The sequence below is a fragment of the Ruegeria sp. ANG10 genome, from assembly GCF_040705255.1.
Lineage (GTDB): Bacteria > Pseudomonadota > Alphaproteobacteria > Rhodobacterales > Rhodobacteraceae > Ruegeria.
Genome location: NZ_JBFCVU010000001.1, coordinates 225,913 through 282,167, shown reverse-complemented (window position 1 = coordinate 282,167; position 56,255 = coordinate 225,913). Strand labels below are relative to the sequence as shown.

Below are 56,255 nucleotides of genomic sequence, written 5' to 3'. Positions count from 1 at the left end.
CCCTTGGCCAGCTGCGCATTTGTGGCTGGTCAACCCGCCCCTGACATATGAGGTCTGCCATGAACGCCCCGACCGCATCAGATACATCGCCTTTCCACGCAGGTGAACGGGATATGCAATCCCGCATTGGTAAACGGGAAAAGATGGAGGCTGTTGGCCGGAACTACATCCGCCCCTACATGCCCGATCAGCATCGAGAGTTCTTTGGCAAACTGCCTTTTCTTGTCGTGGGCAGCGTCGATCCCGACGGTTGGCCCTGGGCGTCGATGATCTCGGGTCGGCCGGGGTTTATCCATTCACCGCATGACCGTCGGCTTGATGTTGACGTCCAGCCTCTGCCAGACGACCCGCTGCGTATGGCGCTGAAGCTCGGCGCGCCCATCGGTGTCGTCGGGGTCGAACTTTCTACCCGGCGTCGTAACCGTATGAATGCCACCGTGGGTCGGATAGAAAACAGCGGTTTCTCTCTGGATGTGGTGCAGTCTTTCGGAAATTGTCCGCAGTACATCCAGACCCATGATGTTACCTTTGTCCGAGAGCCAGACGCCAACATCACCCGCCCTGTCGATCGGTTGCTTGAGCTGGACCAAAAAGCCCGGGACATGATCGCGACGGCGAATTCGTTTTATGTCGCCAGCCACGCCAACACCCCCGACCATACAGGCGTCGATGTTTCGCATCGGGGCGGACGGTCAGGGTTTGTTCGGGTTGAGGGCAACAGCCTGCTGGTTCCTGATTTTGCAGGCAATAACTTCTTCAACACGCTGGGCAACTTTCTGGTGAACCCGCGGGCGGGTCTGCTTTTCCCGGATTATCAGACCGGCGATGTGCTGATGCTGACTGGGACGGTTGAGGTGCTGTCAGAAGACCATCCCGATATCGCGGGCTTCCATGGTGCAAGCCGGGGTTGGTGGTTTCATCTGGACCACGGTCTGCGCCTTCATGACGCGCTGCCGTTTCGGGCTGAATTTCTGAAGTTTTCGCCCAACAGCCTGATGGCGGATGATTGGCAAACTGCCGAGGCCAGGAAAGAGGCCGAAGCGCTGCGCCGTCAGTGGCGAACGCTGCGGGTGGCTGCGGTTAAGGATGAAAGCGACGTGATCCGGTCTTTCACCTTCGAGGCCACGGATGACTTGCCTCTGTTGCCGTTTGAAGCAGGTCAGTTTCTGACACTACGTATTAGCCCTGATGGCGCGGGGCCGGTAACGCGGACCTACACGGTATCCTCGGCGCCCGGCGATGCGGGGTACCGGATTTCCGTCAAGCGCGAACCGGGTGGCGTGATGTCAAACAATTTGCACGAAACACTGTCGGTTGGCGATCTGGTCGAAGCCAAAGCCCCGAAAGGTCAGTTCTTTCTGGATGCGTCTGAATCCCGGCCTGCTGTGTTGTTTGCGGGCGGGGTCGGCATCACGCCGATGATGTCAATGACCCGCCATGTGATGCACGAAGGCGCGCGGACCCGCCACACGCGCAACCTGACCATATTCCACGCCGCCCAAACCGTGGCGCAGCGCGCCTTTCACACCGAATTGCATCAGGCGGCGGCCAACAGCAGCGGCAAGATCCGCTATGTCTCGGTTGTTTCACAGCCCGAGGAAGGTACGCTCGAGGGGGTGGATTTTGACACCAAGGGTTACGTCACACCCGAGCTGATCCAAGATACGCTGCCTCTGGATGACTATGATTTCTTTCTGTGTGGCCCGGCGCCTTTCATGCAAGCGATCTATGACATGCTGCGCGATCTCGGCGTTCGGGATGGCCGGATTTTTGCCGAAGCCTTTGGCCCTGCCGCATTGACGCGGCGCGCTGACGGGATCGCCACCGCATTCCAGCCCGAGCCTGAGGCCGAGGCAGCCAATGTGGAATTCAAAGCCAGCAATCAAAAGGTGCCTTGGGCGCAAGGCGACCCGACCCTGTTGGAAGTGGCCGAGGCGCAGGGATTAACACCATCTTTCTCATGCCGATCTGGATCATGCGGCAGCTGTCTAACCCGCAAGATCGCCGGTCAAGTTGCCTATCGCACCGAACCATCAGCTGAACATTCAGAAGACGAGGTGCTGATCTGTTGCGCCGTGCCCGCCAAGGGGTCGGACACGGTTGTGCTGGATCTCTGAGGTGAAAGGTTTTCGGGACATTGTCCTATGCGCCGGGTAAAAAGGTCTGATGACACCCGCGATCATTTAAGGAAACCCTATGACTGATGCTACACTCAGAACCACATCGGGCAATGGCCGGATCTATGACAGTGTCCTCGACACCATCGGAAATACCCCGACGATCCGCATCAACAACCTGGGGCCCGAGACCGTCAACCTGTTCGTGAAATTCGAGGCGTTCAACCCCGCCGGATCGGTCAAGGATCGTCTTGCCGTCAATATCATCGAGGCCGCACAACGCAGCGGTGCCCTGAAACCTGGCCAGACAGTTGTCGAAGCCACCAGCGGCAATACCGGTATCGGTCTGGCGATGGTCTGCGCGCAAAAGGGTTATCCGCTGGTTGTGACCATGGCCGAGAGCTTTTCGACCGAGCGGCGGCGCTTGATGCGCATGCTGGGGGCAAAGGTTGTTCTGACGCCAAAGGCGGAAAAAGGCTTTGGCATGTACCGCAAGGCTGTTGAATTGGCCCAGGAACACGGCTGGTTTCTGGCGCGTCAGTTCGAAACCCAGGCCAATGCCGAGATCCACGCCGCAACAACCGCGCGGGAAATTCTGGGTGACTTCAATGGCGACAGGCTGGACTATTTCGTGACCGGCTATGGCACCGGCGGCACGGTCACCGGGGTGTCGCGTGTTTTGCGCGCCGAGAGTCCTGAGACCAAAATCATCCTGACCGAACCGGCCAACGCGCAGTTGGTGGGCAGCGGCGTCGCGACTGAGCGTGGCAAGGACAGCGACCCCGTCTCAAGTCACCCCGCGTTCGAGCCGCATGTCATTCAGGGCTGGACGCCGGACTTTATCCCCGCGGTTTTGCAGGAATCCATCGACAACAGCTATTTTGATGAGCTGATCCCGGTGGCTGGTCCGACAGGGGTTGAATGGGCGCAGAAGTTGGCCAGCCAAGAGGGTATCCTGACCGGCATATCCGGTGGCGCGACCTTTGCCGTCGCAATGCAGATTGCCGAACAGGCCGAACCCGGCGCGTCGGTCCTGTGCATGTTACCCGACACGGGTGAGCGGTATCTGAGCACGCCCCTATTCGACGGGTTCCCGGTTGAGATGACAGAAGAAGAGACTGCGATCTCGCGCTCGACACCCGGATATCACATCGGCTGACGATAAAGGGTTTCTTGCCTAATACCCCCCGTAACTGCAATGATATCGGCAAGTTACGGGGGAGCGCAGATGCGAAAAGGTCTATTGCCGCTGAAAGTCGCAATCGTGATGGCTGTGGCCAGCATCGGTGTTTTTACCCTGGATGCCCGGGCCCAAGAAACGACCAGCCCCGTTGCACAGGGTCAAAGTTTGGTTGATGTGAAATCGATCATGGACCGTCGCTGTGTCGTCTGCCACAGCTGCTATGACGCGCCTTGCCAGTTGAAGCTCACCTCGCCCGCAGGCGTTCAGCGCGGGGCAAGCAAGCAGGCCGTCTATCATACCGAGCGTTTAAGCGATGCCCAACCCACGCGGCTGGGGGTTGATGCGCAAACGGTCCCTGAATGGCGGGCCCTGGGGTTTCATACGGTAACCCGTGATCCGAATGAGGCCGAATCTCCGGGTCTGTTGGATCGGTATCTTGAGCTGGGGCGACAGAATCCGATGCCGGCAAACGCGCCGCTTCCGAGCGAGCTTGGTCTGGCGCTGGATCGCCCTCTGGTTTGTCCGACATCCGGTGAATTTGATCAGTTCAGCCGCGATCATGCGCTTGCGGGCATGCCCTATGGCACAGCGCCGCTGGCGGATGCTGAATATCAGGCCCTTATGGCTTGGGCGCGCAGCGGCACGGCGCTGCCATCTGTTGCAACCGACATTCCCGCAGAAATTCAGGACCAGATCACGCAATGGGAGGCTTTCCTAAATTCAAACGACCCGCGCAGCCAGTTAATGAGCCGGTATCTGTACGAACACCTGTTTCTGGCACGCCTCAATTTTCAGGGCGACGATGCGCGGCGGTTCTTCCAACTTGTCCGTTCAACCACCGCGCCGGGTGAAGCCATAAACATTATTGCCACGCGGCGGCCGTTCGATGATCCGGGGGCGGGGGTGTTTTACTATCGGTTGCAGCAGGTCACCGAAACGATCGTCCACAAGGAACATCTGGTCTATTCGATGGGACCAGATCGCATGGCGCGCTATCGACAATTGTTTTTGGACCCCGATTGGACCCTTACAGAGCTACCCCCCTATGGCGATGCCGAGGGCGGCAATCCGTTCAGCACCTACATGCAGATGCCCGCCAAAAGCCGCTATCAGTTTTTGTTGGATGATGCGCTGTTTTTTGTCCGCAGCTTCATCCGTGGCCCTGTCTGTCACGGAGCGACCGCAGTTGATGTGATCGAAGACCGGTTCTGGGTCAGCTTCCTTGACCCGGATGCGGATTTGTCAGTCACGGACCCCAGCTTTTTGCAAGACGGGGCCGTCTATCTGGAGTTGCCCGTGTCTGAGGCCGACGCCGGTGCATTGGGCGCGTTGCCGGGGTTTTCGCACAAGAACCAGGTTCGGTATCTCGAGTTTCGGGACGCACGGTACAAGCAGGCCCCGATATACGAGACGGGGTTTGACTATGGCTCGATCTGGGACGGTGACGGCTCTAATCCCAACGCTCTGATCACCGTGTTCCGCCATTTCGACAACGCCTCGGCCATGACCGGATTTCACGGAGGCATTCCCGAAACCGCGTGGGTTCTGGATTTTCCAGTGTTCGAACGTATCTACTATGACCTTGTGGCGGGCTATGATGTTTTCGGCCGGGTTGAGCATCAGCTGACCACACGGCTTTATATGAACGAGCTGCGGATGGAGAGTGAGGATACCTTCCTGTTTTTCATGCCACGGGATGTCCGGTCGCAGATGCATCAAGGCTGGTATCAGGGCGTGTTGGCGGAATGGCTTACCTATTGGCACCGTCGCCACGTTGATGGGCATTTCCCCACCGGCATCACCTTTGCAACCACCACACCCAAGCAAGAGTTTCTCTTGACCCTTCTGGAACGTGGCAACGGCCTGTGGCCCACCACCGACCCGATCAACCGGTGTGCCGAAGGCGGGTGCCCCGCGGATCAGTCAGGCATTTTGCTGCGCGATCTGGCAGATCAGACCGGAGATTGGGTGAAGTATCTGCCCGACCTGTCCGTTCTTGTGGTCGAGCAAGATGGCGGTGCGACAGAGTTGTTCACCCTGGCCCATGACAAGGCGCATTCCAACGTCGCCTTTTTGTTTGAAGAAAAGGCGCGCCGACTCCCTGCCGAGGACAAGGTGACAATACTACCGGGTCTGATCGGCAGTTATCCGAACTTTTATTTTCATGTCGGGCAGGACCAAATGGCCCCCTTTATCAGCGCGTTGAAATCCGTCAGGTCGCAGAGCGATTACATGGTTTTGGTGGCAGAATACGGCGTGCGCCGGACAAGCCCTGAATTCTGGGCGCTCAGCGATCGGATTTACGAGATGTTCCTGGATCAGAAGCCAATACAGGCAGGGGTGTTTGACCTGAACAGGTACAAAGACCCGAAGGCGGGGGATGATCCGACCTAAGCTTGTCGGATTGCGATCCGGCCCCTAGATTTGAGACATGTGGTCTTTTGCAGATATCCGGCCGGCCTATACCCGGGCCGAACGTATCAGCGATGGGGTTGTACACGTACTGGGCGTGGCCGCAGCCTTTGTTGCCGTGCCGGTTCTGATCACAATCACCGCCCAACACCGGTCCGAGCCCGAGGCGGTACTGGGAGTTTCGATATATGGCGTGACGCTGGTGTTGATGCTGACGTTTTCCGCCCTCTACAACATGGTCGACAATGACAGATGGTCCGATCTACTGCGCCGACTGGATCATTCGGGTATCTACGTCAAGATCGCCGGCACCTACACGCCGTTCGTTTTGCTTTCGGGCGGGCAGGCTTGGGGGCTTTTGATTGGCTTATGGTCGTCGGCGACGCTGGGATCGACATTGAAATTGATCGATCCAAACCGGTTTCGGTGGTTTGGTCTGGGCCTGTATCTGATGATGGGATGGGCCATCATCTGGGCCGGACAATCCATGCTGGCCGAGCTGTCGCCGACAATAGTGTGGCTGATGATGGCGGGCGGTGTCGTTTATACCGTCGGCGTTGCATTCTATCTTTCGGAACACCTACCGTTTCACAACACCATCTGGCACGTGTTTGTCCTGACCGGCAGCGCGCTATTTTTCACCGCGATTTCGGTTCGAATTCTATTGGAACCCCACCCGTTTTCCTAACGGTGGCGTCGGTTAACGGGGCTCAAACCTGATCGGTACAGAAAAGCGAAAGCTGTCGCCCTGCAACCCCTTGGGTGCTTTCGGTACGCGCTTTGTACGGGCCACAGCGCTAAGCGCGGCCTGATCCAGTGCCGAATTGCCCGAGGATTTCAACAGTTTATGCGACAGCAGACGCCCGTCGCGCGAAACGGTCAGGGTGATCGTGGCGCTGCCGCCATCCGTGCGGCGCAGCGATTGCTTGTTGCGCTCGATGCGGGCGCGGACTTTTGCACCCCAAAACACCTTGAGCTTTGCTTGCTTTCCAGAGGACCCAGCGTTCACATTCGCCGATCCCGCCCCGGCCTGCGATCCGTCACCTGAACCTGCGGCCACCTGTTTGTTGATACCGGCGGCGGTTACCTTGGCTTTTTGACCGTTCTGCGTCGACGTCTTGTCTGGCTGTTGAGCTTCACGCTCGGCCCTTTCCGTCGGCGCGACAACTGGTGGCGGCTGTGCCGTGTCCACCTGCGGTAGCTTCTCTGGTTTTGGCAGGGCAAGTGCGATTGTCATTTGCGCCCTTGGGGCCTGATCGACTTTCAAGATCGGTCCGGCGGGGACGGTTGGGGTTTGCGGCACTTGCACGGTCGGCATCTGTTGAGTGGGCGTGATGGGCGCAGCCTCCCACGTTTTTACCATCTCGGTCACCGAGGGGGCTGCGGCTTTTATCGTGGCCAAATCCGCACCACCAACACCGCCCGCAACAACACCGGGCTTTGACTGGCTGGCAAAGGCGGCCAGATGCAAGGCGGCGGCCAGAGCGACAAATACCAAGGCTTCGACCCAGCGTTTCATTTTCGGGCCACCACAAGTTCAATCTGGTTCAGTCCCGCTTGTGCAAGATCACGCAGCAGCCCAGACATCACTTTGGCCTCAAGCCGCGCATCGGCGCGAACCTGGACGACGCTGTTGGTTTCGCTGATCGTTGCCAAGGCGACCAGCGCCGCGTTTCCTTCTGCCCCTTCGAAGGACATGCGGCCGGTTTTGTCGACATAAAGCACCCGCTCGACCTTGGGGTCGGTGTCGGATGTCGATTGCGGCGGGGCAACTTCGAACGGCTCGGGTTTGATCAGGTTCGCCGTCATCAGGAAAAAGATCAGCAGTAGAAACACGACATTGATCATTGGCAGGATGGATGCAGGGCGCGGTTTGCCGGATGGGTCCGAGAAATTCATCGCGCTATTCCACCAAAACGACCGAAATAAACCCGGCGTCACGCAGGATTTCGGTGACAGTCACGATCCGCTGCAACGTCGCGCCATCTCTGCCGCGCAAGATCACTAAATCCGTAGGGGCCTGCATCAGCGGCGCAAGATCGCGGGCAATATCCGCGCTGGCGATGCCGTTCAGCAGCTCTTGGTCCGGCAGGACGTCAATCAGGCGCGGCGGTCCGCTATATTCCTGGCCCGCAGAGGCCAGCGGCAGCGGCAAGATGGACTCGGTCCCGAAGCGGGACGCCAACATGAAGAACACCAAAAGCAGGAACACCACGTCGATCATCGGCGTGAGGTTGGGCTTGCGTCTGGGTTTTGCAGCTGGGACGAATTGCATCAGATCACTCGGCAGCCAGATTCAGATTGCCCGGCTTGCCTGATACGAAAATACGGGTTGCGCCGTCTTCCAAATCGCGGCGGATGCGGTCGATCACTGCTTCGAACCACGTCAGCGCGGCCGAGGCCGGGATGGCCACGGTCATGCCTGCTGCGGTGGTCAGAAGCGCCTCCCAGATGCCGCCAGCCAATAGGGCGGGATCGGCGCGGTTGCCTGACTGTTGCAGCGCCTGAAACGCTGCAATCATGCCTAGAACTGTGCCCAACAGACCCAGCAGGGGTGCGATCGTTGCGATCAGTTCCAGCGCTCGAAGGCCGGTACCGGCGTCGGCAATCTCGCGCTTGGCCACGCGCGAAACCTCTTCGCGGGCGCGGTTTTCGGGAAGGGCGCGAATGGACCGGATGGCATGGCTTATCACCTTGGATCGAATTCCCCGGCGGCCATGGAGCGTCGTAACGGCGGCATCGGACTCTCCGGCCTCGAACAAATCCACGGCCTGACCGGCCTTGCCCCGTGACCATGCCCCGATCAGGGCCAACCGCCAAATCTTCCACAGGATCAGGGCAATGGTGACCACAGACAGTGCCGCGATGGCCCAGATCGATGGTCCGCCTTTGCGCAGAAACTCGGCCGCCTGGACCGAGGCATCCTGCGCGGTTTCCACACCTGCGCTGTGTCCAGGCACGGGTTCGTTGGGTTCAGTCGAATTTGGTTGCACCGGTCCAATCTGGTCGCCTGACACCAGAACCTCTGGCACTGGGGGTGTCAGGGTGTGTTGTGCGTCCAGGGCAACCGGTGCCATCGCAAGGGCCGTAAACAGGATCAATCGGGATATCATAAGGTTCTCCTGTGTGCAGGGCCAATCGGGTTACCCCGTGGCCCCGCTGTTCTCCGGGTCAGAAGGTTGCAGTGACGAACAGGTTGATGTTGCGCCCTGCAGCCGGGATCTGGTCATTGGCCCGATAGGACCTGTCGAGGATGTTGTTAAGCTCGAGCGTCAGCAATGCGTTCTCGGTCAAATCCACGCTGCCGCGGAAGTTCAGCGTGGTCCAGCCCGAGGTCGGGTTGGTACCGGTGGCCGTCCCGCTGTCGACGATATTGCCGTTTTCGTCGCGCAACTCGGCCGCGCTTTCGCCCCGCAGGAACATATCCCAGGTGCCCGTCAAGCTGGCTGTCTGCCAGTCTGAGCGCACCCCAAGCGTCCCTGTCCATTCCGGAGTGCCACTGTCTTTGGTGCTGAACCCGTTGGAATAGGTGAACTCTCGGGTCACATTCGACACGATGACATAGGGGCGCACACCGCCCCAGCCGGGATCAACCTCGGCCGCGATTTCAATGCCCCAGCTGTCAGCGCTTTCGACATTTTCATAGATCAGCTCGGCCGGATTGACCGGATCGGCCACGGTGGTGATGTAGTCCTTGGCTTCGGTATAGAAAATGGCCGTATCCAGCACGAAGTTCCCGCGATCCACACGTGCACCGATTTCATAGTTGGTCGCGGTTTCGGGTTTCAGGTTCGGATTGCCATTGATGACCTGGCCGCCAGCCGACGTGGACAGGTACAGCTCGGACAGGGACGGGAATGTATAACCTTGCGAGATATTGGCCCGTAGGATGGCGTCATCTGACAGATTGTAGACGGCACCAATCGAGCCCAGCCAGCGGTCATCGCTGTTGCTGGCATCGGGCAGCGGAAACCCATTGACCGTGCGTTCGTTCAGATCACTTTCGACGCTATAGTAACGCGCACCAACTGTGGCGACGAAATCGCCAAAGGTTGCTTCGTGCTGACCGAAAATGCTGGCGGTGCGGATTTCCGCATCCGTGAAAGAGGGCACGCTGATTTGGCTGGGCGGCCCAAAGGGCGGAATGATCGTGATGTCCGAGGTCTTGGTGGTCTCTAGCCGGTCATCGTCATATTCCAGCCCGATGACCGATCGGTGACCGGGTGCAAATTCAAAATTCGCTGTTGCCAAGAACCCGCTGGTCGTTTGTTCATCATCCGATCCCGCGTTGACAATGGTGGTGACCGGCCCGCCGCTGCTGGTGAATTCGCTGTCGAACACGCGGTCGACCTTTTGCGTATAGGCGCTGAACTTCAGCATCGACATCCACGAGGTCAGGTCTTCGCCTTCGTAGAACGCGCTGTATTTGCGCAAGTCCCGTTTGGGCAGGTTGATCTGGGCATCTGGGCTGCCGGTGAATACCTCGGTCGAAGCGTCGAAATCCTGTGCGCGCAGGCCAACATAGCTGCTGCCAATGCGGTATCCGACAAAGCCCAGCACGCCGTGTTCTTCACTGCTGGAGGGCACCAGATCACCGTCGGGGGTTTCGCGGTCGTTCAGGTCCAGTTTCGAATATGACAGACGATAGTCAAAACTGTTGAGCGTACCTGCGATGCTGGCTGCGGCGCGATAGCCATCATTGGCCCCGATGTAACCTGCGGTGCCGGAAACCTCGACCGGTTTGTCTGCGCCGCGTTTGGTGATGATGTTCACCACACCCCCGATGGCACGATTGCCCGAGACAACCGATGAAGGGCCACGCACGATCTCGATCCGTTCGATATCGGTGGGTGACACCAGCAGAGGTGTGCCATAACGGTTGTGATCCGACAGGCGCTGACCGTCCAGCAGGATGGCGACGCGCTGCGAATCTTCGCCGCGGATACGGATACGATCCAGATCATTTTCGGAAACCTGCACCCCAGGCACATCCGACAACAGGTTGGCCACCGAGGCCGGGGGGATTTCGCGGATTTCACCGGCATCAACAACGGTGACCGAGGACGGGCTGTCGAAAACTTCGGTTGGAAGTCCGGTGCCGGTGACGATGATGTCATCCAGTTGGATGATGTCGTCTTCTTGGTCTTGCGCCCATAGCGGCGTTGCCGCCAAAACGGCGCTGGTCAGCGCCACGCTTGCGGTAGACCGCCTTAATGCTGATTTCATTGAAACCCCCAGTATGTATCGTGCAGTCAAAGATGCACTCGCCTTAAACAGGCGAAATTCAGATGCTACCTCGCGATGTGCTGGGTATTTCTACGGGCCTGCGCGCAAGTTGCCGCGCGCTGTGGCCCATGTGGGCGGCTCATTAGCGGATTAGATTTTTCTATACCAGAGTATTTTTGTCAGAAAAATGCGACGTGCCCTTGATGCCACAGGCCGGACCGCTTAGGACAAGGGCGAAGAAAGCCAATAAACAGCGCGCAGCCCGGTCGTCTCGGTCCCAGCCAAATGCGTTTCGATACCATTGTGGAGACGACCATGACCCATCCAAGCCCTTCTGAAATCCGCGCTGCGCGGTTGGAAAACCCCAAGCTGCGCGAGCGTGATCTGGCGGATCAACTCGGCATCACCGAGGCACAGCTGGTGGCCGCGCATGTCGGACACGGAGCCACCCGCATCAACCCCGATTTGGATCGTTTGATGCCTTTGGTGAACCGGCTGGGCGAGGTCATGGCACTGACTCGCAACGAAAGCTGCGTGATCGAAAAGGTGGGGATTTACGATGATTACCGCGGTGGCCCCCATGCGGCACTGATCGCCAATCACGAAATAGACCTGCGCATGTTCCCGCGTCACTGGGTTTACGGCTTTGCCGTGTCCAAAACGCTTGAGAATGGCTCGGAGCGCCTGTCCTTTCAGATTTTCGACGCCGCAGGTGATGCGGTCCACAAGATCTTTCTACGCGATACCTCTGTGATCGAGGAATGGGATGCCGTGATCGAGGCCCTGAAACTGCCGGATCAGTCAGACACTCTGACAGTTGAACCGCGCGCAGCGGATGAACCCGCCAAGGTCGACCCCGAGAAAACCGACCGTCTGCGTGCCGGATGGGATGAAATCACAGATACCCATCAGTTTCTGCAGATGGTTCGCAAGCTCAAGCTGAACAGGTTGGGAGCCTATCGCATGGCCGGGGCGCCATATGTGCGGCCTCTGGCGATATCGGCTGTTGACACAATTCTGCACAGCGCCGCCAAAACGGGCCTGCCGATCATGGCTTTTGTTGGCAATCAGGGGTGTATCGAAATTCACACCGGGCCCATCAAAGAGGTCAAACAGATGGGTCCATGGCTGAATGTTCTGGATCCTGGTTTCAACCTGCATCTGCGCACGGACCACATCGCCGAGGTCTGGCAGGCGACGAAATCCACCAAGCGCGGAGATGCGATCTCGGTTGAGGCGTTTGACGCGCAGGGCGCACTGATCCTGCAAATCTTTGGGGTGCTTGCCGAACCGGACTCGGCTGCGATCTGGAACGATCTTGTTGCGTCGCTTGAGGGCCGCCCAGAGGAGGTTCCGGCATGACCCGGTTAGGCGCAAAACTGAAACTGGCCGGGCTGGTGCTGTTGGTATCTGCATTTGGTCTGCACGCCGACCCGGCGCAACGCATTGTCTCGGCCGGGGGATCGATCACAGAGATCATTTATGCGCTGGGACAAGAACACCGGTTGGTGGCACGCGACAGCACGTCGAACCATCCGCCTCAGGTCGCCGAATTGCCAAATATAGGCTACGTGCGCCGCTTATCCGCCGAGGGGTTGCTGTCAGTCAGCCCTGATCTGATCTTGGCAGAAGAGGGCGCAGGCCCGCCGGAAACGCTGGAGGTTCTGGCCGAAAGTCATATCCCTGTGGTCAGCATACCGATGGGCCATGATCGCGCGGCGGTTGTCGCCAAGATCATGGCCGTTGCCAAGGCACTGGATGTTCCTGATGAGGGCGAAGCACTGGCGCAACGCGTTGGTGGCGCAATCGATGCCGCCACTGCGCACAGTGAACTGGCCGATCAGCGCGTTTTGTTTGTGCTGGCAATGCAGGGTGGGCGCGTGCTGGCCGCCGGACAGGGTACGGCGGCGCAGGGCATTATTGAACTGGCCGGGGCCACAAATGCTGTAGAGGGGTTTCAGGGCTACAAACCATTGGGCGATGAGGCGATCATTACAGCAGCCCCCGATGTCATCTTGCTGATGGAGAGCGGCCGACAGATTTCCCTGACGGACGAAGAGGTTCTCAAGCACCCTGCGATTGCGGCCACACCGGCAGGACAGAACGCTAAATTGTTGCGGATGGATGGCATGTTGTTGTTGGGTTTCTCGGTGCGCACTGGGCAGGCCATCTCTGATCTTGCAGCTGGATTGCGCGGCACCAATGGTTGACCAAACCGCTGACGCGATGGCAATCGACGGTGACCGGAGCCTAACTGCGCGTCGGCTTAGCTGGGTTTTGATCGTTGTTTTGAGTGTGGTGGTGCTGACCGGGCTTGCAACGGGATCGGCGGGCACGTCGTTGTGGCAGGCATTGATTGATATGGCGCAGGGCCAAGACCTGTCCTTGCGCGACCGGGTGGTGCTGCTGGATATCCGCGCGCCCCGTGTGATCATGGGTTGTCTTGTTGGGGCAGCGCTGGCCGTATCTGGGGCGGTTCTGCAGGGCTTGTTCCGAAATCCGCTGGCCGATCCAGGCATCGTCGGTGTCAGCGCTGGGGCCAGCCTGGGGGCAGTTGGTGCGATTGTGCTGGGCGGGACTTTGACCTTTGCCGCTGGGCTGGCGACATGGCTTGTCCCGGTTGCGGCGTTTCTTGGTGCGTGGATCACCACAATGCTGCTCTATCGGGTCGCAACGCGGCGTGGCCGAACCTCGGTTGCGACGATGCTGTTGGCCGGGATCGCGCTGACCGCGCTGGCGATGGCATTGACGGGCATCCTTGTCTACATGGCGGATGACGCGCAGCTGAGGGATTTCACCTTTTGGTCCATGGGCTCACTGGCGGGTAGCAGTTGGAGCAAGATCATTGTTGCGGCCCCTTTGATCCTGATCCCCCTGATGCTGTCGCCATTTCTGGCGCTTGGTCTGAACGGTCTGGCCCTGGGCGAAGCCGCAGCCGGGCATATCGGCATCCGTGTGCAACAACTGAAAACCTGCGCCATTCTGGTCGTCGCAGCATCGACCGGGGCTGCTGTGGCCGTCAGTGGTGGGATCGGGTTTGTGGGTATCGTGGTGCCGCATCTGCTGAGACTGGCCTCTGGGCCCGATCACAAATACCTGCTGGTCAATTCGGCCCTTCTGGGCGCGGCTCTTCTGGTGCTGTCCGACCTGATCAGTCGAATGATCATCGCCCCGTCTGAGCTGCCCATTGGGATTGTCACCGCAGTCATCGGCGCGCCGTTCTTTCTGTGGATTTTGTTGAGGCAACGCGGAATTGTGGACCTTTAGACCATGTTGATTGTCACAGACCTGAGCGTTCAGCTGGGGCGCCGCACGATCCTTAGCAATCTGTTTTTCTCAGCCCAGCCCGGACAGGTGACTGCCGTTGTCGGCCCGTCGGGGGCGGGTAAATCCACCTTGTTGGCCGCGCTGACCGGCGATCTGGACCATGACGGGGCCGTTACGTTGAACGGTCGGGATATCGCGCGAACCAGCGCTGCTGAGCTATCCGACATTCGTGCCGTCCTGCCACAAGCAACACCAATGAGCTTTCCGTTCACCGTGTTGGAGGTGATCCGCATGGGGCGTATGCGCAGGGCTATGGATGACCGGATTGCCCTGCAAGCGCTGACCCGTGTCGGTTTGGGGGGCTTTGAAGGGCGCTTTTATCAGGAACTGTCAGGGGGTGAGCAGCAGCGTGTTCAAATGGCTCGCGTTCTGATTCAAGTGTGGCAACCAACCGGACCGACAGGGTCGCGCTGGTTGTTTCTGGATGAGCCCGTTTCCAGCCTGGATATCGGCCACCAATTGCAGGTGATGCAAATTGTACGGGATTTCGCGGCCAATGGCGGCGGGGTGGTTATGGTGATGCATGATCTGAACCTGACGGCCATGTGTGCCGACAATGTGATTCTACTGTCAGATGGGCAAATCCTCAGCCAGGGCACGCCGGTGGACACAATGTGCGACGATTTGCTCAGTCAAGCGTATAGCTGCCATATTTCGGTCAATCGCGCCCCTGAAACAGGTGTCTACCTTTTACCGCAGGTTGCAGGGCTTTGATCATGCTGCGCAGATCGGCGCTGTGGAATTAGAATTAAGTTGTAGTTTGCAGAATTATCGATATTAGAAAGGGCAGGCATGGAGTTTTGGATAGATTATCGATAAAATGGAAAACACCTCCCCCACTTGGACCCGCGACGCGGCGCAGGCCGTATATGATCTTCCCCTAATGGATTTGCTCTTCCGCGCGCAGACCGTGCATCGCGAGAATTTCGATCCCAACAAAATTCAGACCTCCAAACTGTTGTCGATTAAGACAGGTGGCTGCGCCGAAGATTGTGCCTATTGCTCGCAATCGGCGCGCAACGGCTCAAAACTGTCGGCTTCGAAACTGATCGAGGTTCAGCGCGTGCTGGCCGAGGCCCGCAAGGCCAAGGATGGTGGTGCCACCCGGTTCTGCATGGGCGCGGCCTGGCGTGAACCGAAAGAACGCGACATGGATGCGCTGGTGGCCATGGTCGAAGGCGTTCGCGAGATGGGCATGGAGACCTGCATGACGCTGGGCATGCTGGACGACAACCAGGTGTTTCGCCTGCGTGACGCGGGCCTGGATTATTACAACCACAACATCGACACGTCCGAACGCTATTACCCCGAGGTGATCACCACCCGCACTTTTGCCGACCGGATCGACACGATGAACCGCGTGCAGGAAGCCGGGATCAAAGTGTGTTCCGGCGGTATTCTGGGGATGGGAGAAGAGGTCGGCGACCGCGTCGATATGCTGGTCACACTGGCCAATATGGGACCCGCGCCTGAATCGGTGCCGATCAACATGCTGATGCCGCAGGAAGACACGCCGCTGGCGGAGGCCAAGCCAATCGATCCGATCGAGTTCGTGCGTGTGATCGCCACCGCCCGTATCATGATGCCGAAATCCTATGTCCGCCTGTCTGCCGGACGCAGCGACATGACCGATGAACATCAGGCCATGTGTTTTCTGGCCGGGGCGAACTCGATCTTTGTGGGGGAAACACTGCTGACGGCAGAGAACCCGGAAGAAGACACGGACGCGATCCTGTTTGCCAAGCTGGGGCTGCAAGCCGAAACCGTGGCCGGTCAAAGCTGTGCGGAAGCTGCTGAATGAAAGCATTGGGTCGCCTGAACTCGATGCTTGAAACATTAGGCGCCCGGCATCGTCGCCGGGTGCTGACCCCGAGGCTTGGGTTGGACTTTGCCTCGAATGATTATCTGGGTTTGTCAGAATCTGCGTGGTTACAGGGTGCCGCACAAAAGGCGCTGGATCGTGGTGTGCCAATGGGATCAGGTGGGTCGCGGTTGTTGCGCGGCAATCACCCGGAACATGAGGCGTTGGAGGCTGAGGCCGCCGCGTTTTTCGACGCCGAGGCCGCCTTGTTCATGGGCGGCGGGTTTCAGGCCAATCAGGCGATCTTTTCGACCCTTCCCGCCGCGGGCGATCTAATCCTGTATGACGATCTGGTTCATGCCAGCGCCCATGAAGGCATGCGCATGGGACGGGCCGACACGCGGGCCTTTGCACATAACGATGTGGCTAATGCGCGCCGTGTTATTTCCGACTGGCTTTCCGCTGGTGGGTCCGGTCAAATCTGGATTGCCGTGGAAAGCGTCTATTCGATGGAGGGTGATCTCGCGCCCCTGAACGCGCTGTCCAGCTTGGCCGTGGAATACGGCGCTGTACTGGTTGTTGACGAAGCCCATGCGACCGGTGTTTTCGGCCCACACGGCAAGGGTCTGGCGTATGGGCTGAAGGCCGAAGTGCTGACATTGCATACCTGCGGTAAGGGTTTGGGCGTTTCGGGCGGTCTGATCTGTGGTCCGCAGGTGATGATCGATGCGCTGATCAACCGGGCAAGACCGTTTATATTTGCGACCGCTCCATCGCCGTTCAACGCGGCCCTGGTGCGGGCGGTATTGGCGCATTTGCATTCAGGCACCCGGCTGACCGACGCGGCGAACGCCCGAATGCATCATGCCCACGCCGAGGCGCGCCGGAATGGCGTGTCGCCGGGTGCGCTGAACAGTCAGATCATTCCTGTCATTTTGGGGAATGAGGCGCGCACAATGCAGACAGCCGCAGCCCTGCAGTCGCAAGGCTTTGACGTGCGCGGCATTCGCCCTCCTACAGTTCCGCGTGGGACATCGCGGCTAAGGGTTTCAGTTACTGGGAATGTTTCGCAGGCCAATATTACCGCTCTGTTCGAAACCCTTGCGCAGCAACAAAGCGAGGCCGCATGAGTCCTGTCATCGTAGTCGGAACGGATACGGGCATCGGGAAAACCGTCTTTGCAGCGGGTCTGACTGCCGCCCTTGGCGCGCGGTATTGGAAACCTGTGCAGTCGGGGTTGGAAGAGGCCACTGACTCGGAAACCGTCAAGGCCCTGACCGGGGCCGAGGTGCTGCCCGAGGCGTATCGGCTGAACATGCCCGCCTCGCCACATCTCTCGGCCGAGGAAATGGGGATTGAGATCGACCCGGCCCGGCTGACGTTGCCGCAGGTGTCCGGCCCACTGGTGGTTGAAGGCGCGGGCGGGCTGATGGTGCCGCTGAATCGTCAGGTCTTTTTCCTGGATGTGATTGCACAGTGGCAGGCCCCGGTTGTACTGGTTGCGCGGACTGCACTGGGTACGATCAACCACACCAGCCTGTCTTTGATGGCGTTGCGCAATGCTGGGTGCAAAGTGATTGGTGTGGCCTTTGTTGGCGATGCGGAGCCGGACGTCGAACAGACAATTTCCCAGATGTGTGGCATCCACCACTTGGGCAGGTTGCCTTTTGTCGACAACCTGTCACGCGAAACTCTTTCCGACGTTTTCTCCGCCATCGATGTTAACACGATCCGAGGTGCCCTATGACACCGCTGGAGTTTGACGCCCGCCATCTGTGGCACCCCTATACCAATGTGCTGGAACCCGGCCCGATGCATCTGATCACCGGGGCAGAAGGTGTTTGGCTGACGACTGAGGATGGTACGCAGATGATCGACGCGATGTCGTCCTGGTGGTGTGCAGTACATGGGCATCGTCACCCGGCCATCATCGCCTCCATGCAGGCACAGTTGGATCAGATGCCGCATGTGATGTTTGGCGGTCTAACGCATGAACCTGCGATTGAACTGGGCCGGAAACTGATCGGGCTGTTGCCCGACAGGCTGGATCGCATTTTCTACAGCGACAGCGGTTCGGTCGCTATCGAAGTAGCCCTGAAAATGGCGGTGCAGTACCAGATGGCGCAGGGCCGTAAGGGGCGCACGCAATTCGCCACCATCCGCGGTGGTTATCATGGTGACACCTGGAAAGCGATGAGCGTCTGCGACCCGGTCAACGGAATGCACGGTCTGTTCGCGGGTGCCCTGTCCGTTCAGCATTTCCTGCCGCGCCCACAGATCACCTTTGGTCAGGACTGGGCTGAGGACGGCGACCTGAACGGGCTGAATGCACTGGAACAATTGCTAGAGACCAAAGCTGACCAGATCGCGGGGCTGATCCTTGAACCTGTAGTGCAAGGGGCAGGTGGGATGTATTTCTACCACCCGACCTGGCTGCAACGCGCCCATGAGATGTGCAAGGCACATGACGTGCTGGTCATCTTCGATGAGATCGCCACCGGCTTTGGCCGTACAGGTGAGCTGTTCGCGCTGCATCATGCCGATATCGTGCCTGACATCCTGTGTGTAGGCAAAGCGCTGACGGGCGGACACATTACCCTGGCAGCCACGGTCACCACCGAAACCGTCGCGCGCCGGATAGGTGAAAGCGAGGCCGGTGTAATGATGCACGGGCCCACCTATATGGCCAACCCGCTGGCCTGCGCGGCGGCCGTGGCCAGTCTGGAACAACTCTCGGTCCGCGATTGGCGGTCGGAAGTGGCGGGTATCGCTGCGCAGATGACGCAAGAGCTGGCTCTGGCGCGCGACTTGCCCGGCGTGGCGGATGTGCGCGTCTTGGGTGCCATCGGTGTTATCGAGATGGAAGGCTGGGTCGACCCGTCGGTGGCGCATGGATTCGCGTTGGAAACCGGCGTCTGGCTGCGACCGTTCGCGCGCAATATCTATTGCATGCCGCCCTATATCATCTCATCTGATGAGCTAAGCCGCGTGACCTCGGCCATGGTATCGCTGGTTCGGGGGATGTCATGAAACAGCGCTGGTTGTCCCGCTCAGGCACGGCCGAAGTGTTATTGGTCTTCGGGGGCTGGGCTCTTGGTCCGGGACCTTTCGAAAGCCTTGCTGGCAATACGGATGTCTTGTTCGTCGACGATTATACCCGTCTGGATAACACGCTGAGCGAGCTGTCAAACTATGACCGGGTCACCCTGATCGCGTTCTCGTTTGGCGTGGCCTCGGCCGCGCATTGGTTGGCTCAGATAGGGATGCGGCCTGACCGGCTGATCGCGGTCAGCGGTACATTGTACCCCGCCGATGTCGAACGCGGCATCGCGCCGGACATGATCCGGGCCACGGCGGTTCAACTAAGCACCGCCAGCTTTGCCAAGTTCTGCCGCCGTGCGGGGCTGGAAGGTCCGGCGCCCGCGATAGATATCGACACGGCAAAAGCAGAGTTGCACGCGGTGATCGAACGCGGCCCGGCACCCGATCCCAAATTCGATCGGATTTGGATACCGCTGAGGGACCGGATCATTTCCACATCCGCCCAACAGGCCGCGTGGGCTGATCACCAAGATGCCGTCCGAACTGTTCCAACTGCGCATATACCCTTTGCCAGCGGTCAGAACTGGCAGGAGTGGATCGCATGAATGCCCAGATGACCAGCCGCGTCCAGCGTAGTTTCAGCCGCAGTTTCCGCTCGTACCACGAGGCTGCCAACCAACAGGCGCAGATCGCTGAACGATTGGCACGGGATTTGCAGCGTGGCGGCGCTCCGGCGCATTTCGCGTCCGGATTGGAGTTTGGCTGTGGCACCGGTCATCTGACCCAGCGCCTTTGCACCCGGTTTGCCTTTGACGGGCTGACCGTCAACGATCTGTCACCCGAAGCATATGAGACCGCCGCGTCCTTTGGTGCAGGATTTCTGTGCGGTGACGCGGAAACGGTCGAATGGCCTGCGAAACCGGACCTGATTGCTTCGGCGTCGATGATTCAGTGGTTGCCAGATCCCGCCGCGTTCCTGCGCCGGGCCGCTCAGGCGCTGGCCCCCGGAGGCTGGTTAGCCGTTTCCGGTTTTGGCCCGTTGCAATATCAGGAACTGGTTCAGATTGGGTCGGCGGCGAAGGCGCCTGGTCTTTATGAACCCGAAGTTTTGACCGCAGCCGTTGAAGGTATTCTGGACGTCTTCAGTGCCGGAGAGACCAAACAGCAGATGCAGTTTTCCTCTCCTCGCGACGTGTTGAGCCATCTGCGTCGAACCGGAGTGAACGGACGGGCGCAGAAGCCGTGGACAAAGTCGAGCCTGCTTTCTTTCAATAACGACTATGTCCGGCAGTTTGGCGGCAAGGACGGGGTTCCGCTGACCTATCACCCGACCTGGATTATCGCCCGGAAACCCGGCTGATCCCGCCTAGGGCAGACGGGTCAGGTGGCGCTGCATGACCGAATGCGCCTTGGCCGCGTCGCGATCCTTGATGGCAGCCAGAATTGCAGCGTGATCCGGATCAGCGCGGGGCCGCCATTTGGCGGTGTACAGGTTGTTGAAATGCCACGTGTACAGCACTTGCAGGTTCCTGATCTCGTCAATCATGCGCGGCATGTTGCAGGCCGCGATGACGGCCATATGAAAACGCTGATTGGCGTCTTCCCAATCTTCAGCAGTTCGGGCGCTGTCGCAGTCTTCTTGTACCTGTTCGATCTGGGCGATCTGCTGGGCCGTCAGGTTTGGAACGGAATGCAACAAGGCCACAGGTTCCAGCGCGCGCCGCATCACGCGCAGCTCTTGAATGGCGTTCTGGTCCATTGGCGCCACGCACATACCTCGGCGTGGTACGGCGACGGCCAACCCTTTTGATGCCAGATTCAACAGCGCCTCGCGCACGGTGACCTGGCTGACTCCGAACTCACGCGCTATCAGGTCCTGCCGCAGCTTTTCGCCGGGTTTCAATGCGCCACGGACTATCCTGGTCAACAGTTTCTGCGCAATGTCATCTGATTTTTTGATCTGCTGCTCAGACACCTGAACTCCGTCGCTTTGGTCATATGATCAGACGATTATCGCTCTGCAAGGTGATGGGCAACAGGTGATGGTTGTCGTCGCAAAAGCTTGGTCGTTAACTCGGCCCCGCTTGGGGATACAAAATCTGGCAAGTCTTTTCGCAACCTAAGTGACCTTGCGGCAAAACCCGTTGGAAACCAACTGGCAGCTTTCACAAGTGCGGTGGGTGCGGATAGGGTACCCGCAGAGGCAACGTAGTGTTGCATCAGTCTGAAAAGGGACCGTCATGGACTTTGCACCATCGCCGCGCGCTGCGGAAATCCGCGATCAGCTGAAACGCTTTATGCAGGCGCATATCCATCCGCGCATCCGTGCCCATAAGGAAGAAATTGAAGCAGGCAAATTCCCGGTCTCGTTCATGGAAGACCTTAAGGCGCTGGCCCGGGCCGAGGGGCTGTGGAACCTGTTCCTACCTTCCTTGCGCCACGATGAACCCGGCACGCGGCTGAGCAATCTGGAATACGCTCCGCTGGCCGAGTTGATGGGGCAGGTCAGCTGGTCTTCTGAAGTTTTCAATTGTAACGCGCCCGACACAGGCAACATGGAGTTGTTGCACATGTTCGCCACGCCCGAGCAGCGCGAGGATTGGCTGGTGCCGCTGCTGAACGGCGAAATCCGTTCGGCCTTTGCGATGACGGAACCGGATGTGGCCAGTTCGGACGCCACGAATATCACCACCTCGATCCGGCGCGAGGGGGATGAATATGTCATCAATGGGCGCAAGTGGTTCATCACCAATGCCTGCCACCCGAACACCAGAATGTTCATCGTTATGGGCAAGACCGATCCCAATGCCGACAGGCATAAACAGCAAAGCATGGTGATCGTGCCCAAGAACACACCCGGCCTGGAGATTGTCCGCAACCCCACGATCCTGAACATGCATGACCCCGAAGGCCATGCCGAGCTGCTGTTCAAGGATGTACGCGTGCCGGTCGGCAATCTTCTGGGCGAAGAAGGCAGCGGGTTTGCCCTTGCGCAGGCACGGCTTGGACCGGGACGCATCCATCACTGCATGCGCTCGATCGGGGCTGCCGAGATGGCGCTGTCGCTGATGGTTGAACGCGCGCAAGAACGGAAAACTTTTGGCAAGCAGCTGTCAGACCAAGGCGTGATCCGGGAATGGATTGCCAAATCGCGGCTTGAGATCGAGCAGGCGCGCTTGCTGACCCTGCAGGCGGCATGGAAGATTGATCAGGTCGGTGCAAAGGCGGCGCGGCGCGAGATTTCACTGATCAAGGTGGTGGCGCCCAACGTGCATGCCGCCGTGACCGACCGCGCAATGCAGGTCTTTGGTGCCATGGGGATGACGCCAGATACGCCACTGGCCGACAGCTACACCTGGGCGCGGGCACTGCGCTATGCCGATGGTCCGGATGAGGTGCACCTGCAAGCCATCGCGAAACAGGAGATTAAAGAGTCAAACTTCGGGATGTCAGCGCAATGGCTGACTCCGCCGCCACGCTGAACGCTTACTTTCCTTTCCAGATCGGGTCGCGCTTTTCCGCAAAGGCGCGCGCGCCTTCCAACTGGTCTTCGCTGGAATACAACACATCCACTGTGCGCAACTGGCGCTTGGTGATGCGGTTCATGGCATCCTGGAATTTGCTGTCCTCGGCGTCGCGCACGACCTCTTTGATCGCAGCGTAAACCAGCGGAGGGCCCGAGGCCAGCAGCCGGGCCAGCTCCCACGCGCGGTCCATCAACTGGTCGGCGGAGATGATCTCGTTCACCAGACCCCAGCGGTTGGCTTCTTCGGCGTCGAACCAGCGCCCCGTCAGCAGCAGCTCCATCGCGATATGGTAGGGGATACGCTTGGGCAGTTTGACGCTGGCCGCATCCGCAACTGTACCCGAGCGGATTTCGGGCAGGGCGAATGTGGCATGCTCTGCCGCCAGGATCATGTCTGCCGACAGGGCCAGTTCCAGACCGCCACCGCAGGCGATCCCGTTCACAGCTGCAATCACCGGCTTGTTCAGATCGCGCAGTTCTTGCAGGCCGCCGAACCCGCCAACGCCGTAATCGCCGTCAACCGCATCGCCATCGGCAGCGGCTTTCAGATCCCAGCCGGGGCAGAAGAACTTTTCGCCCGCGCCTGTCAGAATTGCGACACGCAATTCGGGGTCATCGCGAAATTCGGCAAAGACCTCTCCCATGATGCGGCTGGTGGCCAGATCAATGGCGTTGGCTTTGGGTCGGTCCAGCGTCACCTCAAGGATCGCGCCATCGCGCCGGGTTTTGATAGGATCCATGTCTCAGGCCTTTCTAATCAGGGCATCCACTGCAATCGCCGTTTCGGGTGTGCAGAGAAGCGGGTTAATTTCGACCTCGCCAAGCGTGTCAGCATTTTGCATGACATAAGCCTGAACGGCCTGAACTGCGGTGATGATCGCATCCATATCAGCCGCAGGTTGGCCACGGTAGCCTGTCAGCAACGGGGCGATTTTCAACTTTGCCAACGTGGCGCGAATGTCGTCGGGCGTGCTGGGCACTAACAGCGATGCGGTGTCGCGCAGCACTTCGGTCAGAACGCCGCCTGCGCCCAGAGTCAAAACAAAGCCATGCGCAGGGTCACGGATCACGCCGATCAAAAGCTCGGCTACAGTGCCGGTGATCATCTCTTCGATCAGCACCTCATCTGTCCCGATATCGGTGGCCACATAGGCTACATCGTCAGCCTGGACGCCCAGGCGCACTGCGCCGTATTCGGATTTATGGGCCAACCCCACACCCTTGATGGCAAAGGGCGCGCACATGTCCGACGCCGCAGCGCGCGCTTCGTTAGCGCCCCGAACTGTGCGGTTCTGCGGGACGCGCAAGCCACTCTCTTCCAACGCCGATTTCGCCTCGGCCTCGGTCAAAATACGCGTTGCCTCGATCGTGCCGGGCAGGCAAACTGCGGCCTCGGCGGGAGCATTGACCTGACCCGCTGCACAGGTGGCGCTAAGCGCTTCTTGCAGACCCATAAGAGGTACGACGCCACCAGCCATAAGGTCTTGCGCGATGTCCTCGGGCAGAAGTTCGGATAGGGTTGCCGCGATGGCGAACCGTGCGCCGGTCTCGGCACGCACTTTCAGCGCCGCTCGCGATGCGCAAACCCAATCTGTCGGATCGGTCGTCGGATAATCGACGATCGAGAAAGTCAGGTCGATGTCGTCGCCCGTCATTCCCGACCACGCCCGCGCCATCGCATCCTCATCACGCCAGATATAAGTGTGGTAGTCCAGCGGGTTATTCAGCGCGACCATCGGACCAAGCGCATCACGCAGGTGGGTTTTCTTGTCGTCGGTCAGTTGGGGGAAGGTCAATCCGGTGCCCACTGCCATATCGGCGATCAAGCTGGCCTCGCCCCCCGAACAGCTAATCGAAGAGATGTTGCCGCCGGGCAATGGCCCGTAGCAATGCAACAGTTTCAGCGTTTCAAGGAAATCGGGCAGGGCGGAAAGGCGTGGAATGCCCAACCGTTCCAGCAGCGCCTGCGCCCCGGCGTCGCTGCCTGCCAGAGATGCGGTATGCGACACAGTTGCCGCCTGCGCCTGTTCCGACGCGCCGACCTTGAGCGCGATCAGGGGGACACCCTTTGCATATGCCTTGGCGGCCAGCGCCTCCCACTGTCGGATATCCTTGAACCCTTCGATATGCAGGCCAACAGCGGTCACGCGCGGGTCGTCGATCAGGGCCGAGGCGATCTCGGCCTGACTGGTTTGCGCCATGTTCCCGCAAGTCACCATATAAGCAATCGGCAGCGCGCGTTTCTGCATCGTCAAGTTGATCGAGATGTTCGAGCTTTGCGTCAGGATCGCAACGCCCTTGTCCACCGGCGTCGCGCCGTGCTGATCTGGCCATAACAGCGCCCCGTCCAGCGCGTTGATGAAGCCATAGCAATTTGGGCCCAGAATGGGCATGTCCCCGGCGGCGGCTAGCAACCGCTCTTGCAGGTCCGCGCCGGTATCATCCTCGGCCACAGCCTCGGAAAAGCCCGAGGCGAAACATACCGCCCCACCGGCACCCATGGCGGACAGCGCCTGCACAGCCTCAATCGTGGCGTGTCGGTTGATGCCGATGAATACGGCATCCGGGGCCTGTGGCAAGTCTTCCAGACGGGCGAAAACCGCGTGCCCGGCAATTTCGCTCGCCTTGGGGTGAACCGGCCAGATATGACCAGCATATCCCATGCGCTCCGATTGCAGGATGACCTGCTGACACCACGCCCCGCCGCCAATGACGGCAATGGAGTTTGGGCGCAGAAGTCGGTTCAGATCTTTGCTCATCATCAGGCGCCCAAGGGACGCAGCAGATCGCGGCTGATGATGTGGCGCTGAATCTCGCTGGTGCCGTCCCAGATACGTTCAACTCTTGCATCGCGCCAGAACCGTTCGATCGGGAAGTCATCCATCAGTCCCATACCGCCGAAAATTTGCAGTGTGGTATCCGTCACCCGCGCCAGCGTTTCGGAGGCATAGAGCTTGGCCGACGCAATCTCGCGGTTTGATGGCAGGTTCTGGTCCAGTCGCCAGGCGGCGGCGAGGGTCAGCCAGTCGGCGGCATCAATTTCGGTGATCATGTCGGCGATCTGAAATCCGACACCCTGAAACTTGCCGATGGGTTGGCCGAACTGCTTACGCTCGGCCGCATAGTTCAACGCATAGTCAAAGCACCGGCGCGCGCGCCCGACTGAAAAGGCCGCGACCGTCAGCCGGGTGGCGTAAAGCCATTCGTTCATCACCGCAAAGCCACCATCGACCTCGCCCAGAACCTGCGCATCGGGCAGGCGGCAATTGTCGAAATAAAGGATGTAGTTCTTGTAGCCCTTGTGGCTGACCGAGTTATACCCCTCGCGCACCTCGAAACCGGGCGTGCCGCGATCCACCAAAAAGGTGGTGATCCGTTTCTTCGGCCCTTTCGGGGTCTCGTCTACGCCTGTTGCGATGAAGACAATGAAGAAATCCGCGTGTTCAGCGCCCGAGATGAAGTGTTTTGATCCGTTGACGACCCAGTCCCCGCCATCGCGCAAGGCCTGGCATTTCATGCCTCGCACGTCCGACCCGGCATCCGGTTCGGTCATCGCCAGCGCGTCCATCCGTTCACCACGCACGGCGGGCAGAAGATAGCGTTCACGCTGATCATCATTGCAGGCCATCAGGATATTTTGCGGGCGGCCAAAAAAATGCGTCAGCGCCATGGAGCCGCGGCCCAATTCACGTTCGACCAATGTGAAATCCAGATGCGACAGACCAGCGCCGCCGACCTCTTCGGGGAAGTTGCAGGCATAGAAGCCAAGGTCGATACACTTCTGTTTGATCTCTTCGCCCAGCTCTGATGGCACGGTTCCGCTGCGCTCGACCGCGTCTTCGTGGGGGTAGATCTCTTTCTCGACAAAGCTGCGGACCGTTGAAACGATCATTTCCTGTTCTTCTGACAGACCGAATTGCATGGCGCGTTTTCCCTGGCTGCTGGTTGACGAATGAAACGCCACAGGTCACGGTTACGACATGCAAAGTTGGTCGAATAGTATGCAGAGTTAGAAAAAATTGTCCCACCGCTATAACATTTTGCTGTTTGATGGGTTTTCGAACCACTGCCTCGCCAACATGGTCGAACCATTGAGGGCGGCCAACTCGTTGTCGCGGCAGACGCTGTATCTCTGGCGATTCTGTTCGTTGGATGGCAAGCCCGTGCAGAGTTCCAGCGGACTGGTCGTCACGCCGCATGGGGCTTTGCACGATCACAGCGGCGATGTGTTGGTCGTGATGCCGTCTTACGGCTATTTGTCGCTGGATACCCGTGCCACTACGCGCGCCCTGTTGGCAGCGGCGCGGATCCATCCGCAAGTGGCCGGGCTGGATACCGGCAGTTGGCTACTGGCGCGCGCTGGCTTGTTGGACGATCACCGCGCGACGATTCACTGGGATGAGCTGTCGCGGTTCGAAGAAGCCTTTCCTGCGGTCAACGTGGTGCAGGAACGTTTTGTCATCGATGGCAACCGGTTGACCTGTTCCGGGGCGATGGCAGCGTTTGATCTGGCCTCGGCGCTGATCCGCCGGGATCACGGCCCGCTACTGTCGATGGAGGTGGCCCATCTACTGATGAGCCGCAGTGCAGCCGATCCCTATGCCTTACCTTTGAAATCCGAAGATACGCTGGTCAATCGGGCACTAACGGTGATGCAGGGGAACATAGAAACTCCGCTGACGATCAGGGACGTTGCCCGCAAACTTGGCTGTTCGCAAAAGAAGATCGAGATGCGGGTTCAGGCCGAATTACGCACAACGCCGCAGGCGCTGTATCGACGCTTGCGGCTGACTATGGCACGAAAACTGGCCGAAGAGACCGAACAATCCATCGCGGAAATCGCCAGCCGCTGCGGGTATGAAAACGCCAGCGCCATGACACGGGCGTTCAAGGCCGAGTTCGGGCGAACCCCGACTGCATTCCGCAGCGGGGCGCCGAATTGATGCAAAGTTAGGCGAATTCAGACTGTCGCACCCTTGATGCGGATGACCGAACCCAACGTACCTGCGCACAGGCCGATGACGACGGCAATCAACATTTCGACCATACTGACATTGGCAAAGTTCCAGTGAGCGAAGATCACCGTTTCCAGCACGCCGACCACGGCCCCCATCAAGCCGCCCAGCCACAGGCGGCGGGTCATCATGCCAAGCGCAAGGCCCAGAATGCCCGGAAGGCTGATGATGTTGGCCCCGATTGTTCCCAGAAGTTCCAGCATATCGTGCCTCTCTTTAATCCGCGCTCTTGCTTAGAAATGACCGGATCTCATCGCTGCCATCTGCAACCTGATGCGATTTTGCGCCCGTTGTCTCACCGGCCAGCTCATCCGTAACCCTCTGGTATTCCTCAAGGTAATCCGAAGGCAGGCTGTGCGCGATGCCCTGGTGGCAATCGATACAGGTCATGTTGTTGTCGATGGCGCGCTGGTGTTCGGATGCGGCGCGGGTTTCCTGAATGGTGAAGTCCATATAGTCGAAGTTGTGGCAGTTGCGGCATTCGCGGCTGTCCGACGCCTTCATCTTTTTCCAGACGGCTGAGGCCATGCTCAGACGGTGCGCTTCGTATTTTTCGGGCGTGCTGATGGTTCCGGCCAGTTCGTGATAGACATCCTTGACCGCCATAATCTTAGCCTTGATCTTGTGGTTCCATTCATGCGGCACGTGGCAGTCGGAGCATATTGCGCGCACGCCGGAATGGTTGTTGTAGTGGATCGTCTCGCGATATTCGCCCAGGTTGACTTCCATCGTGTGGCACGAGGTACAGAATTCCTCGGTGTTGGTCAGTTCCAGTGTCCAGTGGAACCCACCCCAGAACAGGATACCGGCTAAAAAGCCCGCAAGGATCAGAAAGCCCGAGCTGAACGCCACGGCCGGTGTCCAGATCCAGTTCCAGATGCGGCCTATCCAACCGCGTTTTTCAGGGGAGTCTGCCATCTTGGTGCTCCTTTCAGACATGCGTTGGATTAGTTGCCGGACGAGGGTTCAAACACGTTGTCGACCAACGCAGGCGCGTCTGCCTGAGGCACGTGACATTGGTTGCAGAAATAGCGGGTGCCCGCGATGTGATCCAGCTCGCGGCCTTCGCGATCCAGATAGTGGGTCATCGACAGGGTCGGCGCATTGCGTTCGCCTGCCTTGGTCCAGTCATGGCAGGAAAGACACTGATTGGTGCGCACGTCGATCTGGTATTGTTCGATCGAATGGGGAATCAGCGGCGGTTGCTGGCGATAGTTACGCTGCATGCGTCCTTCGATATTCTTATGGATCTGATCGAGTGGAATAAGCTCATCCACATCCGCACCGCGCAGGGTTTCCACATTGGCTGACTGGGCAAGGGCGAACCCGCTCAGGAGCAAAACGGGGATCAGGGCCATTCCGCCTGTCACGATTGATTTTTTCATCTTGGCACTCCCTTAGATAGGTCTGGCTGCGCGCCGGTCGGGCGCGGGAACTGGATCGGAAGGCGCGGCGACATGGTCGTCGAACCGGTGAGTAAAGTTGAAGACGTCGACCGCGCAAACGTCGATGCAACGGCCGCAATTGGTGCAGTCCGGGGACAGGATCAGAGGGGTTGTTCCGGGCTTGCCCTTCAGGGCGGGGGAAATGATCTGGTTTTCCGGGCAAACGGCATAGCAATCCATGCAATCGTCACAGGCCGCCCGGTTTGCGGCGCTGACCCGCAGCAGGCTTTTGCTGCCGATCAGGCCATAAAAAGCACCGACCGGGCAAATATGGCCACACCATCCGTGGCGCGCGACGAGCAGGTCAAAGATAAAGATCGCAGCCACCATGGCCCAGACAAATCCTGCACCGAAAATCAGCCCGCGATGCAACATGGTGATCGGGTTGATCAGCTCCCACGCTATCACGCCGGTCAGGCCCGACACGACCAGAACCATTGCCAGCACCCATAGGCGTGTGCTGCGTTTTGGTTGCCAGCCTTTCGGCAGGTCCAGTCGCCGGTGCAGCCAATTGGCGGCGTCGGTTACCGGGTTGATCGGGCAGACCCACGAACAATAGACACGGCCCCCGATCAGCGCATAGGCGACCAGAACGATCAGTCCGCCGATCAGGGCGGTCAGTTCGGGCCAATGCCCGGCAACGATACTTTGCAGCGTGATAAACGGATCGGTCAGAGGCAACACGCCAAGGGTCAGCGACCCGGCCAGCGTGCCTTGCACGATCCAGATGCCGAACCAGGGGCCCAGCAGGAACAGGACCAGAAACAACAACTGGCTGGTGCGACGCAGCAGCAGAAAACGATGCGCACCGATCCAGCCTTTGATTTCGATGGCTTCGCGGCCGACGGGCATATGCGTGCGCGCACTCATTGGCCCACCCCCGGCAGGTCATAAGTTGGTGCAAAGCCGCCCGGTGTGGCCAGATTGTCTGTGCCTGGTCCCGGCAAGCGATCAGGCAGATCGATCAGGCCGTCCACAAGCGGGCCGCCATGGGCCTCTTTTTCTTCCCAGCCTTTGCGATAGTGGTCGGCCGCGCTGCCCCGCGCCAGTCGTTCCGGCAGAACCTTGATGGCGGCTTCCGGTAGGACGCAGCTTTTTTCGCACATTCCGCAACCGGTGCAGCGCTCGGCATGCACGGTGGGGATGAACATCGCATGATGACCCGAGCGGGCGTCATGCGAGACCTCAAGTGTGATGGCCTCGTCGATGACAGGGCAGACGCGATAACAGACGTCGCAGCGCAGGCCCTGAAAGTTCAGGCAGTTTTCTTGATCGACCAGAACTGCCACGCCCATTTTCGCATCATCGATATTGTCCAGCCCCGGGTCCAGCGCACCTGTGGGGCAAGCGGCAACGCAGGGAATGTCGTCGCACATCTCACACGGCACATTGCGCGCCGTGAAATAGGGGGTGCCGGTTGCCACGGCATCCACCCCAAGTTCGGCCAGTTTCAACGTATCGTAAGGGCAGTCCCGCACGCACAGCCCACAGCGGATGCAGGCCGACAGGAACGCCTCCTCAGGCAGTGCGCCGGGTGGACGCAGCGCCTCGGCCGGTAACGCACGGGCATCGCGGGTCAGCCAGGCCAGCAAAGAACCGGCAACCGCGCAGCCGCCTGCCGCGCGCGCCGAATCCTGCAGGAAACGGCGCCGTTGCGGCGAGAGGGGTGTACCGGCCAGAGACATGGGAACTACCTTTGCGATTTAGGCCGGTTACGCGCGCTCGACCTTGCAGGCGCACTTTTTATAGTCGGTCTCTTTCGACAGCGGGCAGGTCGCGTCCAGCGTCAGTTTGTTGGTCAGCTGATGCTCATCAAACCAAGGCATGAAGACCAGACCGCGCGGCACCTTGTTGCGTCCGCGGGTTTCGACCCGGCTGGTGACCTCGCCGCGGCGGGTGGACACAACGATCTCTTGCCCGCGGCGCAGACCCCGATCCTTGGCGTCCTGCGGATGCATGTAGACGACAGCGGACGGGAAGGCGCGGTGCAATTCCGGCACTCGGCGGGTCATCGAGCCCGAGTGCCAATGTTCAAGCACACGTCCCGTGGACAACCACAGATCAAATTCTTCATCCGGCTCTTCGGCGGCGGGTTCGTAGGGCGCAAAGATGATCTTGGCCTTGCCGTCTTTGTGGCCGTAGAATTTCACGTCCGCACCTTCGGGAACATACGGGTCAAAGCCTTCGCGGAAGCGGTACAGCGTTTCCTTGCCGTCCACGACCGGCCAACGCATGCCGCGTGCCTGATGATACATCTCGAACGGGGCCAGATCGTGCGCATGGCCGCGCCCGAATTCTGCATATTCCTCGAACAGACCTTTCTGAACGTAGAACCCAAAGTGCTCGGCATCGTCATTGTGGAACCCTTCGGCTGTCTCGGACAGCGGGAACTGATCCACCTTACCGTTGGCATAAAGCACGTCGAACATGGTCTTGCCGCGATGCTCAGGCATCTTGGCCAGCAGTTCTTCGCCCCAGACCTCTTCGACGGTGAAGCGTTTGGAGAATTCCATAAGCTGCCACAGGTCAGACTTGGCCTCACCTGGGGCCTGCACTTGCTGCCGCCAGAACTGGGTGCGGCGTTCGGCGTTGCCATAAGCGCCTTCCTTTTCGACCCACATGGCGGTGGGCAGGATCAGGTCGGCAGAAACGGCGGTGACCGTCGGATAGGGGTCAGAGACAGTGATGAAGTTTTCGGGGTTGCGATAACCGGGATAGCCTTCTTCGTTGATATTGGGCGCGGCCTGCATGTTGTTATTGCATTGCACCCAATAGGCGTTCAGCTCACCATCTTTCAGCTTGCGGTGCTGCAACACAGCGTGGAAGCCGGGCTTGGGCGGAATGGTGCCTTCGGGGATGTTCCACGCGGTTTCGCAAATTTCGCGGTGTTCATCATTCGCCACCACCATGTCGGCGGGCAGGCGGTGGGCAAAGGTACCGACCTCACGCGCAGTTCCGCAAGCCGAGGGCTGACCTGTCAGCGAGAAGGGCGAGTTGCCAGGTTCGGAAATCTTACCCACCAGCAGATGCACGTTATACATCAGCGAGTTCACCCAAGACCCGCGGGTGTGCTGGTTGAAGCCCATGGTCCAAAGGCTCATGACCTTGCGGGTCGGGTCCGCGTATTGCTGCGCGAGTTTTTCGAGCTTATCCGCCGGAACGCCCGACAATTCCGAGGTGTATTCCAACGTGTAGGGCGCAACCGCTTCGGCGTATTCCTCAAAGCTGATGCTCTCAAGCGCGCCCGAGTCGGGGTTTTCAGCTTCTTGCTGCAGCGCGTTGGTCTCACGCAAGCCATAGCCGATATCGGTGGCAGTCTTTGTGATGTTGACGTGGTTTCTGACGAAATACTCGTTCACCGCGTTGTTCTGGATGATGTAATTCGCGATGTAGTTCAGGATCGCCAGGTCGGTCTGTGGTTCAAACACGATGCCGTTGTCCGCCAGCTCGAACGAACGGTGTTCGAAGGTCGACAGCACGTGGACTTCACATCCCGGTTTGGTCAGGCGCGTGTCAGTCAGGCGCGACCACAGGATCGGGTGCATCTCGGCCATGTTCGAGCCCCACAGCACGAAGGTGTCCGCGTGTTCGAAATCGTCATAACAGCCCATCGGCTCATCAATGCCGAAGGTGCGCATGAACCCGACAACGGCGGACGCCATGCAGTGCCGCGCGTTGGGGTCGATGTTGTTCGACCGGAACCCGGCCTTCATCAGCTTGGAGGCAGCATAGCCTTCCCAGATCGTCCATTGGCCTGAGCCGAACATGCCAACACTGGTTGGGCCCTTCTTGGCCAGAGCCTCTTTCCACTTGGCGGCCATGACGTCAAAGGCTTCGTCCCAGCTGACCGGTTCAAATTCGCCGTTCTTGTCGTATTCGCCATTTGTCTTACGAAGCAGCGGTGTGGTCAGGCGGTCCTTGCCGTACATGATCTTGGACAGGAAATAGCCCTTGATGCAGTTCAGGCCTCGGTTGACCGGCGCGTCCGGGTCGCCTTGCGTGGCCACCACACGGCCATCCTTGGTACCGACCAGTACCGAACAGCCGGTGCCGCAGAACCGGCAGGCCGCCTTGTCCCAGCGGATATCGGGGGCCCCGGCCTGCGCGTTGGCCTGACCGGTGGCCAGAGGAATGCCAGCGGCTGACGCAGTGGCAGCGGCCGCTGAGGCCTTGAGAAAAGTCCGGCGAGATTCTGATGTAGTCATAGCGTGAGCCTCCGGCTGGTGGTTTGGCTTGGGGCATCGGGATGCGGGGTAGCCTCCGCAAGATCCTCGAAATGGTGATAGGTAAGCGTCAGCGAGACCACTCCGGGGATCTGATGCAGATCCATGATGATCTCGGACGCAAGGCGATCGGATGTGTCTTCCACGACGACAACGAAACGGCCGTCTTCGGCCTGGGCATGGACCTCGACGCCGGATGTGTTGCGCATCGATTGCGCCGCGGCCTCAGCCTGATCAGGGACGATATGTACAAGGCAACCGCAGATGTTCATTGTATCACTTCCGTTTGAGATGTGGGCCGACGGTCAAGCGCGATGGCATTGACCGGGCAGGGGGTCACGCAGGCACCACACCCAATGCAAGTGTCGGCATCCAACGAAGGCTCGGCCCGACCGCCCAGTTGTAACCTGAAGCGGATGGCATTCTGTTCGCAATTGTCCTGACAGACGCGGCAACTGACCCCGTTCACGGACAGGCACGAAGATGTCTCAATCGCCGCGCGCCAGGGCCAGTCCGGCAGGCGTTCGATTTGCAACGCGTCTGTCGGGCAAACCGTAGCGCAATCGCCGCAAAAGGTGCAGGGGTTGTCACTGGGCTGAAACACCGGGAAACCGTCCTGACCAATGACAATTACCGTTTCCTGACAAACGTCGACGCAGTCGCCACATTTGGTGCAGTGATCCAGGAAACCCGGCACATGTGATCCCGGAGGACGGACAATGCTGCTGTCCTCCCGACACACTTTGGCGCTTAGAAACGCCCGACGGCTGGTCATCTGGCTCATTTAGCTGGACTGTACGCGCTTGATTCCGTAACTACGTTAACCCAATAGCGATATTGAATGTGATGAATCTTGATCCAGATCATTATTGAAACATTTATTTTTCGCCTTTTCGACAACTACCCGACAGTTGAAGTCGTCCAATGCCGCTCAGGCGGCGGCTGCACCAACGGTAAGAACCAAGACGGGCCGGCGCAGAGTTGGGTTTGAGTATCATTTCGAAACAAACTATGCTGCGTCGCAGAAATCGACTCGGCCACTGGTAGAAGTTTACGGTGGTGGCGCATGTGTTTTCGATGGTTAGAGGACAGGCTCATGGTGACCAATGTGCAGAAGACCTCGTTGAAACTTGGGTCCGAGATGGCTGAAAATGCGGCTGCGGTTCAGGGCCGAACGGTTGATATCGTAACCCGCGCGCTGGATCGGTCCGGCATACAGTGGACCCTGTTGTCCCAATCCGCCCGGCGGCAATCGACGCGGATTGCCAAAACGCATTCAGAGCGGGCCCGTGATCTGATGCAGGGCTTTGCCGAGGTTTCGCAGCGCATAGCGCGTTCGCAATCGGTGGTCGACGATTGGGCGACTTATCTGAAAGACGCCACCCAGCGCGTGGTGCTGACCATGGACGCGCTGCGCGAACGCGGAGATGTTTTTCTGGAGCATGAAGCTGCGGGTTGCCCGCCGGTGCTGATCTATGACTATGAGGTCATCGTCGATGGGACGGCCCTGAAACGCCCCTGCAATTACCAACTGCTGCGCATCCTGCCGCCCAAAGGTATAACCATTGACGACACTCGGCGTCCCTACATCATCATCGATCCGCGTGCCGGTCACGGCGGCGGGATCGGTGGATTCAAACCAGACAGTCAGGTTGGCGTCGCCCTGTCAAAAGGGCATCCGGTTTATTTCGTCAGTTTCGGACGAGACCCTGTGCCGGGGCAGACTCTTGCTGACGTTATGCATGCCGAGGCCGGGTTCGTGCGCACTGTCCGCGCGCGCCATCCCGACAGCCCGCAGCCGGTCGTGGCCGGCAATTGCCAAGGTGGCTGGGCCACACTGCTGATGGCCGCCTGCAACCCGGACCTGACCGGGCCGCTGATCCTGAACGGCGCCCCCATTGCGCCGTGGTCGGGCGAGGTAGGGGAAAATCCAATGCGCTATAACGCAGGAGTTCTGGGCGGCGCTTGGCAACCGATGTTCTGGTCGGATGTTGGAGCGGGCGTGTTCGATGGTGCCAATCTGGTGATGAATTTCGAGCAGCTGAACCCCAGCCGGAATTATTTCGGCAAGTATTTCGACCTCTACCGCGACCCGGATGGTGGTCGGAAACGCTTCATAGATTTCGAACGTTGGTGGGGTGGCTATTTCCTTTTGAACGAGGCCGAGATTCACTGGATCGTCGAGCAATTGTTCGTCGGCAATCGGCTGATCAAGAACACCGCTCAGTTGGAGCCGGGCGTGCCGATCGACATCAAGGCGGTCAAAGGCCCGATATTTGTCTTTGCCAGCCAAGGTGACAACATCACCCCGCCCCAGCAGGCACTGAACTGGATTGCCGCCACATACGCAGATGAAGAGGAAATCCGTCTGCGCGGTCAGCGGATCATCTACATGTTGCATGACGAGGTTGGCCATCTGGGCATCTTTGTCTCGTCCAAAGTGGCGCGGAAGGAACATACGCAGATGGCTTCGACCCTGGAAACGGTCGAAGCAATGGCGCCTGGCCTCTACGAGATGGTGATCGAAAACATCCAAGGTGAAGGCCAGGATAAACAGTTCGAGGTTCGGTTCTATGACCGCACACTCGAGGATGTGGCCGCGTTGGACGACGGTCAGCAGGATGAGGGCAGCTTTGCCGCGGTGGCCCATATGTCCGAAGTGCAGGCGAACGCATATGAAACCTTTGGGCGTCCATTTGTGCGGTCCGTGTCGACACCGATGGGCGCAAAGGCGTTGCGTGATCTGCATCCTCTGCGCGTTCAACGCGCGGCGATGTCCTCGGAAAATCCGATGATGAAGGGGGTTGCACAATTGGCCGGCCTGACGCGCGAACAGCGCGCCCCGGGGGCAATTGACAACCCGTTTCTTGAGATGGAAAAGCTGACCGCCGACTGGATCGAACAGGCCATGGATCTAGGCCGCGACCTGCGCGATGCCTGGTATGAAGGGATGTTCTATGCGCTTTGGGGCGGTCCATTGGCCGCGTGGTTCGGCCAGAAAAACGCTGCCCACCGTACCTTACCTGATCCTGAAACCCTGAAAGCCCTGCCCGAGGTTGAGGCGGCTTTGGCGCATATGAAACAGGGCGGGCTGCCCGAGGCCGTGATCCGGTTGTTGCTTTTGTTGGCCTCAAGCAACCAAAGCTTCCGGGCTGAAATTCTGCATCGCTGGGCGCATGTGTTCCAACATGAGGCCCCGTTCAGGGAACTCACCGTTGAAGACCGCCAACGTATGTTGCGCGAACAGACAGTGATTGTCACTTTTAACGAACAGGGTGCGATAGATACGTTGCCCGACCTGTTGCCGCGGGTTGCTGATAGAAAGCAGGCGGTTGATCTGCTCAAGCGTATTCTGGGCGAAATTCCAGACCCGTCGCCTGAGCTTGTCGAGATGGCACAAGCACTGTACGACACGCTTGATCTTGCTGAGATCAAACAGAAATCCGGAACTCTGTCCAAATCTCAAGGGCGCAGTTCGGCTGCTGCGAACAAGGCCAAACAGAAATGAAAATAACGGAAAACCGCACCTACGCGCAGATCAAGGTCGGGGACGTGGCGCAGGTGACGCGTTTATGCACGGTTGACGATCTTTATGCTTTTGCCTCGGCTTCGGGCGATCATAACCCGTTGCATCTGGCCGGGTATGATGGCGATGGCGATGGCCACCCCGAGGCAGTGGCCCCGGCCCTGTGGCCTGCTGGCCTGATTGCGGCAATCCTGGGCAATATCCTGCCCGGCGCGGGTACCCAGGCGCGCTCGGCAAACCTGTTCTTTCATGCACCGGTACTGGCAGATGACGAGGTGACCGCCACGCTGACCGTGACCGAAAAGCGAGACGATGGCGATCTGCTTTGTGCGACCGAAGTGCGCCGTGTGGGCGACAACGCTCTGATCCTCAGCGGTGAAGTGCAGGTGACGCCGCCGGCCAAACACCTGACCTTTGACTCGGTTGACGTGCCCGGTCTGATTGTTCAGCGCCATCGCCATTTCGATGCGCTGATCGCAAAGGCAAAGCCTCTGGATCCGATGCCCACGGCCGTGGTCGCCCCGGAAGAGCCAAACTCGCTGGGCGGCGCGTTGCTGGGGCATTCCAAGGGTATTATTGCGCCGATCCTTCTGGGTGATCCTGACAAGATCGCTGCTGCAGCCGCCGAGTTGAAGACCGATCTGTCGAATATCGAGATCATTGAAGCCCGCAGTCATGAAAACGCCGCCCACCGCGCCGTGGATCTGGTGGTTGAAGGCAAAGCGCAAACCCTGATGAAGGGGCATTTGCACACCGATGTTTTGCTGCGCGCGGTTCTGCGACGCGACAAGGGCCTGCGAACGGGCCGTCGCCTGTCGCATGTGTTTGTGATGGACGTGCCGGGCTTTTCACGGCCCATCATGGTGACGGATGCGGCCGTGAACATCGCCCCGGACCTCGAGACCAAGGCAGACATTGTGCAGAATGCCATCCATCTGGCGCATTCCATCGGGATCACGACGCCAAAAGTTGGGGTGCTTTCGGCGGTTGAGACGATCAATCCGCATATGCCCTCGTCTGTGGATGCGGCGCTGTTGTCGAAAATGGCCGAACGGGGTCAGATCACCGGCGGTCTGGTCGATGGTCCGCTTGCGATGGACAACGCGGTTGATCTAAAGGCGGCGCGGACAAAAGGCATCAAGTCCGCAGTCGCCGGGGCGGCGGATATCCTCGTGGCCCCGAATATCGAAGCGGGAAATATGGTGGCCAAACAGCTGACTTACATTTCCCATGCCGAGGCAGCGGGGATCGTGGTGGGTGCCGCCGCCCCGATTATTCTGACGTCGCGGGCGGATGATGATGCCTCGCGGTTGGCATCATGCGCGGTGGCGTCGCTGCATGCGCAGGCAAACAAGGGTAAAATTCATGGCTGACCACGTGCTGGCGCTAAACGCCGGGTCGTCTTCGTTGAAATTCGGGCTGTATGAGCTGGTCGAAGGCAACCGCCCCAGCATGCGCTGGCACGGCCAGATCGAACGCTTGGGGGATGCGCCGCGCCTGTTGGCGGAATCTGCCGGGGGGCGCTCGATCAACCAGGCGCTGACTGAAGCCAAGGGCCATGACGAGGCAATCCAGGCCTTTCTTGACATGACGCGCGAATATCTGCCGGACATCCACATCCGGGCCATCGGTCACCGGGTTGTGCATGGGGGGACGGTGTATTCCGAACCCGTGCAGATTGACGACAAGGTTTTGGATACTCTGGCTGGGTTCATTCCCTTTGCGCCGCTACACCAACCCTTTAGCCTGGCCGGTATCCGTGCAGCCAGCGCCGCCTTTCCCGACACGGTTCAGGTGGCCTGTTTCGACACCGCCTTTCACCGCACCCATCCATGGGTAAACGATACCTTTGCCCTGCCGCAGAGCTATTACGACAAGGGCGTACGCCGGTATGGGTTTCACGGCCTGAGCTATGACTACATCACGAAAAAGCTGAAAGAGATAGCGCCCAGCCTTTATGATGGCCGCGTGGTCATTGCGCATCTTGGCAATGGCGCGTCGATGTGTGCTGTGTCAGGCGGGCGGGCCGTGGCGTCGACCATGGGTTTTTCTGCGTTGGACGGCCTGCCGATGGGCACCCGCAGCGGTCAGTTGGACCCGGGGGTTGTGCTGTACATGATGCAGCAGGAAGGGATGAGCGCGGATGAAATCGCCGATATGCTCTATCGCAAATCCGGCCTGCTGGGTCTGTCGGGGATGTCATCGGACATGCGCACACTGCTGGCCGCCGAAACGCCCGAGGCCCGCAAGGCAATCGATTATTATGTTTTTCGCATTCGCCGAGAGCTTGGCGCCATGTCAGCTGCGCTGGAAGGGCTGGATGCGCTGGTGTTCACGGGCGGCATAGGTGAAAACGCAGTCCAGATCCGTCAGCGGGTTTGCGACGGAATGCGTTGGATCGGGATTGAGATGGACCCCAACAGAAACGCCGACAACGGCACGGTTCTGTCGACCGATTTCAGCCGAGTCCGAATTCTGGCAATCCCCACGAATGAAGAGATGGTGATCGCCCGTGCCGCAGCCCGGATGGTGCAATAGTCGCTATTGCTCGGGTTTGTCTTTGCGACGCTTGGCGTATTTCAACAACGTGCTCAGAATGGTGCTGATGACATCAGGTGTCAGGGCGCCCAGCGGGTCGCGGCGGATGCCCGTTACCGTATTGCGCGCGTCGGACAGAGTGTCTTTGACCTCGGTCTCGATATCCATCAATGCCATATCACGCAATTCGACCGCGGCCGTCGTATCTGCCTGCGCGTTCTGCGTGTTGGCCATCAGAACCAGGATCACGCCCAACAGCAGATTGGCCCCAGCCATGATCAACGCGGCCAGCGGTTTGGACAGGGTTGCGGACAACCAGAAAAAACCGGCCACGTTCAGCATGATGACAGCCAGCCCCACGGCCAGCCCCGCCGCAGCGTAGAACCCGGTCCGCCGTGCGGCCACGGCAACGTGGCGTTGGGCAATCAACCGTTCGGCGCGCAGAATGATCGAGATATTGCGGGAAATGCGGCTCATGTTCAGGCTCCTACCGGGATCGGCCTAGCAGATAGCCAAGCGTAAAAATGCCAAGCGCAAACAGGATCGGCCTTTTGTGGGGCAGATCCTCCAGCTCGGTCAGGGCTTCTTCAAGCTGTCCGGTCCAGTTGTCGATGTTCTCGGCAATCCTGTCGGCAACTGTGTCGTGCGGTTCCGGCGTGTGTGCCTGCTCGCGGGTCGCAGATTGCTCGGCCAGTTGGCGACGTAGATCGGCAACTTGCGCTTCAAGCTCGGCTTTCGTGACCATTGGACCGTCCCCCTAACAATTGCTGCGCCCATGGGTCAGGGTTTGAACCCTCACCCATGGTTTTGCAGCCCATGTTAATGCGTTTTTCCGTTTTAAGAAAAGGGACTTATCATTTTACGGGTCGGGTCAGCCTGAAAACCGCGTATCAAGCGTAGTAATCCGCGACCAACAGAAAATCCGGCGCGACGTCTTCTTCGATGGTAGCAAAGCGCGGGATTGGGTCTTCGAACACGTTGTCGGTGCGGTCGTCATTGACGGTCGAGACCTCGCCAATCAGGCAGTCGCCCCGTTCCGCCCAAAACGCGTGCCAGATGCCGGGCATCAGGGTTACGCTTTCGCCGGGTTTCAAGCGCAGCAACTCGCCGGGCCGGATTGTGACGGGGCAACTGTCGCTGGGCACAACAACAGGATTTTCACGGTCGATACCGCCTTGCGGGTCCGAGGCATAGATTTCCATCACCAGATCACCACCGCCGCGGTTTATGATGTCTTCGGCTTTGATGATGTGGCGGTGCATCGGCGACAGCTGTTTGTCCCGCGATACCAGCAGCTTTTCGGCATAAAGCATGCCCCGACCACTGTTCAGATCGCCCACATCACCGTTGCGCAAGGTGAACAGGAACAAGCCCAATTCATCAAAGCGGCCCTGCCCGTAGTCGGTGACGTCCCAACCCAGCCCGCGCTCGCGAATGCCTGCGGCTTTGTCGCTGCGCATCTGGTCGGGGGACCAGTTGGCAAAGGGGGGCAGGACCGCGCCGAAGGATCGAATAAACGCCTCGGCCTCGGTTTTAATGGCGTTGATGTCAGAACGTTTCATTTAGGTCTCTTTGGGGTTCAAAGCTCGTGCGCCCAGGGCGGGTTGGCCCCGGCGCGGGATACGGTGATGGCTGCGACCTCTGCGCCTTTGGCCAAAGCGGCCCGTAGGTTTTCGGCGCCCAGGGTGCGTAGAGCGGTTTTGGTCAGGTGCCCGCCGCGCTCCAGCTCGGCCAGCACACCAGCGTTGAACGTGTCACCTGCACCGACGGTATCGACAACCTGAACCGGTCGGACGGGGACTGAGGTTTCGGACCCGTCCGCCAGATAGCCTGACGCGCCGTCACCGCCACGCGTTACGATAACAACGGAAGGCCCGGCCTGAAGCAACAGCGGCACTTTCTCAGTGATGCTTTCCGGGCCGGGAATGATCCAATCCAGATCCTCGTCCGAGACCTTTACGATATCCGCCTGTGCGATCATCCGGTTTAGACGGGTGCGATACCGGGTTTGATCCTTAATGAAGTCGGGTCGGATATTGGGATCAATCATCACCGCCCGATCCGCCCCTTGCCGGTCCAGCAATGCGGCGTAAGCGTCGGCGCAGGGCTCGCAGGCCAGGCTGATCCCGCCGAAATACAGCGCTGAAATAGCGGGAAGCTGATCCGGCATATCCTCGGGCATCAGCATGCGACCTGCTGAGTTTTCGTCGATAAAGCTGTAAGAGGCGTGCCCGTCCTTCAACTGCACAAAGGCCAGCGTCGTGGGGCGATCCGATCGGACCACATGGCTTGCATCCACATGGCTGGTCTTCAGAGCATTGGCCAGCTGCTCTCCGAACAAATCCGAAGACAGACCAGTCAGCAGCCCAACCGGCGACCCCAGCCGCCCCAAGGCAATGGCTGTGTTAAAGACCGCGCCCCCGGAATGGGGCACAAAGCCTTCACCGCCCGAAATAGTCGGGGTGGCGATCATGTCGATCAGAGCTTCACCGCAGCACAGGATCATGCCGGGTCCTTTCTGTATTGTGGGATCAGGCGGTCATATTAACGCGCGAGCGCACTTTTACAGAAATTGTTAGCGCCAACAATGCCAAATTCGTCCTGTTCCGAAACATACAGGCTCATTGATCGCCGCAATTCGCTGAACCGCCCGCCCGCGTTGAACGCATCGCGGAAGGCATCCTTGAACAGCCAGCGGTTTTTCTCGGCCACACCGCCCACAAGGAACACACCGCCCACAGGCATCAGCACGACGGCAAGATCACCCATCACTGCGCCCAGATGGGTGGTGAACATATGCGCTGATTTTTCGGCGATCGGATCTATCTTCGCGCGTGCGTCATCAAGGATGTCTTTCGCGCTGCGCATTGGCGTGTCGGCCTGTCCGGCGGCCATACCGGTCGCACGGTACAGGATCGGCAGACCTGTACCGCTGAGAAACATTTCCGCCTCAAGCACCAAAGTATCATCAAAGAAACAATCCGGCGCGATGTGCCGGGCGGCTTTGAAAATCTCGACCTCATCCACATGGCGCGGTGACAGGCCGATATGGCCGCCTTCACCGGATGCGGTGTGATACCGGCCTTCGGAGTTGAGCAACGCCCCAACCCCGAGACCTGTGCCGGGACCAACAACCAACCGGGTGCCGGGGGGTGGGGTCGCGGCGCCTTGCAACACCTCGACATCATCGCCTGTGATTTCGGCCACCGACCACGCGGCGGCGGTAAAGTCGTTGATGACAAAGGTATGCTGCGCACCCGTGGCCTTGCCGATATCACCCTCGGACAGGTCGAGCTTTGCATTCGTCAGGCGGATCGTTCCGTCTTTCACTGGCCCGGCTCCGGCGGCCACCACGGCGCGTGGATCGGTGCCGATCTCATCGCGCAGGGTGTGAAATGCATCAAGCAACTCGGGCAGGGTGCCGGTAGGGTACTTGCGCAGATCGGTCAGCTTTCCGTCAGCGATCACGCCCAAGCGCGTATTGGTGCCGCCGATATCCGCGACCAAGTTCCAATGCGCACGCATGGCCCCAGGTGGTTGAGCCAGCGGCAATGATACAGCGCCACCAGACAGGGCGGGTTTAAGGATGTTGTACGACCCCTTCGGTTTGCTCTCTGGCGCATAGGAGGCTGTGTCGACCCCGTCTTTCGGCTCTGCATGATCAGAGGCCCAATTGCCCCGGTCCAGCACAGACCGGACAAATACCCCCTTCACCGGAACACCCTGTTTCAGTGCGTCCTGCACTGCCGATAGATGTTGGTTAAGATCGTCACCCCACCAATCCCCGTGCAAACTTTCGCGGCCGGCCATGCCGGTGACAAAGATAGGCCTGTCTTGGGTGTAGTCATGCTGAAAACGGCTGAGGTCGGCGGCAGATGGCCAATGTGTATCAAAGGTCAGACCGCACCAATCAACGCCAGTTCCAATGGTTTCCATGTCGCTCTGCCAGCTTGCCGGCAGATGACGCTCCAGCGATTCAAGCGCCATTGCAGGGTAGGTCTTGTTGAACACACCAGCCGGACAGAACCGGTTGAGGATGTCACCAAGCAGATCGGTGGCGGGGTCCTTGGACGGTTCCCCGCGTGCTTGATCGAACACAACCCCAAGATTGGTCATGCCCAATCCTCGCATCGCTTCGATGGCACACCCATGGGCCAATAGCATGTGATGCCTTGTCCGGGCGACGGCGCGGGTATTGTCGGGGTCAGGCGTCTGATAGGCGAAATTGCACAACCTGCCAATGCCAGCCGGGACGCTGATCGGCGCAACGCTGTACATACGGTCGCCGACGCGCCCCATGACGATTTCAGTGAAACCCGCAAACCAATCGGCGATGTCGCGGTTACGCCATCCGCCCAGATCCGCCAGCGCCGCAGGCAATTCCCCCTGATTCAGTAGTGCGCAAGGTCGAAGGCCACGCGTTAACAGCGCGTCGGTCAGACGATCGTAGAAATCCAGGCCGGTCTCGTTCATCTCCCTGCGCCCTTCGGGCAGAACGCGGGCCCAATTGATTGAAAATTGATAACAGTCAAACCCGGCTTCGTGTACCCGATCGAATTCCTGTTCGATCTGGTGCGCAGAGGTTGCCACGCCAAAGAGGAAATCCTTTGGGAAATCGGAACGGGTATAATTCATGGTCAAAACCTGTTTGCGCCGGTTGGGCCGCCACCTAACAGGTCGGCCCGATGCATTCTAGATGTTAGCGGTATCATGGATGGATTAGTGTGTTTTGTCAGCACTTTTGGCGAAATACCAGCCCCTTTGGGCCGAATCTTGACAAAAGGGGTGTTGCTGCTTCAACGTTATTGAAACGTTTCAATCGAGGGTCATCCAGTAAGCAGATGCGGATAGCGGCACAGCTTTATACCGTCAGGCAACTCGGGGGTCTGGCTGCGCAGTTGGATCTTATCCGCGCTTGCGGTTTTGCGGATGTTGAAACGATTGGGTTTCACGATCTATCTCCTCAAAATATGGCTCGGCAGTTTGCACAGGCGGGCCTGACCGTCCGGTCGGCACATTTCGATTGGGAGGAATTCGAAACCCGGTTTGACGATATTCTGACCTTGCTTGATCTTTTGAACTGCCCGGTTGCCGTGATGCCCTGGCTGGCGCCACAGACCCGCCCCGACTCGGTAGCAGGGTGGCGCAGTGCGGCGGACCGACTCTCGGACTGGGCGGCGCGATTGGCGGGCCACGGGGTCCGACTGGCCTATCACAACCATGATTTTGATTTGGTTGGCCCTGCCCGGGAAACGCCTTTGGACCTGATCCTGGCGCATAACACGCTGCATTGGCAGCCCGATATCGGATGGTTAGCCGTCTCGGTGCCGGACCCGGCCGCGGTGTTGCAGCGGTACGCGGGGCGGATCGTGTCGGTACACGCCAAGGATGCGGAACCGGCTGCGGGGCAGGGTGATGATCGCTGGCGTAATCTGGGACGGGGCGTGGTGGACTGGCCCCGGCTATTGCGCATTCTGAATGACAGCCCCTGCAGCGATCTGTTTGTGGAACACGATGAAACGCCCAACCATGTCGAAACCTTGCGGACGGGGCGGGAATTTCTGTTGGATCAGATGTCTTCGGAGGTCGGATAATGGCGCGCGCAACGATCAAGTCGATCGCCAAGGAAACGGGCTATTCCGTCGGCACCGTCTCGAACGCGCTACGGGGGGCTACGTCAGTTCGGGAAGAAACGCGGCAAGAGATTCAGGCTGTAGCCACGCGTCTGGGGTACCGTGTTAACATGGACGGGCTGAAACTGCGTACCAACAAATCCTACCGTATCGCGGTGCTGGTCAGCGTGTCATCGGACGCAGCAGAGGAATGGGAAGGGGTGGAATTCACCCGCATTCTGGCCGGTATCTCTGCGTCTTTACGGGGTTCGCGATATGAGATGTCTGTGTTCAACGTGGCCGGCCTGCCGGATGCCATGGCCGTTCTGGCGCGGATTGTTCAGGACGGTTTGGCCGATGGTGTCATCTTTTCGGGCACATTGCAGGACGACCCGCGCATCGCATTCTTGCAGCAACACAGCTTTCCTTTCGTGACCATGGGTATGAGCGACAGCGAGGCACCGCATGCCTATGTCGATTTCGACAGTCAGGCGGCTGCGTTTGACGCCACAGCGCGGTTGGTGGGATTGGGGCACCGGCGAATTGCGCTGGTGAATCCCCCGGTCGAATTGATCTATGCTGCGCAACGTCAAACCGGTTACGAACAAGCTCTGGCCAATGGTGGCATTGCGCCTGACCCAGCGCTGATTTTCAACGGCCCCACAACCGCTCGTACTGGGCAGTTGTGTTTTGAGGCTCTGATGCAGCTAAGCGACCGACCCACGGCCTGTATCTGCGCGAATGAGGCGATGACACTAGGCGTTTTGTCCGCAGCCCATGCTGCGGGTGTGCAGATTGGCCGGGACATGGTGGTGATTTCCACCGATGACCTACAACTTAGCCGATATTTCGTACCCCCGCCCAGCACCTATTATGTGCCCATCGAAGAAACCAGCCGTTTGCTGGGCGAGTATATGTTGAAAGCTTTGGACGGGGCCGACCCGTCCGAGACCCAGAAAAAGATCAGGGCCACGCTGATCGAGCGCCAACCTGACACCCCTGCGCCACAAAAGGCGCCCACAACGTAAACCAACTCAGGAGGACTTGAAGATGTTTAAAACTCTACTGGCCGCAGCGGCCGTGACCGCGATGGCAGCCCCCGCAGTTTTTGCCGCCGATCTGGACGGGCGTGTTCTTAAAATCGGAACCGACGCCACCTATCCGCCGATGGAGACCGTAGACGAGACAACTGGTCAGATCGTGGGTTTCGATGTGGATGTGATGAATGCGATCTGCGAACAGGTCAATTGCGTCCCGAATTTCGTCAACACCGCGTGGGACGGCATCTTTGCCGCGCTTCAGCAGGGTGAGTTCGATCTGGTGATCTCGGGCGTGTCGATCACGCCGGAACGCGAAGAGACGATGGATTTCTCGGAACCCTATATTGTGGTCAGTCAGGCCATTCTGTTGCAGGTCGACAACTCGGACATGACGCTTGAGGATTTCAAAGCCGGTGGTCAGAAACTGGCGGCGCAGACCGGCACCACCAATGCGCAGCTGGCCGAGGAACTAGTGGGGCGCGAAAATGTCAGCCTGTATGACAACTTCTCGGCCGCGATCCTGGCGCTGCAAAACGCTGATGTGCAGGGTGTGATCATCGATGGTACCTCGGCCGCCGCATACGAGCAGGAGTTTGCGGGTGAGCTGACCGTGGGCATCACCGGCCTGCAATCCGACCCGCTGGGCATCGTGTTTCAGGAAGGCGACGCCACAGTTGATGCCATCAACGAAGGATTGGCCGCGATCAAGGCCGACGGCACGCTGGACAAGTTGGTCGGCAAATACTGGGGCACTGAATAACCCGGTCTGAACCGTTATGGCCCGGTGCCTGTTGCAACCGGGCCACCTGATTGCAGTGAGGTCCCATGAAGCGTCTCAGCTCGATCCGCCCGAGCAATCTTGTTCTGCTCGCCGCGGCCCCGTTCATCATCTACCTGTTCGCAACCTCTTCGAAATATCTGCGCTCGCTGATCGCCATTCTGGGGATCGGAAATGATGCAGGCCCGATCTTTGTCGGGTTTTTGCTGGTGCTGGCGGTGGCCATTCTGGGATATCTCTGCGCCCGGAACGCGCGGTTTCAAACAGCACCGGGTTGGGTGCGTATCTCGGCATGGGCGGCCTTGCCGGCAGCGTTGGCGCTGTCGGTCTTGGGTTTCGTCGCGCCGCAGGTGCTGATGCCATTTGCCGAGTCTGTCTTTTTTCATGCGCTCAGCGAAAATACCTCGGCCCTGATCGACCGATCCTCACAAATCTGGGTGCTATTTCCCGAGGTTGTCGATCAGGTTCAGATCGGTCTTCAAGTGCTGCTGCTGATCTATGCGGTTGTAGTAGCTGGTATTTTGCTGTCGGGTCGGTTGCCCGTCAGGACGCAGGGATTTGCTCAACTTGGGTTTGAAATCCTGACCGGGGCCGCGCTGTTCTATCTGATGTTCATGGCCCATTGGCAATTTGCAACCGGGGTGGCGATCACGTTTCGCGCCGCCATTTTTGCTTATATCTTCGCTGCCATTCTGGGGTTGATCTGGGTCGGGCTGCAATCTTTCAAACCCAAGGCGCGCACGCCGGTTGTCTATGGCTGTATCAGCCTGACTTTGCTGGGTGTATCGGCGTTTTTCTTCATGCAGCCGCAGGTCAAATACGAACTTATCGGCACGTTGGACGCGCGTATCGCCATTGTGCGCGGCACTCCGCAGGCGCAGGCCGACGTCATCCGGTTTGGTGAATTCGAAGGGGGCGAAGACCAGCAATATCGCATCCGTAGCGCCCCAAACGCTGCCAGCGCGGTGGAACAGATCGAAACCGTCGACAGCGTTTCGGGCGCCTTTGTCCCGCTCGGCGCCAACACCAAGGGTTATCCGGTGATCTGGCAGACGCAATTCCTGCCGGATCAGTACCGCAACCCGGCGCTGGCTTTTGCCGTGTTTGGCTTTCTGTTGCTGACACTGACGATAGGCGGCGCGCAACACAAGCTGCATCCGCTGGCCGTGGGGGCCGAGTTCTTTGTGGACACAATTCGTGGCATTCCGATGCTGGTGATCATCCTCTATATCGGTCTGCCTTTGGCAGGGGCGGTCAAGGATGCCACGGGTGGCGGTATCGACATGACCAATATGACCCGCGGGATCATCGCGATCTCGGTCGGCTATTCCGCCTATATGGCCGAGATTTTCCGATCCGGTATCGAGGCCATCCCACGGGGACAGATCGAGGCTGGCGGCTCATTGGGCCTGTCGCGCTGGCAAACCGCGCGGCTGATCATCCTGCCGCAGGCTCTGCGCATCGTCACGCCACCCTTGGGCAACGAGTTCATTGCGATGATCAAGGATACTTCGCTGCTGTCGATCCTGTCAGTCCGCGATATGACCCAGCGGATGCGCGAATTTCAGGCGGCCAGTTTTCTGCCCTTTGCGCCGTTTAACACAGCCGCAATCCTCTATGTCGTGATCACGCTGGGCTGCGCCAGCTTCCTGAAATGGATCGAACGCCGCACGGCGAGGGAAGACCGATGAGCAGGTTGGAACTAGGGGTCTGCTATTACCCCGAACAATGGGATCGGTCGCTGTGGCGCGCGGATGCTCAACAAATGGTCGAGATGGGGCTGGATTGGGTGCGCATCGCCGAATTCACCTGGGGCCTGATCGAACCAGAGCGCGGCGTTTTCCACTGGAATTGGCTGGATGAGGTTATCGATATCCTGGGCGAAGCAGGCCTGCGCGTGATGATGTCGACGCCCACCGCCGCCCCGCCAAAATGGCTGATCGACGAACATCCCGAAATTCTGCCAGTCGGCCCGGATGGGCGGGTGCGCGGATTTGGATCGCGGCGGCACTATTGTTTTTCCAGCGATGTCTATCTGGCCGAGTCCCGGCGGATCGCCACCGAATATGCCCGTCGTTATGGCCAGAACCCGTATGTTCACGCTTGGCAGATCGACAATGAGTATAACGATCACGACACGGTGCTTAGCTATTCGGATGCAGCGCGGGTTGGGTTCCAGCGGTGGCTAGCGGATCGTTACGGGTCGATCGCGATACTGAATGAAACCTGGGGTACCGTGTTCTGGGGCTCGGTCTATTCCAGCTTTGACCAGATCGAATTGCCCAATGGGCTAGTGGCCAGCCCCAACCCGACCCATGCGCTGGATTTTGCGCGCTATTCCTCGGACCGGGTGCGGCTGTTCAACCGCGCGCAGGTGGAAGTGTTGCGTGAGTTCTCTCCGGGCCGGGACATCACCCATAATTTCATGGCAGGCAGTTTTGAGTTCGATCACCACGCCGTTGCCGCCGATCTGGATATTGTTGGCTTTGACAGTTATCCGCTGGGCAATCTTTTGGGCTCGACCCTGTCTGACGACGAAAAGCGCCGCTATTTGCGGACCGGCGCGCCGGATTATCAGGGGTTTCACTGCGATCTGTATCGCTCGCAAGGCAAGGGGCGCATGTGGGTGTTGGAGCAGCAACCCGGCCCGGTGGACTGGGCCGCGAAAAACCCCTCACCCGCGGACGGGATGGTGCGCCTGTGGATCTGGGCGGCCTATGCCCATGGCGCGCAGGCGGTGATGTTTTTTCGCTGGCGACAGGCCAAATATGCGCAGGAACAGTATCATACGGCATTGTTGCGTTCGGACGGCAGCCCGGATCAGGCCGCCGTGGAATTGGCCCAGGTCGCGGCAGAGCGTGACAGTTTACCTGCGGTGGCACGAGAACGAGCGCAGGTGGCCATATTGTTGGATTACGAATCCATCTGGGCGGCGGATATCCTGCCGCATGATGACGCGTTCCCGAACGCGCAGATCATCCGCGAGTGGTACGCCGGGTTGCGGATGCTTGGGGTCGATCTGGATTTTGTGGGGCCACAAGATGACCTGAACGACTATGCCCTGATTGTTATTCCGCAAAGCATGATCATTTCACCCGATCTGGCCATCAAACTGCGGGACGGTGGGGCGAATTTGCTGATCGGCGCACGCGCGGGCAGCAAGACCCCCGACATGCACACGCCACCGAACCTTGCCCCCGGAGCGTTGGCTGAGCTGACCGGTGTGACGGTCTTGCGCGTGGAATCGCTGCCAGATCTGGCGCAGGAGTCGGTGCGCTTGCAGGACGGAACGGCGTATGACTTCACCGGTTGGCGGGAAATCATCGACACCAGCGGAACGGTAACGGCCGAATTTTGCAGTGCATACCGGGATGGGAGTCCGGCGATTGTACGCTCGGACCGAGCGATCTATCTGGCAATGATCCCACGTGGCCAATTGCTGCATGCCATACTTTCGGACGCGTTAAGCTGGGCGGGCCTTCCCGTCACGGAGTGCGGACCGGACTTGCGGATCACACGTCGCGGAGGATTGAGATTTGCCTTCAATTTCGGGTCAACCGGGTTGTCATTACCGACTGACGAACCACTTGCCTATTTGGTTGGGGGCGCTGAAATCCCACCCTATGGGGTTTCAATCTGGCGGGACACGTGATCTTGCCAGTCCACATTCCTGTTGGCAGCAAGTAAAAGGCTGCAAAACAACTCAATAGCGGGAGAATCAAAATGGCTGAACGGAAAACTCTTTCCAGACGCTCGATGCTGAAAGGCGCGGGCGCGGCTGTTTTGGCGGCTCCGCTTTACAGCAAAAGCGCGCTGGCCTCTTCGGGTGAGATCAACGTGGTGATGTGGTCGGATTACCTGCCGCCTGTGTTGCTGGAAGGGTTCGAAGCGGAAACGGGGATCAGGGTCAATCATATCGGGATCGGATCGAACGAAGAAATTCTCAACATGATGACGGCCTCGCACGGCCAGGGGTTTGACCTTGTCGCGCCTACCAACATGCGGTCTTTGCAGTGGGCGCCGCTGGACGTGCTGCAACCGTTTGATCTGGATAAGGTGAATCTGGACGCGGTTAACCCTTCCATGGTCAGAATTGGGACCGACGCTTGGAATTTCAACAAAAGCGGAGCGCACTGGCTGCCGCATATCTGGGGGACTGAGGGCATAGCCTACCGTACCGATCTGTGGTCGCCCGAAGGTGACGCTCCATCCTATGGGGATGTTTGGGCGGAAGAAAATGCCGGTATGACCATGGGTCGTGCGCATTCTATGATGCTGTGTGCGGGTCTGTATTTGGAACGCTTGGGTGAGATGGAGCCCGAGTCCGTTTGGGATGCCTACGACGACGAAGACACCATGCGCAGGGTCTGGGACCAGATCACGGACTGGTGCATTGAACGCAGGGATCGGATCAAGCTGATTTGGAACGATGCTGAAACTCAGAAATACGGCTTGCTGAATGGCGGCGTGGTTGTGGGGCAAACATGGGACGGGCCGCCGCTGGCTTTGAAATCAGCAGGGGAACCGGTGAATTATCAGGCTCCGATTGAAGGTGCGATGGCGTGGGTGGATGGTCTTGCAATGCCGGTCGGTGCGGAAAACATCGAACAGGTCTATGCGTTCATCAACTATTTGTACCGACCTGAGCCAGCCGGAGCTGCCGCTGCAGTTAACGGATATAACACGGCCGTACTGGGCGCCGAGGATTTCGCGGGCGATGAGTTCAGAAAGAACTTTGCCGAGGCCTATCCGGGCGACGCGTTGGCCAACCTCAACCCGTGGCTGGCCGAAGCTCCGTGGTATGCCAAAGCGCGGGCCGAGTTTGTCGAGAAATTTTTAAACGCCTGAGCATTACCCCTGTGCAGGTGGATCTTTTGGGAGGATGACAACGTCACACGCTGCGATTTCGTACCCGTTCCAAACGGCGGGTGCGGCAGTGTAGTTGATCAGAAATATATGCTGCTCGGTTTCCCGTCGGCGCAGACCCTCGGGCATTGGATGCAAGGTCAGGTCGACCGTTTGAGCGGCCATAGCGATGATCCGGTCCCAAAGCGCCTCATCCGGGAAACCCGCAAGATACCAAAGACCGTTTTCGCCCTTTAGGGCAGATGTGCCATCACAAAAGGTCAAAAGGTCCGGGGCACCTCCGGAGAGGCGATCAACCCAGTGTTGCGCTGCGCCACCTCCGTCAACATCACGCTGCACGTTAGGGGGCAGCGTTTCCACCAGATCAACTTCGCAATCCAGCCCGGACAGGCCCGGGCGACCTGAGGTTGGGATTTGGAAATCATATGTGATCGCGCCTGTGCGGGGGCCTAGGATGGCCAGATCGCAACCCTCAGTCAGGCGGGTTTCCAGATCGTCATCCAGCGTGGCCAGACCGGGGGCGAGGATCAGTTTGTAGCCGACCTTGGGCGTTTCCGAGGCCGGGATGACATCCACCGAAAGCCCGGCCCGCCGCAGCGCGCGATAGGCGGAAAAAACCAGCCGGAAATAGTTGAACCCGGCCCCTTGCGGTTGTGTCGCCCAGGCCCAGTCCGAGGCATAGTCGAACACAATAGCCACGTCTGCCTGCGTTTGCGTCAGCGCGCCAAGCTCTGCCAGATCAACCGCGGTTTGACGAGCCTCGGCCAGTGCCGGGGCGGGTTTGTTGTTCGGTGTCAAAAGGCCGGCGTGCATTTGTTCCTGCGCGAACGGAGCCTGCCGCCAGCGGAAATAGCTGACCACTTCGGCCCCATGCGCTACCGCCTCAAGCGACCACAGGCGCACCATGCCGGGCAGGGGGGCAGGGTTATAAGGCGCCCAGTTCACCGGGCCGGGTTGTTGTTCCATTACCCACCAGCGCCCGCGCCCAACGGCACGATAAAGGTCGTGATGAAAGGCCTGCATATCCGGATCGCCCTGTTGCAGGAACGCGGCTTTATGGGCCTCGTCCGCCTCAAGCCGATCCGAGAGAAACCCGATCGGATAGCTGTCCCATGTGGCGATATCCAGGTCGGCACCGACTTTGAAGTGATCAAAGTCCAGTACCCGGCCCATATAATTATGCAGCAGCGGAGCGTCGGTCAGTGGCCGCAACGCATCAACCTGCGCCTTATTGAAAGATACCACCTGATCCGAGCTGAACCGGCGGAAGGCCAGAACATGCGCGTGGTTGGGTTCGGTCACGGTCAGATTGGGCAGGTCGATCTGATCGAAACTTGAGTATTCCATCGACCAGAACACATTGCCCCAGGCGGCGTTCAAAGCGTCGACCGAGCCATATTGATCATCCAGCCACCGCTGAAAACCTCGCAAGGCCGGCTGGCTGTAGCTGACGGTCGTGTCATGGCAGCCATATTCGTTGTCGATCTGCCAGGCGGCGACATGCGGGTTGCGCCCATACCGTTCGCCCATAAGCCGGACAATGCGGGCGCATTCGGCGATATACCCCTGATGGCTAAAGCAATAGTGCCTGCGCGAACCGAACTTGCGCGGCTGCCCCTGCGCGTCCACCGCCAGCATGTCAGGGTGTTTTTCAAGCATCCATCGGGGCGGCGTTGCCGTGGGCGTGCCTAGAACAACCTTTAGGCCTGCAGCGCCCAGCACCTCAATCGCTCGGTCCAGCCAGTCGAATTGCAGATCACCCGGAGTGGGCTCCATCCGACTCCAGGAAAACTCACCGATCCGCACCCAGCTCAGGCCGGTTGCGACCATGTGCGCGGCGTCCGTGGCCCACATTTCTTCGGGCCAGTGTTCGGGATAGTAGCAAACACCAAGTTCGGGCTTCATAGAATGACTCTGTGTTCGGCCTGCCCAGTGCCTGCGCCGGGGGCAGCAAAGGTCATACCGTTGGTAGGGTGTGCAGCAAGCGTGTCTTTTTCCAGCCCCTCGCGGGCAGTGGTGCAGTAGAGTGTGGTCAAGTCACTGCCGCCAAATGCGGGGCATGATACATGAGTGGCTTCAAATGGGATGGCCGTCAGGAACTGTCCTGACGGTGTATAGGCTGCAACACGGCTTGCACCCCATTGCGCGATCCATAGGTTCCCCTTCGCATCAACCACGGCGCCGTCGGGGTTCAATCCGTCAACGCGCAGGTCCAGGAAGACCGTGCTGTCGCCCTCGGGCCAGCCAGTTTCGGACTTCAGCGGCCATTGCATGACCTGTTTGGCGGCCGTGTCCGTGTAATAGGCGCAAGACCGGTCAGGCGCGAAACAGATCGCGTTTGAGATCGTGACATCGGCCACCAGTTGCCGAAGTTCCCCCCGCCAATACCGATAAATCGCGCCTGCGCGGGGCTCTGCGGTTTTGCCCATCGTTCCGATCCAGAACCCACCCCAAGGATCCCCGCGCCCGTCATTTGAGCGCGTGACCGGATTGTCCGCCTCAAGCGGGGTGATCAGGTCTTTCTTGCCGTTTTGCAGGTTGAACCGCCACAGGCCCGTTTCAGAGGCTATCAACAGCCAATCCCGATCGACCCAACCCGCGGCCGAGACATGTTCGTCGAACTGCCAACTGCGCGGCGCTTCGCCGTCCCGCGTCATCAGGCATTTACCCAGGATGTCAAACCAGAACAGCTGTTGCCGTTGCGGGTGCCACAACGGCCCTTCGCCCAGTTCACAGGCGCGGTTGTCGTAGACGATGCTCATCCAGCGGCCTTGTCGTAGGCGGTGACGATTTGGCTGGCCCGCTCTGCGACTTCTGATGCTGTCATGCCGGGTTTGAACAGCGCTGATCCGACGCCGAACCCATCTGCGCTGGCCTTGATCCACAGGTCGAAATTCTCGGGGCCTGCACCGCCGACGGCATAAACCTGCGTTCCTTCGGGCAGCACGGCGCGTAAGGCCGCCAGCCCTGTTGGTCCAGCCAGCGCGCCGGGGAACAGTTTCAACCCTGATGCCCCCGCTTTAATTGCGGCAAAGGCTTCGGTCGGGGTAAAAATGCCCGGCCAACTTTCCAGACCCAGCCGATGCGTGTGCGAGATCACCTCTGGGTCGCAATTCGGTGACACGATCAGACGACCGCCGACCTCTGATACCATGTCGACTTGCTGGGTCGTCAAAACCGTGCCTGCCCCGATCAAAGCGCGGTCACCGAATTCCTTGGCCAGAACGGTGATCGAGGCCAGCGGATCGGGTGAATTCAGCGGCACTTCGATCTTGTCGATGCCAGCGTCGATCAGCGCCCGTCCCATGTCTGTTGCGTCCGAGGGGACCAGCCCGCGCAGAATGGCGATAATGGGTCGGCTCATGCGGTTTGCCTCGTCAGATTGCGGGCCTGTTGCAGACCGGTCAGGGTACATTGCGTGCTGTTGGCGGTTTCCACAAACGCGCCCTGTTGTTGTAGGGCCTTGGCATAAACGTCCGACAGGCTCTCAGCCCCGATGATTGCCAATTGCTGACCCAACCAATAGGGGCGGGTGGCCGCCAGTTCCGCACCGATTAGATAACCCGACAGCTTTGCCCGGATGACGCCGCCATCCTGCCCTTGCAGCAGATCACTGGCCCGCAGGCCAAAAAGGCGTGCTGCCAACTGTTCCGGTTTCGACAGCGCGTCAGCAGTCGCGTCTGCAAAGGCGGCATCGTCCCAACCCGCGCCGACCGAATGTTTCAGCACAGATTGCCCGCCCAGCAGATCGAACATCTCGCCCGTCATGAAGGTGCGAAAGCTCACAACCTCTCCGGCACTGACCTGCACCCATTTGGTATGGGTCCCGGGCAGGCAAATCACCCCGTCCCAGTTTTGGTGGGTGGCCAGAAAGCCAGCGATCTGGGTTTCTTCGCCGCGCATGACGTCGGGCGGGGCCGTTTGTTTCAAACCGGGCACTACAAAGGCGCGAATTCGGGGGTCTGTATTCGGCACGCGGAAGGGAGCCACTGGGATTGGTTCACACGGAACCGATGAATACGGGGCCTCGACCCAGCCCTGGCGCGCGCCAACCATGCCACAGGCAACCACGTCAATCGGGGCAGTGCCCAACCAGCCTTCGATCAGTTCGAACAATGCGGGCTCAAACTCATCCTTGCCCATGCGCACCATGCCTTTGTGCGAATGCGCGTGGTCCAGAACCGTCTGACCCTGCATCGCCCACACCCGCAGATGAGACGTTCCCCAATCGACCGCGATCCATTCTGTATTCATGGCTTTACCCCGTTACGACGACGCCGCCATCGACGGCCATGCATTGCCCGGTCATTGCCCGGCTAGCGTTCGAGGCCAGGAACAAGGTCGGTGCGATCATGTCCTCGGGCGTCAGGTGTTCTTTCAGGCACTGGCGATCCAGATGAGCAGCCAGATCCTCGGGCGTGGCCCACATATCCAGTTGTTTCTGCGTCAGAACCCAGCCGGGGGCCAGCGCGTTCACGCGAATGTTCTGCGGCCCAAGCTCGCGCGCCAAGGATCGCGTCATCCCGGTGATTCCTGCATTCGAAGTGGTATAAATCGGATAACCGGAATTGCCCATCA

General features: G+C 59.2%; 54 protein-coding genes (1 of these 54 running past the window's edge). 26 read left to right on the top strand and 28 right to left on the bottom strand.

Annotated features, from left to right (window positions below; genetic code table 11):
* Positions 1-59: 59 nt before the first annotated feature.
* The 4 genes from AB1A64_RS01375 to AB1A64_RS01360 all read left to right on the top strand — a co-directional run bounded on the left by AB1A64_RS01375 (position 60) and on the right by AB1A64_RS01360 (position 6,400).
* The gene (locus AB1A64_RS01375) at positions 60-2,117 is read left to right on the top strand and encodes a pyridoxamine 5'-phosphate oxidase family protein (protein ID WP_366549752.1); all 2,058 of its coding nucleotides are present in this window, start codon (positions 60-62) and stop codon (positions 2,115-2,117) included.
* A 79-nt stretch (positions 2,118-2,196) separates the two neighbouring features.
* Positions 2,197-3,276, top strand: coding sequence for a pyridoxal-phosphate dependent enzyme (locus tag AB1A64_RS01370; RefSeq protein WP_366549751.1), 1,080 nt, complete (start codon positions 2,197-2,199; stop codon positions 3,274-3,276).
* A 69-nt stretch (positions 3,277-3,345) separates the two neighbouring features.
* Entirely contained in the window at positions 3,346-5,694 is a 2,349-nt protein-coding gene (locus AB1A64_RS01365; protein WP_366549750.1) for a fatty acid cis/trans isomerase, read from the top strand.
* Positions 5,695-5,731: 37 nt separating this feature from the next.
* Positions 5,732-6,400 (top strand): hemolysin III family protein, encoded by a 669-nt coding sequence (locus AB1A64_RS01360; RefSeq protein ID WP_366549749.1) that lies wholly within the window; start codon positions 5,732-5,734, stop codon positions 6,398-6,400.
* A 12-nt stretch (positions 6,401-6,412) separates the two neighbouring features.
* Here AB1A64_RS01360 and AB1A64_RS01355 read toward each other — a convergent pair whose 3' ends face one another.
* From AB1A64_RS01355 to AB1A64_RS01335, 5 genes are read right to left on the bottom strand one after another with little or no spacing between them, the layout of a single operon-like run.
* A complete protein-coding gene (locus tag AB1A64_RS01355) occupies positions 6,413-7,231 on the bottom strand; it encodes a TonB family protein (protein ID WP_366549748.1) in 819 nt (272 codons plus the stop codon).
* Positions 7,228-7,611: a biopolymer transporter ExbD gene (locus AB1A64_RS01350; RefSeq protein WP_366549747.1), complete on the bottom strand. Its 384-nt coding sequence runs from the start codon at positions 7,609-7,611 to the stop codon at positions 7,228-7,230. Before AB1A64_RS01350 ends, AB1A64_RS01355 begins: the two co-directional genes overlap by 4 nt.
* Positions 7,612-7,615: 4 nt before the next feature.
* Positions 7,616-7,987 carry a biopolymer transporter ExbD gene (locus tag AB1A64_RS01345; RefSeq protein WP_366549746.1) on the bottom strand — a complete coding sequence of 124 codons (372 nt, stop codon included), beginning with the start codon at positions 7,985-7,987 and terminating at the stop codon, positions 7,616-7,618.
* 4 nt (positions 7,988-7,991) lie between these two features.
* On the bottom strand, positions 7,992-8,825 hold the full coding sequence (locus AB1A64_RS01340; protein WP_366549745.1) for a MotA/TolQ/ExbB proton channel family protein: 834 nt from the start codon (positions 8,823-8,825) through the stop codon (positions 7,992-7,994).
* A gap of 58 nt (positions 8,826-8,883) precedes the next feature.
* Complete coding sequence (locus AB1A64_RS01335) at positions 8,884-10,938, bottom strand: TonB-dependent receptor (protein WP_366549744.1); 2,055 nt, start codon at positions 10,936-10,938, stop codon at positions 8,884-8,886.
* A 315-nt stretch (positions 10,939-11,253) separates the two neighbouring features.
* Here AB1A64_RS01335 and AB1A64_RS01330 point away from each other — a divergent pair, with 315 nt between their 5' ends.
* From AB1A64_RS01330 to AB1A64_RS01285, 10 genes are all read left to right on the top strand, one after another.
* The gene (locus tag AB1A64_RS01330) at positions 11,254-12,300 is read left to right on the top strand and encodes a ChuX/HutX family heme-like substrate-binding protein (protein ID WP_366549743.1); all 1,047 of its coding nucleotides are present in this window, start codon (positions 11,254-11,256) and stop codon (positions 12,298-12,300) included.
* Positions 12,297-13,148, top strand: coding sequence for a hemin ABC transporter substrate-binding protein (locus AB1A64_RS01325; protein WP_366549742.1), 852 nt, complete (start codon positions 12,297-12,299; stop codon positions 13,146-13,148). The genes AB1A64_RS01330 and AB1A64_RS01325 overlap by 4 nt, the downstream gene beginning before the upstream one ends.
* Positions 13,141-14,205, top strand: a complete 1,065-nt coding sequence (locus tag AB1A64_RS01320) for an iron ABC transporter permease (protein WP_366549741.1) — start codon at positions 13,141-13,143, stop codon at positions 14,203-14,205. Before AB1A64_RS01325 ends, AB1A64_RS01320 begins: the two co-directional genes overlap by 8 nt.
* Before the next feature lie 3 nt (positions 14,206-14,208).
* Entirely contained in the window at positions 14,209-14,979 is a 771-nt protein-coding gene (locus AB1A64_RS01315; RefSeq protein WP_366549740.1) for a heme ABC transporter ATP-binding protein, read from the top strand.
* 106 nt (positions 14,980-15,085) lie between these two features.
* Entirely contained in the window at positions 15,086-16,066 is a 981-nt protein-coding gene (bioB, locus tag AB1A64_RS01310; RefSeq protein WP_366549739.1) for a biotin synthase BioB, read from the top strand.
* Positions 16,063-17,196: an 8-amino-7-oxononanoate synthase gene (locus AB1A64_RS01305; protein WP_366549738.1), complete on the top strand. Its 1,134-nt coding sequence runs from the start codon at positions 16,063-16,065 to the stop codon at positions 17,194-17,196. The genes bioB and AB1A64_RS01305 overlap by 4 nt, the downstream gene beginning before the upstream one ends.
* A complete protein-coding gene (bioD, locus tag AB1A64_RS01300; protein WP_366549737.1) occupies positions 17,193-17,813 on the top strand; it encodes a dethiobiotin synthase in 621 nt (206 codons plus the stop codon). Before AB1A64_RS01305 ends, bioD begins: the two co-directional genes overlap by 4 nt.
* Entirely contained in the window at positions 17,810-19,096 is a 1,287-nt protein-coding gene (bioA, locus tag AB1A64_RS01295; RefSeq protein ID WP_366549736.1) for an adenosylmethionine--8-amino-7-oxononanoate transaminase, read from the top strand. The genes bioD and bioA overlap by 4 nt, the downstream gene beginning before the upstream one ends.
* Complete coding sequence (locus tag AB1A64_RS01290; RefSeq protein WP_366549735.1) at positions 19,093-19,713, top strand: pimeloyl-ACP methyl esterase BioG family protein; 621 nt, start codon at positions 19,093-19,095, stop codon at positions 19,711-19,713. The genes bioA and AB1A64_RS01290 overlap by 4 nt, the downstream gene beginning before the upstream one ends.
* Positions 19,710-20,468 (top strand): methyltransferase domain-containing protein, encoded by a 759-nt coding sequence (locus AB1A64_RS01285; RefSeq protein WP_366549734.1) that lies wholly within the window; start codon positions 19,710-19,712, stop codon positions 20,466-20,468. Before AB1A64_RS01290 ends, AB1A64_RS01285 begins: the two co-directional genes overlap by 4 nt.
* A gap of 6 nt (positions 20,469-20,474) precedes the next feature.
* Here the strand turns inward: AB1A64_RS01285 and AB1A64_RS01280 are convergent, their stop codons facing one another.
* A complete protein-coding gene (locus AB1A64_RS01280) occupies positions 20,475-21,083 on the bottom strand; it encodes a GntR family transcriptional regulator (RefSeq protein WP_366549733.1) in 609 nt (202 codons plus the stop codon).
* Positions 21,084-21,348: 265 nt separating this feature from the next.
* On the opposite strand from AB1A64_RS01280, the gene AB1A64_RS01275 reads away from it, so the two are divergent.
* Positions 21,349-22,590, top strand: a complete 1,242-nt coding sequence (locus AB1A64_RS01275; RefSeq protein ID WP_366549732.1) for an acyl-CoA dehydrogenase family protein — start codon at positions 21,349-21,351, stop codon at positions 22,588-22,590.
* Positions 22,591-22,594: 4 nt separating this feature from the next.
* Here the strand turns inward: AB1A64_RS01275 and AB1A64_RS01270 are convergent, their stop codons facing one another.
* Genes AB1A64_RS01270 through AB1A64_RS01260 form a run of 3 tightly spaced genes read right to left on the bottom strand, consistent with a single transcriptional unit; the run spans position 22,595 to position 26,556 of the window.
* Positions 22,595-23,374: a carnitinyl-CoA dehydratase gene (locus AB1A64_RS01270; RefSeq protein ID WP_366549731.1), complete on the bottom strand. Its 780-nt coding sequence runs from the start codon at positions 23,372-23,374 to the stop codon at positions 22,595-22,597.
* Between the two features lie 3 nt (positions 23,375-23,377).
* Complete coding sequence (locus tag AB1A64_RS01265; RefSeq protein ID WP_366549730.1) at positions 23,378-25,393, bottom strand: acetate--CoA ligase family protein; 2,016 nt, start codon at positions 25,391-25,393, stop codon at positions 23,378-23,380.
* A 2-nt stretch (positions 25,394-25,395) separates the two neighbouring features.
* Entirely contained in the window at positions 25,396-26,556 is a 1,161-nt protein-coding gene (locus tag AB1A64_RS01260; RefSeq protein ID WP_366549729.1) for an acyl-CoA dehydrogenase family protein, read from the bottom strand.
* Between the two features lie 97 nt (positions 26,557-26,653).
* Between AB1A64_RS01260 and AB1A64_RS01255 the strand changes: the two genes are divergently transcribed.
* Positions 26,654-27,577: a GlxA family transcriptional regulator gene (locus AB1A64_RS01255; RefSeq protein WP_366549728.1), complete on the top strand. Its 924-nt coding sequence runs from the start codon at positions 26,654-26,656 to the stop codon at positions 27,575-27,577.
* Positions 27,578-27,594: 17 nt separating this feature from the next.
* Here AB1A64_RS01255 and AB1A64_RS01250 read toward each other — a convergent pair whose 3' ends face one another.
* From AB1A64_RS01250 to napF, 8 genes are read right to left on the bottom strand one after another with little or no spacing between them, the layout of a single operon-like run.
* Positions 27,595-27,852, bottom strand: coding sequence for a hypothetical protein (locus AB1A64_RS01250; protein WP_366549727.1), 258 nt, complete (start codon positions 27,850-27,852; stop codon positions 27,595-27,597).
* A 13-nt stretch (positions 27,853-27,865) separates the two neighbouring features.
* Entirely contained in the window at positions 27,866-28,567 is a 702-nt protein-coding gene (locus tag AB1A64_RS01245) for a NapC/NirT family cytochrome c (protein WP_366549726.1), read from the bottom strand.
* Between the two features lie 29 nt (positions 28,568-28,596).
* On the bottom strand, positions 28,597-29,034 hold the full coding sequence (locus tag AB1A64_RS01240; protein ID WP_366549725.1) for a nitrate reductase cytochrome c-type subunit: 438 nt from the start codon (positions 29,032-29,034) through the stop codon (positions 28,597-28,599).
* Between the two features lie 12 nt (positions 29,035-29,046).
* Positions 29,047-29,964 carry a quinol dehydrogenase ferredoxin subunit NapH gene (gene napH / locus AB1A64_RS01235; RefSeq protein ID WP_366549724.1) on the bottom strand — a complete coding sequence of 306 codons (918 nt, stop codon included), beginning with the start codon at positions 29,962-29,964 and terminating at the stop codon, positions 29,047-29,049.
* Positions 29,961-30,779 carry a ferredoxin-type protein NapG gene (napG, locus tag AB1A64_RS01230; protein ID WP_366549723.1) on the bottom strand — a complete coding sequence of 273 codons (819 nt, stop codon included), beginning with the start codon at positions 30,777-30,779 and terminating at the stop codon, positions 29,961-29,963. Before napG ends, napH begins: the two co-directional genes overlap by 4 nt.
* Positions 30,780-30,806: 27 nt before the next feature.
* On the bottom strand, positions 30,807-33,299 hold the full coding sequence (napA, locus tag AB1A64_RS01225) for a nitrate reductase catalytic subunit NapA (RefSeq protein ID WP_366549722.1): 2,493 nt from the start codon (positions 33,297-33,299) through the stop codon (positions 30,807-30,809).
* Entirely contained in the window at positions 33,296-33,589 is a 294-nt protein-coding gene (locus tag AB1A64_RS01220; RefSeq protein WP_366549721.1) for a chaperone NapD, read from the bottom strand. The genes napA and AB1A64_RS01220 overlap by 4 nt, the downstream gene beginning before the upstream one ends.
* Positions 33,586-34,101, bottom strand: a complete 516-nt coding sequence (gene napF, locus AB1A64_RS01215) for a ferredoxin-type protein NapF (RefSeq protein ID WP_366549720.1) — start codon at positions 34,099-34,101, stop codon at positions 33,586-33,588. The genes AB1A64_RS01220 and napF overlap by 4 nt, the downstream gene beginning before the upstream one ends.
* Before the next feature lie 69 nt (positions 34,102-34,170).
* Here napF and AB1A64_RS01210 point away from each other — a divergent pair, with 69 nt between their 5' ends.
* The 4 genes from AB1A64_RS01210 to AB1A64_RS01195 all read left to right on the top strand — a co-directional run bounded on the left by AB1A64_RS01210 (position 34,171) and on the right by AB1A64_RS01195 (position 39,381).
* The gene (locus AB1A64_RS01210; protein ID WP_366549719.1) at positions 34,171-34,308 is read left to right on the top strand and encodes a hypothetical protein; all 138 of its coding nucleotides are present in this window, start codon (positions 34,171-34,173) and stop codon (positions 34,306-34,308) included.
* A gap of 105 nt (positions 34,309-34,413) precedes the next feature.
* The gene (locus AB1A64_RS01205) at positions 34,414-36,825 is read left to right on the top strand and encodes a DUF3141 domain-containing protein (RefSeq protein ID WP_366549718.1); all 2,412 of its coding nucleotides are present in this window, start codon (positions 34,414-34,416) and stop codon (positions 36,823-36,825) included.
* On the top strand, positions 36,822-38,216 hold the full coding sequence (locus AB1A64_RS01200; protein ID WP_366549717.1) for a bifunctional enoyl-CoA hydratase/phosphate acetyltransferase: 1,395 nt from the start codon (positions 36,822-36,824) through the stop codon (positions 38,214-38,216). Before AB1A64_RS01205 ends, AB1A64_RS01200 begins: the two co-directional genes overlap by 4 nt.
* Positions 38,209-39,381, top strand: a complete 1,173-nt coding sequence (locus tag AB1A64_RS01195) for an acetate/propionate family kinase (protein ID WP_366549716.1) — start codon at positions 38,209-38,211, stop codon at positions 39,379-39,381. Before AB1A64_RS01200 ends, AB1A64_RS01195 begins: the two co-directional genes overlap by 8 nt.
* A 3-nt stretch (positions 39,382-39,384) precedes the next feature.
* On the opposite strand, the gene AB1A64_RS01190 is transcribed toward AB1A64_RS01195, so the two are convergent.
* The 6 genes from AB1A64_RS01190 to AB1A64_RS01165 all read right to left on the bottom strand — a co-directional run bounded on the left by AB1A64_RS01190 (position 39,385) and on the right by AB1A64_RS01165 (position 44,333).
* Positions 39,385-39,858: a hypothetical protein gene (locus tag AB1A64_RS01190; RefSeq protein WP_366549715.1), complete on the bottom strand. Its 474-nt coding sequence runs from the start codon at positions 39,856-39,858 to the stop codon at positions 39,385-39,387.
* A gap of 10 nt (positions 39,859-39,868) precedes the next feature.
* Complete coding sequence (locus AB1A64_RS01185) at positions 39,869-40,126, bottom strand: hypothetical protein (protein WP_366549714.1); 258 nt, start codon at positions 40,124-40,126, stop codon at positions 39,869-39,871.
* A 145-nt stretch (positions 40,127-40,271) separates the two neighbouring features.
* Complete coding sequence (locus tag AB1A64_RS01180; RefSeq protein ID WP_366549713.1) at positions 40,272-40,943, bottom strand: D-lyxose/D-mannose family sugar isomerase; 672 nt, start codon at positions 40,941-40,943, stop codon at positions 40,272-40,274.
* Between the two features lie 17 nt (positions 40,944-40,960).
* Positions 40,961-41,887, bottom strand: coding sequence for a carbohydrate kinase (locus tag AB1A64_RS01175; RefSeq protein ID WP_366549712.1), 927 nt, complete (start codon positions 41,885-41,887; stop codon positions 40,961-40,963).
* A 38-nt stretch (positions 41,888-41,925) separates the two neighbouring features.
* Positions 41,926-44,016 (bottom strand): family 1 glycosylhydrolase, encoded by a 2,091-nt coding sequence (locus AB1A64_RS01170; protein ID WP_366549711.1) that lies wholly within the window; start codon positions 44,014-44,016, stop codon positions 41,926-41,928.
* 191 nt (positions 44,017-44,207) lie between these two features.
* Positions 44,208-44,333: a hypothetical protein gene (locus AB1A64_RS01165; protein ID WP_366550254.1), complete on the bottom strand. Its 126-nt coding sequence runs from the start codon at positions 44,331-44,333 to the stop codon at positions 44,208-44,210.
* Here AB1A64_RS01165 and AB1A64_RS01160 point away from each other — a divergent pair.
* The 6 genes from AB1A64_RS01160 to AB1A64_RS01135 all read left to right on the top strand — a co-directional run bounded on the left by AB1A64_RS01160 (position 44,280) and on the right by AB1A64_RS01135 (position 51,659).
* Complete coding sequence (locus AB1A64_RS01160) at positions 44,280-44,975, top strand: sugar phosphate isomerase/epimerase (RefSeq protein WP_366550243.1); 696 nt, start codon at positions 44,280-44,282, stop codon at positions 44,973-44,975. The two genes, AB1A64_RS01165 and AB1A64_RS01160, sit on opposite strands and share 54 nt — an antisense overlap.
* Positions 44,975-46,021: a LacI family DNA-binding transcriptional regulator gene (locus AB1A64_RS01155; RefSeq protein WP_366549710.1), complete on the top strand. Its 1,047-nt coding sequence runs from the start codon at positions 44,975-44,977 to the stop codon at positions 46,019-46,021. Before AB1A64_RS01160 ends, AB1A64_RS01155 begins: the two co-directional genes overlap by 1 nt.
* Positions 46,022-46,043: 22 nt before the next feature.
* Complete coding sequence (locus tag AB1A64_RS01150; protein WP_366549709.1) at positions 46,044-46,793, top strand: basic amino acid ABC transporter substrate-binding protein; 750 nt, start codon at positions 46,044-46,046, stop codon at positions 46,791-46,793.
* 65 nt (positions 46,794-46,858) lie between these two features.
* The gene (locus AB1A64_RS01145) at positions 46,859-48,502 is read left to right on the top strand and encodes an amino acid ABC transporter permease (protein WP_366549708.1); all 1,644 of its coding nucleotides are present in this window, start codon (positions 46,859-46,861) and stop codon (positions 48,500-48,502) included.
* A complete protein-coding gene (locus AB1A64_RS01140; RefSeq protein ID WP_366549707.1) occupies positions 48,499-50,463 on the top strand; it encodes a beta-galactosidase in 1,965 nt (654 codons plus the stop codon). Before AB1A64_RS01145 ends, AB1A64_RS01140 begins: the two co-directional genes overlap by 4 nt.
* A 71-nt stretch (positions 50,464-50,534) precedes the next feature.
* The gene (locus AB1A64_RS01135; protein WP_366549706.1) at positions 50,535-51,659 is read left to right on the top strand and encodes an extracellular solute-binding protein; all 1,125 of its coding nucleotides are present in this window, start codon (positions 50,535-50,537) and stop codon (positions 51,657-51,659) included.
* A gap of 3 nt (positions 51,660-51,662) precedes the next feature.
* Here the strand turns inward: AB1A64_RS01135 and AB1A64_RS01130 are convergent, their stop codons facing one another.
* The 5 genes in view from AB1A64_RS01130 to AB1A64_RS01110 are tightly spaced (at most 4 nt apart) and all read right to left on the bottom strand, a layout consistent with a single transcriptional unit that may run on beyond the window.
* Complete coding sequence (locus AB1A64_RS01130; RefSeq protein ID WP_366549705.1) at positions 51,663-53,582, bottom strand: beta-galactosidase; 1,920 nt, start codon at positions 53,580-53,582, stop codon at positions 51,663-51,665.
* Complete coding sequence (locus AB1A64_RS01125; protein ID WP_366549704.1) at positions 53,579-54,439, bottom strand: SMP-30/gluconolactonase/LRE family protein; 861 nt, start codon at positions 54,437-54,439, stop codon at positions 53,579-53,581. Before AB1A64_RS01125 ends, AB1A64_RS01130 begins: the two co-directional genes overlap by 4 nt.
* Positions 54,436-55,041 (bottom strand): 2-dehydro-3-deoxy-6-phosphogalactonate aldolase, encoded by a 606-nt coding sequence (locus AB1A64_RS01120; RefSeq protein WP_366549703.1) that lies wholly within the window; start codon positions 55,039-55,041, stop codon positions 54,436-54,438. Before AB1A64_RS01120 ends, AB1A64_RS01125 begins: the two co-directional genes overlap by 4 nt.
* Positions 55,038-55,931 carry a 2-dehydro-3-deoxygalactonokinase gene (locus AB1A64_RS01115; RefSeq protein ID WP_366549702.1) on the bottom strand — a complete coding sequence of 298 codons (894 nt, stop codon included), beginning with the start codon at positions 55,929-55,931 and terminating at the stop codon, positions 55,038-55,040. The genes AB1A64_RS01120 and AB1A64_RS01115 overlap by 4 nt, the downstream gene beginning before the upstream one ends.
* A 4-nt stretch (positions 55,932-55,935) precedes the next feature.
* A protein-coding gene (locus tag AB1A64_RS01110) for an SDR family oxidoreductase (RefSeq protein ID WP_366549701.1) crosses the window boundary here: on the bottom strand, positions 55,936-56,255 show its 3' end. Its footprint extends 448 nt past the window's final position; 320 of the gene's 768 nt are visible here — the last part of the coding sequence; its start codon lies off the right edge, out of view; its stop codon occupies positions 55,936-55,938.

Excerpts from the sequence above, each read along its gene's own strand:
- AB1A64_RS01375 (WP_366549752.1), top strand. The coding sequence starts at position 60 with ATGAACGCCCCGACCGCATCAGATACATCGCCTTTCCACGCAGGTGAA.
- AB1A64_RS01370 (WP_366549751.1), top strand. The coding sequence starts at position 2,197 with ATGACTGATGCTACACTCAGAACCACATCGGGCAATGGCCGGATCTAT.
- AB1A64_RS01365 (WP_366549750.1), top strand. The coding sequence starts at position 3,346 with ATGCGAAAAGGTCTATTGCCGCTGAAAGTCGCAATCGTGATGGCTGTG.
- AB1A64_RS01360 (WP_366549749.1), top strand. The coding sequence starts at position 5,732 with ATGTGGTCTTTTGCAGATATCCGGCCGGCCTATACCCGGGCCGAACGT.
- AB1A64_RS01355 (WP_366549748.1), bottom strand. The coding sequence starts at position 7,231 with ATGAAACGCTGGGTCGAAGCCTTGGTATTTGTCGCTCTGGCCGCCGCC.
- AB1A64_RS01350 (WP_366549747.1), bottom strand. The coding sequence starts at position 7,611 with ATGAATTTCTCGGACCCATCCGGCAAACCGCGCCCTGCATCCATCCTG.
- AB1A64_RS01345 (WP_366549746.1), bottom strand. The coding sequence starts at position 7,987 with ATGCAATTCGTCCCAGCTGCAAAACCCAGACGCAAGCCCAACCTCACG.
- AB1A64_RS01340 (WP_366549745.1), bottom strand. The coding sequence starts at position 8,825 with ATGATATCCCGATTGATCCTGTTTACGGCCCTTGCGATGGCACCGGTT.
- AB1A64_RS01335 (WP_366549744.1), bottom strand. The coding sequence starts at position 10,938 with ATGAAATCAGCATTAAGGCGGTCTACCGCAAGCGTGGCGCTGACCAGC.
- AB1A64_RS01330 (WP_366549743.1), top strand. The coding sequence starts at position 11,254 with ATGACCCATCCAAGCCCTTCTGAAATCCGCGCTGCGCGGTTGGAAAAC.
- AB1A64_RS01325 (WP_366549742.1), top strand. The coding sequence starts at position 12,297 with ATGACCCGGTTAGGCGCAAAACTGAAACTGGCCGGGCTGGTGCTGTTG.
- AB1A64_RS01320 (WP_366549741.1), top strand. The coding sequence starts at position 13,141 with ATGGTTGACCAAACCGCTGACGCGATGGCAATCGACGGTGACCGGAGC.
- AB1A64_RS01315 (WP_366549740.1), top strand. The coding sequence starts at position 14,209 with ATGTTGATTGTCACAGACCTGAGCGTTCAGCTGGGGCGCCGCACGATC.
- bioB (WP_366549739.1), top strand. The coding sequence starts at position 15,086 with ATGGAAAACACCTCCCCCACTTGGACCCGCGACGCGGCGCAGGCCGTA.
- AB1A64_RS01305 (WP_366549738.1), top strand. The coding sequence starts at position 16,063 with ATGAAAGCATTGGGTCGCCTGAACTCGATGCTTGAAACATTAGGCGCC.
- bioD (WP_366549737.1), top strand. The coding sequence starts at position 17,193 with ATGAGTCCTGTCATCGTAGTCGGAACGGATACGGGCATCGGGAAAACC.
- bioA (WP_366549736.1), top strand. The coding sequence starts at position 17,810 with ATGACACCGCTGGAGTTTGACGCCCGCCATCTGTGGCACCCCTATACC.
- AB1A64_RS01290 (WP_366549735.1), top strand. The coding sequence starts at position 19,093 with ATGAAACAGCGCTGGTTGTCCCGCTCAGGCACGGCCGAAGTGTTATTG.
- AB1A64_RS01285 (WP_366549734.1), top strand. The coding sequence starts at position 19,710 with ATGAATGCCCAGATGACCAGCCGCGTCCAGCGTAGTTTCAGCCGCAGT.
- AB1A64_RS01275 (WP_366549732.1), top strand. The coding sequence starts at position 21,349 with ATGGACTTTGCACCATCGCCGCGCGCTGCGGAAATCCGCGATCAGCTG.
- AB1A64_RS01270 (WP_366549731.1), bottom strand. The coding sequence starts at position 23,374 with ATGGATCCTATCAAAACCCGGCGCGATGGCGCGATCCTTGAGGTGACG.
- AB1A64_RS01265 (WP_366549730.1), bottom strand. The coding sequence starts at position 25,393 with ATGAGCAAAGATCTGAACCGACTTCTGCGCCCAAACTCCATTGCCGTC.
- AB1A64_RS01260 (WP_366549729.1), bottom strand. The coding sequence starts at position 26,556 with ATGCAATTCGGTCTGTCAGAAGAACAGGAAATGATCGTTTCAACGGTC.
- AB1A64_RS01250 (WP_366549727.1), bottom strand. The coding sequence starts at position 27,852 with ATGCTGGAACTTCTGGGAACAATCGGGGCCAACATCATCAGCCTTCCG.
- AB1A64_RS01245 (WP_366549726.1), bottom strand. The coding sequence starts at position 28,567 with ATGGCAGACTCCCCTGAAAAACGCGGTTGGATAGGCCGCATCTGGAAC.
- AB1A64_RS01240 (WP_366549725.1), bottom strand. The coding sequence starts at position 29,034 with ATGAAAAAATCAATCGTGACAGGCGGAATGGCCCTGATCCCCGTTTTG.
- napH (WP_366549724.1), bottom strand. The coding sequence starts at position 29,964 with ATGAGTGCGCGCACGCATATGCCCGTCGGCCGCGAAGCCATCGAAATC.
- napG (WP_366549723.1), bottom strand. The coding sequence starts at position 30,779 with ATGTCTCTGGCCGGTACACCCCTCTCGCCGCAACGGCGCCGTTTCCTG.
- napA (WP_366549722.1), bottom strand. The coding sequence starts at position 33,299 with ATGACTACATCAGAATCTCGCCGGACTTTTCTCAAGGCCTCAGCGGCC.
- AB1A64_RS01220 (WP_366549721.1), bottom strand. The coding sequence starts at position 33,589 with ATGAACATCTGCGGTTGCCTTGTACATATCGTCCCTGATCAGGCTGAG.
- napF (WP_366549720.1), bottom strand. The coding sequence starts at position 34,101 with ATGAGCCAGATGACCAGCCGTCGGGCGTTTCTAAGCGCCAAAGTGTGT.
- AB1A64_RS01205 (WP_366549718.1), top strand. The coding sequence starts at position 34,414 with ATGGTGACCAATGTGCAGAAGACCTCGTTGAAACTTGGGTCCGAGATG.
- AB1A64_RS01200 (WP_366549717.1), top strand. The coding sequence starts at position 36,822 with ATGAAAATAACGGAAAACCGCACCTACGCGCAGATCAAGGTCGGGGAC.
- AB1A64_RS01195 (WP_366549716.1), top strand. The coding sequence starts at position 38,209 with ATGGCTGACCACGTGCTGGCGCTAAACGCCGGGTCGTCTTCGTTGAAA.
- AB1A64_RS01190 (WP_366549715.1), bottom strand. The coding sequence starts at position 39,858 with ATGAGCCGCATTTCCCGCAATATCTCGATCATTCTGCGCGCCGAACGG.
- AB1A64_RS01185 (WP_366549714.1), bottom strand. The coding sequence starts at position 40,126 with ATGGTCACGAAAGCCGAGCTTGAAGCGCAAGTTGCCGATCTACGTCGC.
- AB1A64_RS01180 (WP_366549713.1), bottom strand. The coding sequence starts at position 40,943 with ATGAAACGTTCTGACATCAACGCCATTAAAACCGAGGCCGAGGCGTTT.
- AB1A64_RS01175 (WP_366549712.1), bottom strand. The coding sequence starts at position 41,887 with ATGATCCTGTGCTGCGGTGAAGCTCTGATCGACATGATCGCCACCCCG.
- AB1A64_RS01170 (WP_366549711.1), bottom strand. The coding sequence starts at position 44,016 with ATGAATTATACCCGTTCCGATTTCCCAAAGGATTTCCTCTTTGGCGTG.
- AB1A64_RS01155 (WP_366549710.1), top strand. The coding sequence starts at position 44,975 with ATGGCGCGCGCAACGATCAAGTCGATCGCCAAGGAAACGGGCTATTCC.
- AB1A64_RS01150 (WP_366549709.1), top strand. The coding sequence starts at position 46,044 with ATGTTTAAAACTCTACTGGCCGCAGCGGCCGTGACCGCGATGGCAGCC.
- AB1A64_RS01145 (WP_366549708.1), top strand. The coding sequence starts at position 46,859 with ATGAAGCGTCTCAGCTCGATCCGCCCGAGCAATCTTGTTCTGCTCGCC.
- AB1A64_RS01140 (WP_366549707.1), top strand. The coding sequence starts at position 48,499 with ATGAGCAGGTTGGAACTAGGGGTCTGCTATTACCCCGAACAATGGGAT.
- AB1A64_RS01135 (WP_366549706.1), top strand. The coding sequence starts at position 50,535 with ATGGCTGAACGGAAAACTCTTTCCAGACGCTCGATGCTGAAAGGCGCG.
- AB1A64_RS01130 (WP_366549705.1), bottom strand. The coding sequence starts at position 53,582 with ATGAAGCCCGAACTTGGTGTTTGCTACTATCCCGAACACTGGCCCGAA.
- AB1A64_RS01125 (WP_366549704.1), bottom strand. The coding sequence starts at position 54,439 with ATGAGCATCGTCTACGACAACCGCGCCTGTGAACTGGGCGAAGGGCCG.
- AB1A64_RS01120 (WP_366549703.1), bottom strand. The coding sequence starts at position 55,041 with ATGAGCCGACCCATTATCGCCATTCTGCGCGGGCTGGTCCCCTCGGAC.
- AB1A64_RS01115 (WP_366549702.1), bottom strand. The coding sequence starts at position 55,931 with ATGAATACAGAATGGATCGCGGTCGATTGGGGAACGTCTCATCTGCGG.